Genomic DNA, 56,420 nt, shown 5'->3' with positions numbered 1-56,420 from the left:
CAATGCTGTGAACTTCCGAGCCATCCGGCTTCAGCACCGTGCCCCGGAAAGAGATCTTTTCGCCCTCCACGAGGGCCAGACCGCCGATCGGCGTCCGGCAGGAACCGTCCAGCACAGCAAGGAACGCTCGTTCCGCGTCGAGCCGGACCTGCGTCTCCGGATCATGGATCGCGGCCAGCAGGTTGAGCGTTCTGTCGTCGTTTTCGCGGCTTTCGATACAGATCGCGCCCTGGCCCACGGCCGGAAGGAAGTCCTCCGGTTCCAGAAGACTGGTGACCACGTCGGACAGACCGAGGCGTTTCAGTCCCGCATAGGCAAGCAGGGTCGCATCCACGGCGCCTTCTTCCAGCTTACGCAGGCGGGTCTGAACGTTGCCACGGTACATGACGACATCGATATCCGGCCGAAGCCGCTTGATCATTGCCTGCCGGCGCAGGGAACTGGAACCAACCACTGCGCCCTGCGGCAGGTCCTGAAGCCGTTCGGCCTTGGGCGAGATGAAGGCGTCACGCACATCTTCGCGCGGCAGGAAGGCGCTCAGGATCAGCCCGTCCGGCAGCACCGTCGGCATGTCCTTGGAAGAATGCACGGCAAGGTCGATCCGCCCGTCGAGCATCGCTTCCTCGATTTCCTTGGTGAACAGTCCCTTGCCGCCGACTTCGGACAACGGCCGGTCCTGGATCTGATCGCCGGAGGTCTTGATGACGACGATCTCGAACGCCTCTTCAGGAAGAGCATGGGCTTGCATCAGCCGGGCGCGGGTTTCATGGGCCTGGGCAAGAGCCAAGGCGCTGCCGCGCGTTCCGATTCGCAAAGTTTCAGTCCCCACGTCTCACTCTCCCTGTCGCCGACATCGCGTTCCGGCGTTTTAAATACAATTGCAAGGACGGTTGTCCTGATGCTAGAGGCCCTTATAAAGCGAACAAACCGGCGGCATCCAACGACTTCCGTTTCGGCCGATGATACGTAACCCGAACCCGTCGGCCAATGCGGCATGATCAATGACCTCTGTCGACCCCGATTGCAACATGCGTGATCTTACCATCCTGGGAATCGAGACCAGCTGCGACGAAACCGCGGCGGCGGTCGTGCGCGGACCGCAGAATGCCGCCGTCCTGTCGAATGTCATCCGCTCCCAGATCGACGAACACACCGAATTCGGCGGCGTCGTCCCGGAAATCGCCGCCCGCGCCCACATCGAGGTGCTCGACCGGATCGTCGGCGAAGCCATGCACGAGGCCGGCTGCACATGGGACGACATCGACGCGGTCGCGGCAACCGCGGGGCCCGGGCTGATCGGCGGCGTCATCGTCGGCCTGATGACGGCGAAGGCGATTGCCATGGCCGCCGACAAGCCGCTGATCGCCGTCAATCACCTGGAAGGCCACGCGCTGACGGCCCGGCTGACCGACGATCTTCCCTTTCCCTTCCTGCTGCTTCTGGTTTCCGGCGGTCACAGCCAGTTCCTGCTGGTGCGCGGCGTCGGCGACTATGAGCGGCTCGGCACCACCATCGACGACGCCATTGGCGAAGCCTTCGACAAGACCGCCAAGCTTCTGGGCCTCCCCTACCCCGGCGGCCCCGCCGTGGAGAAAATGGCGAAGCTGGGCGACGTGACCCGGTTCAGGCTGCCGCGCCCGCTGCTCGACCGGCCCGGCCTGGACATGTCCTTTGCCGGCCTGAAGACCGCGCTCCGGACACAGGCCAAGAAACTCGAGCCCGTCGACGAACAGACGGTCGCCGACCTCTGTGCCGCCTTTCAGCGCGCGGTGTCCGATGTGCTGACGGTCCGGACCAAATCCGCTCTCGACCTCTTTTGCGAACGCTTCCCCGATGTCCCGCCCACCATCGTCGTTGCCGGCGGTGTTGCGGCCAACCAGGAAATCAGGGCGGCCCTGACGCAAGCCGCAGACGAGGCCGGCGCCCGCTTTGTCGCCCCGCCGATGAAACTGTGCACGGACAACGCCGCCATGATCGCCTGGGCGGGCATCGAACACATGCGCCTCGGCCCGGTCGATGACAGGAATGTCTCGCCTCGACCGCGCTGGCCGCTCGATGCCCGGAACAGCGGCGTCCTCGGATCGGGGAAGAAGGGCGCCAAGGTCTGATTGTCTGTTTCCTGAGGTCGGCGAACTTGCTAGGAAGAACGCTCCAGCCGAAATGGATTTTTCATGCGCACCTATCACAAGGCCTATGTCTATCTGACCTGCGGATCGCGGCTCCTGGTCTTCAGCCAGCCCGATCAGCCTGAGGTCGGCCTTCAGGTGCCCGGCGGCACGCTCGATCCGGGTGAAAGCCACCTGATCGGCGCCAAGCGCGAGTTTCAAGAAGAAACCGGTCTCGATCTCGACATCGCCTTCCATCATCTGGCCGATCAGGAGCATGTCTATCATCAGGCGCCCGGCATGCTTCCGGGCCTGCACAAGCGCCGCCATTTCCACGCGGTGATCGACCGGATCCCGGTCGAGGAATGGGAACATTATGAAATGACCCCGAGCGCGGGCGGTCCGCCGATCCGGTTCCGCCTGTTCTGGCTCGACCTCAATTCGGAAGACGCCCACAATCCCGACAGCTTCTTCGAAGGCTTCGCCGCACCCCTCGACGAATTGCGCGCCCGGGTCGAAGGAACACGCCCATGAAGCAGATCAACCGGATATCCGTGATCGGCGGCGGCGCCTGGGGCACGGCCCTTGCCCTCACAGCCGCCCGCGCCGGTGCGACGGCAACCCTTTGGGCGCGCGATCCCGATACGGTTCGCGAAATCCAGATCCGCCGGCAGAACGCGAAATACCTTCCAGGCATCACCTTCGACGAGAACATCCACGCCACGGCGGATCTGCGTGAGGCTCTCAAAGCGGATGCGGTCTTGCTCGTCACCCCGGCCCAGACCACGCGCGAAACCCTAAAGGAAATCGCCGCCGCGGGCGGCTTCGACGGACCTCTGGTTCTCTGCGCCAAGGGGATCGAGCAATCGACCGGTGAACTCCTGTCGCAAGTCCTGAAAGACGAACTGCCGCAGGCGGAGGCCGCGGCCCTGTCCGGACCGAGCTTTGCCGACGATGTCGCCCGTGGCCTGCCGACCGCGGTCACGATCGCCGCCGAGACGATGGAAACCGCCAACCGGCTCTGCGAAGCCATGGCTTCGCCTGCCTTCCGCCCCTACGCCAGCACCGATGTCACCGGCACGCTGATCGGCGGCGCGTTGAAGAACGTCCTGGCGATTGCCTGCGGTGCCGTCGTCGGCCGCAAGCTCGGCGCCAGCGCCCAGGCTGCCCTGACCGCCAGGGGCTTTGCTGAACTGTCGCGCCTCGGGGCCGCGATGGGTGCCAGAAGCGAAACGCTGACCGGGCTTTCCGGCCTGGGAGACCTGGTACTCACCTGCTCCTCGCCGCAGTCACGCAATTTCAGTTTCGGGATCAAACTCGGCGAAGGAAAGAAGGCTCAAGACCTGATCGCCGCCGGCGGCAAGCTGGCCGAGGGTGCCTACTCGGCCCGCATTGCCGTCGAACTCGCCAAACGGCTGAATATCGAACTGCCGATCTGCGCCACCGTGGCCCGCATGATCGACGAAGGGCTTTCCGTCGACGACGCCCTGACCATCCTGATGTCCCGTCCGCTGAAACACGAGGCGGGAACCGATTGAAAATCAGGGTGAAACGCAGTCTTCGCCCGCTGTTTTATCGTTGAGTTCAACACGCCGCCAACCTAGGTTGGCGGGCAGTCAGACATAACAAGGGGGCTTCATGCTTTACGCACTGATCTGCACCGACAAACCGCAATCGCTTCAGGTCCGGCTCGACAACCGTCCGGCGCACATCGACTTTCTGAAGGACATGGGCGACGGCCTGAAAGCCGCCGGACCGTTCCTCGACGACGATGGCAACATGACCGGATCCCTGGTCATCATCGAAGCCGCCAACCGGGACGAGGCACTGGCCATTTCCCAGGAAGACCCCTACGCCAAGGCCGGCCTGTTCGAAAGCGTGGAAATCCGCCCGTGGAACTGGGCCGTCAAGAACCCGGAGGCATAAGCAAGTGCGTTACTGGCTGATCAAGTCCGAACCGAACAAATGGTCCTGGGAACAGCAGAAGGCCAAGGGCGAGCAGGGCGAGGAATGGGACGGCATCCGCAACTACCTGGCGCGCAACAACATGCGCGAGATGAAGTTGGGCGACCGGGCGTTTTTCTACCATTCCAACATCGGCAAGGAAATCGTCGGCATCGCCGAAGTCTGCAAGGAAATCCACCCCGATTCGACCACCGACGATCCCCGTTGGGAATGCGTCGACTTCAAGGCCGTCTGCGACATGCCGAAACCGGTCACCCTTGCCGACGTCAAGGCCGAACCGCGCCTGGAAAAGATGTCGCTGGTCACCTCCATGCGCCTGTCCGTTCAGCCCGTGACGGAAGACGAATGGAAACTCATCTGCCAGATGGGCGGCCTGGACGACTGACATCGTGAAGCGCATTTCCGATCCGCGCGCATTCATAAAGGCCGAAACGAAGGTCAAGCCGGTCCCCCATGCGGAGGAGGTCCGGCTTTATCTCGCCGACGAGGCCATGGACCTCTGGCAGAAGACGGAGGAAGAGCTGGGCGAAATGGGCCTTCCTCCTCCCTTTTGGGCCTTCGCCTGGGCCGGTGGGCAGGCACTTGCCCGCTATGTTCTCGACACGCCCGATCTGGTGGCGGGAAAGTCCGTCACAGATTTCGCCTGCGGCTCCGGCCTCGTCGGAATTGCCGCCATGCTTGGCGGCGCAAAATCCTGTCATGCGGTGGATATCGACAGTTTCGCCATCGAAGCGACGCTTTTGAACGCCGAGCTGAACGGCGTCACGCTTTCCGCCGAACAGGCAGATATCACCGGAGGCGATCCGCTCGAAACGGACCTGTTTTTCTGCGGCGACGTCTTCTACGACAAGAACATGACCGACAAGGTGCTGGCCTTCCTGGACCGGACCATGGAAAGAGGCACGCCGGTTCTGGTTGGCGATCCCGGTCGCTCCTACCTGCCGAAAAAACGGCTGGAGCTTCTCGCCACCTATCAAGTTCCGGTCGTCGGTGCCCTGGAAGACAACGAGATCAAGAAGACAAGTGTCTACCGGTTATTGCCCAAAACCGGTGCATGACGGCGATTGCGGCAAGACCGCGCAAAAAAACAGCACGGACCCACTTTTTCTTTTTCCGGCTTGGAGTAGGTTAGAGCCAATTGCGGTCAGGATAACCACGTAAAGGCCGGCCGCCCGCGAATTCAAGAATTCCCGTTTTCGAGGAGCAATCGATGCCCATTGTCAATCGCCTGGCCGACCTTGCCGATGAAATCACCGCCTGGCGCCACGATTTCCATGAAAATCCGGAAACGCTGTATGACACTTTTCGTACCAGCGAGAAGGTTGCCGAACTGCTGCAAAGCTTCGGCCTGGACGAAGTCGTTACCGGCATCGGCAAGACCGGCGTCGTCGGCGTGATCAAGGGCCGGAACGGCGGTGTGGGAAAGACCATCGCGCTGCGCGCCGACATGGACGCCCTGCCGATCGAGGAGATCACCGGCAAGCCTTACGCCTCCAAGACCCCCGGCAAGATGCACGCCTGCGGCCATGACGGCCACACCGCCATGCTGCTGGGTGCCGCGAAATATCTCTCCGAGACCCGCAATTTCGACGGCACGGTGGTTGTCATCTTCCAGCCGGCCGAAGAAGGCGGCGCCGGTGCGAAAGCCATGATCGACGACGGCCTGATGACCCGCTGGCCGATTGAGGAAGTCTACGGCATGCACAACTTCCCGGGCATTCCGGTCGGCGAATTCGGCATCCGCAAGGGCCCGCTGATGGCGGCGACCGACGAGTTCCGCGTCACCATCACCGGCCGGGGCGGGCATGCGGCCAAGCCGCACCAGACCATCGACCCGATCGTCGTCGGCTCGCATATCGTCACAGCCCTTCAATCGATCGCCAGCCGCAATGCGGATCCGCTGAAATCCGTCGTCGTTTCGGTCACCGTGTTCGAAGCCGGCAACGCGTTCAACGTCATCCCGCAGGAAGCGACCCTGCGCGGCACGGTGCGCACCCTGGATCCGGGCATCCGGGAACTCGCCGAAAAGCGCATGAAGGCGCTGGTCACCTCCATCGCCGAAGGCTTCGGCGCGACCGCGGATATCGAGTACATCCTCGGTTACCCGGTCACGTCGAACCACGACGCACAGACGGAATTCGCGATTGAGGTCGCGGAAGGCATTGCCGGCAAGGGCAAGGTCGATCCGGACATCGCGCCGATGATGGGTGGCGAGGACTTCTCCTACATGCTGCTTGAACGCCCTGGCGCCTTCATCTTTGCCGGCAACGGCGACAGCGCCGGCCTGCATCATCCCGCCTATGACTTCAACGACGACCTGATCCCGGTCGGCTGCTCCTACTGGGTCAAGCTGGTCGAAACGGCCATGCCGGCGAACTGACAAGCGCCGATTAAATCCGACCTATCGTCAAGACTGGATCAGGGCCGGCATTCCGCCGGCCCTTTTTCATGACCTGCGTAGAACCTCTCCTTACGTCAGGGAATTCTCGTAAGGAATTCAATAACCAAGATAAATGGTTAGGCAGCGTAACTTCATATTTTCAAGCCCCGCTTGAGCTAACTTTCCGCCCGGGACATCCGCAATATTCACAGGGTGGGGCAGAAAGTGACGATTGCAAAACACGAATGGGCTGCGTCCTTGCGGTTCGATATGATTCCTCAGGTCTTTCTGACCAACGCCGACAAGGTCCTCGACTACGCGCTTCAGCCGATTGTCGATGCCCATAGCGGAGACGTCCACGGGTTCGAAGCTCTGGTCCGCAACACCGACCAGCTCGGCTGTGCGACCCCCGGAGACCTCTTCGATCTTGCCCATTCCATAGACTGCCTGCCGCGCCTGGAACTCCTGCTCCGGCGCAAGGCGATCGGAAAGTTCGCCAGCATCCCGCACAAGACTGCCGAAAAGCTGTTCCTGAACGTCGATGTCCGCCTGCTTGAGGTGAATGACTTCCTCATGCCGGAAACGGTCACGATCCTGTCCCAGCACGATCTCAAGCCGGCAAGCATCTGCCTCGAGGTCTCCGAGGCGGGTGACGCGTCGCAGATGGGAAAGGTGAAGGAGTTCGTCAAACGGGGCCGGTCGCTGGATTTCTCCTTCGCCATCGACGACTTCGGCAAGGGCTATTCCCAGCTCCAGAACCTTTACGATTTCGAGCCGGACATTCTCAAGATTGACCGGTTCTTCATCCGGTCGATCCAGACCGACGCCCGCAAGCGGCTACTGGTCGCCTCCATGGTGGATCTGGCCCACGTGCTGGGCATGCGCGTGGTCGCGGAAGGCGTGGAAACGGAAGCCGAACTCAAGGTCTGCCGGCAGGTGGGCTGCGACCTGATCCAGGGTTACTTGGTGGCCCATCCCTCCACACGGATCAGCGACGCCCTGCCCCGCTACGAGCGCATCGCATCGGTCGCCGAAGCCCAGAAGCAAAGCGGACAATCGGATTCCGATCTGCTCCGCCGCGAGATCCGTCCGCTTGTCGCCCTGCGCGACGATGCATCGATGGATGACGTCCTGGCCCTTTTGCGCGCCGGACGGGCCTACCCGTTCATTCCGGTCGTCAACGCCGCGGACGAACCCCGTGGCCTGATCCAGGAAAGCGATATCAAGGACCTGATCTACATGCCCTTCGGCCAGGACCTTTTGCGCAACAAGGCCGTCAACAACCAGTTGCGCAAATACGCCCACCGCTGCCCGGTCGCCGACCTGAACTCCAGGCTGGACCAGCTGGTCGGCATGATCGCCCACGACGACAACACGGTCGGCGGAGTGATCATCACGCTGAAAGGGAAATACTACGGCTTTCTGACGACGAGTTCGCTTTTGAAGATTGCCAATGAAATCCGGATGCGAGAGGCGGAAGACCAGAATCCGCTGACGAAACTGCCCGGCAACGGATCGGTCACATCGTTCGTGATCGATGAGGCCGCCAATTCGGAAGCCGATCGCAGCTTCTGCTACATCGATTTCGACCATTTCAAACCCTTCAACGACACCTACGGCTTCCGCACCGGAGACCGGGCTCTGCTGCTCTTCTCCGAACTGATCAAGCGGCTGGCCAGTTCCACCCGGGATTTCGCGGGACACATCGGCGGCGACGATTTCTTCATCGGCCTCAAGAACCGCAGCATTGATGAGGTGGAAAGCCTGATGTCCACGCTCCAGGCGGAGTTCCGGCACCAGGCGGAGAGCTTTTACGATCCGCAGCACCGCGAGGCCGGATTCATCTGCGCGAAGGACCGCACCGGCGTGGAACGGCAGTTTCCCCTTCTGACCTGTTCCATCTCCATCCTGCACCTGCCGGCGGGCCTTGCGGTCGACAATCAGGATCTCCTGCTGCGCCAGATCGCGACCCTGAAATATGACGCAAAGGCCGATGACAACGGCATTGTCACGGCGACCTTCGGACAAAAACCGGACGGGAAGTCCAAGGCCTCACCGCTTGCGATGAACGGCACGGGGGTCCCGGAAAAAATCGCCGTTTCGCAGTGATCGATCAAGCCGCAACGCGCTGCCATCGACTCAGTTGCAGATGAACAAGGCACGAGGTCACCTCACTCACAGACGTCATCGCCCGGACTTCGCCGGGTGACGACCCCGGAAAGATGCGCCGACGCTCTTCCAGAGGGCAACGTTTTCTCAGGCAAATCCGGCAGATGCCCGACCTCTAGACAAGAACCTCAAGCGATCAGCACTTCGCTTACTCTTTATATTGTATACGCTTGTGTCCAATCATTGCTTTTCCGGCCATTATGTCGGATAAGCCTTCCATTGCTCCTGTAATCTCCGGTCCCAATGGAAACGTTCTTCGACACCCTGCTCCCGCATCAGCTGTCTCCGGCCATCTCGCTTCTGCTGATCGGGATCAGTTTCGTGACATCCGCGCTGACGGCAGCGATCGGCCTGGGCGGGGGGATTGCGCTGATCGCGGTCATGGCGAATGTCATGCCGGTGGCCGCCCTTGTGCCGGTGCACGGCCTCATTCAGCTTGGATCCAACTTCAGTCGCGCCCTGGTCCTGTTCCGCCACATCGACTGGTCGATCCTTGGATGGTTTGCCGCGGGAGCGGTATGTGGCGCGGCCCTAGGCGGATCCGTCGCGGTCACGCTCCCCGCCCCCTATCTCCGTCTCGGCATCGCCTGTTTCGTCCTGTGGACGGTCTGGGGCAAGCCGCCGAGGCTGGAACGGGCGAAGAAACCGGCCATGGCGGCAGCCGGCTTTGTCGCAACGCTGCTTTCGATGTTTTTCGGAGCAGCCGGACCGATCGGTGCCAGCGTTCTGTCGACCCTGGGCCTCACCCGGCACCAGTTCGTCGCCAATCAGGGCGCAACTGCCCTGCTCATGCACCTGATGAAGATCATCGCCTTCGGCCTGCTCGGCTTTGCCTTCGCGCCCTGGCTGGGCCTGATCGTGCTCATGATCATCAGCGGTTTCTTCGGCACACTCTTCGGTAATAAATTGCTCGGCCGCATGCAGGAAGCCACCTTCAAGAAGGGCTTCAAGCTGATCATGACCCTGCTGGCGCTCAACCTGCTCCGGCAGGCCGGCGAGGGGCTTTTCTTCAGCTAGAAAATGGGCGGACTACCTACGAAGAACCCCTCCAAGCACTCGATTGACCTTTTCGACCCGCTTGATTGAACTCTTCACAACCGCTTCAGCCTTGCCAGAGACCGGGCAACCGGCTAACCCAAGCGCATCGAATTCTCATGAGAACAAACGGGGCGGAAACCCATGGCAACGAATAAACTCCTCCTTCTGCCGGGCGACGGCATTGGTCCGGAAATCATGACCGAGGTGAAGAAGGTCATCTCCTGGTTCAATGCACGCGGCGGCGACACGTTCGAAACCGACGAAGGTCTTGTCGGCGGCTGCGCCTATGACGCGCACGGCCAGTCGATTTCCGAAGAAGACATGGCCAAGGCCATGGCCTCCGACGCGGTCATCTTCGGCGCGGTCGGCGGCCCCAAGTGGGACGGCGTTCCCTATGAGGTCCGCCCGGAAGCCGGTCTTCTGCGCCTGCGCAAGGACATGGAGCTGTTCGCCAACCTGCGTCCTGCGATCTGCTACCCGGCCCTTGCCGATGCCTCCTCGCTGAAGAAGGACGTGATCGAAGGCCTCGACATCCTGATCCTGCGCGAGCTGACCGGCGGTGTCTATTTCGGCGAGCCGAAGACGATCACCGATCTCGGCAACGGCCAGAAGCGCGCCATCGATACCCAGGTCTACGACACCTATGAGATCGAGCGCATCGCCAAGGCCGCCTTCGAGCTTGCGCGCACGCGCAACAACAAGGTCACCTCGATGGAAAAGCGCAACGTGATGAAGTCCGGCGTGCTTTGGAACGAGGTCGTGACCGAGACCCACAAGAACGGCTACCAGGATGTCCAGCTGGAGCACATGCTGGCCGATGCCGGCGGCATGCAGCTCGTCCGCTGGCCGAAGCAGTTCGACGTGATCGTCACCGACAACCTGTTCGGCGACATGCTGTCCGACGTGGCCGCCATGCTGACCGGTTCCCTCGGCATGCTGCCGTCGGCGTCTCTCGGTGCTCCGGACGCGAAGACCGGCAAGCGCAAGGCACTTTATGAGCCGGTCCACGGCTCCGCTCCGGACATCGCCGGCACCGGCGCCGCCAACCCGATCGCCATGATCGCTTCCTTCGGCATGGCCCTGCGCTATTCCTTCGAGAAGATCGCGGAAGCCGACATGCTCGACAAGGCGATCGCGAACGCCCTCGACAAGGGCCTGCGCACCAAGGACATCGCCTCGGACGGCGACAAGGTCGTCAGCACGGTCGAAATGGGCGATGCCATCATCGCCGAACTGGACGCGCTCAGCGCCTGACACGGAGCCGGTCATGTCGCAAGGATCCCGGATCGACATTGCGCTGGCCGGCCCGGATGATGTTGAGGCGATCGCCGCCCTGTTTGCGGCGATCGACCTGCATTATCAAAATCAGACCCTGGATCCGGAAGAAGCGCTCGAAAAGGCTGCCCTTTATCTGCGCGAGCCGGATAATGGCGCCCACTATGCGATTGCTCGCATCGATGGCACTCCGGTCGGCTTAGCCTGTTTCGCGCTGTTTCGGCACGGGCTGATCGCCACCGGCTCGGTGTTCTTGAAGGATCTGTTCGTGACCGAGGCCGCACGCGGCAGCGGCGCGGGCGAAGCGCTGATGCAGTTCGTCGCCCGCTATGCCCGCGATCGCGACGTAACGCGCATTGACCTTAGCGTCGACGTACCCAACACCGGAGCCGCGCGCTTCTATGATCGCCTCGGCGGCCGGCTCGAGGACAGCAAGCGCTTCTACCGCTTTATCGGCGAGGCCTTTGCAAAGCTCGCCGACAAAGGCTAGACCGGCCCGAGCAGCACAGACACGCCGCATCGCCGCGCATGTTTGAAAGCGAACAGGTCAAGGAGCATCACCCGTGTCCGACAAGATCACCCCTTTCCTCGGCACCTGGATCCTGGATGTCGAGGCCAGCGATTACGAACAGGGCGAGCCGCCGAAAAGCGCCACGATGAAAATCGAGGACGAGTTCGGCATGGTCCGGTTCGCCATGAGCCAGGTTTCGGCGGAAGGTGAGACGGTCGACGACGAATTCTCCGCCATGCCCGACGGACCGGAAACCAAGCTCGGCAAGAGCGGACTGGTTGATGCCATGCGGCTGGTCTTTAACGGCGACCGCAACCTGGTGTCGGAGGCCCGCCGCGGCGGACTGACCCTCATGAAGGCGGAACGGGAGCTGTCGGAAGACGGCCAGACCCTGACCGTCACCCAGACCGTTCACCTGGTCGATGTCGCCAGCTTCACCAACATCTCCGTCTACCGAAAGGCCCAGTAACGGCCTGAGTAACGCCCCCCTATAACCCATTGACTTCCCCCTTCGGCTGCTTTCCGAATACCTTAAGGATTTCGGATGGCTCGGGGACGGAATTTGATGGAGCTGAATTTTTCGCACTTGCAGGAACGCCGGACGAACCGACGGTCCGAAATCTGCCCGCAGCGATCATCTCCTAGGTCGATTCCGGCTCCACGTCCTGACCTGTATTCAGGAAGGACCGGACAGTGACCCAACCCGATTTCCCGGTCTCCGAATACGAGCAGCGCCTGGAGCGCGCACAGCGCGCCATGCGCGCGCAGGGTCTCGACGCCCTGCTCCTGACCAACGAGGCCGACGTCCGCTACTTCTCCGGCTTCCGCACTTTGTTCTGGCAAAGCCCGACCCGGCCATGGTTTCTGGTCGTGCCGAAGAGCGGTAAACCGATCGCCGTCATTCCGGAGATCGGGGCGAACCTGATGTCGTCCACCTGGCTGGACGACATCCGGACCTTTTCCTCGCCCCATAAAACCGACGACGGCATTACCCTTCTGGTCGCGTTATTGAAAAAGACGGACCGGATCGGCCTGCCCATGGGTCGTGAAACCACCCTGCGCATGCCGCTGAACGATTTCAAACGCCTGAAAAGCGAGCTGCACCTGACCGACTGGATCGATGCCACGCCGCTGGTTCAGGGGCTTCGCATGGTGAAATCCGAGCTGGAGATCGAGACCATTGCGGACATCTGCCGGATCGCGTCGGACAGTTTCGGCAATGCGGCTGAGCTGTTTCAAGAAGGCCAGACGCTCAAGGAAGCCTTCCGCGCCTTCCGGATCGAATTGCTGCAACAGGGCGCCGATGACGTGCCCTATCTCGTCGGTGGCGCGGGTCAGGACGGATATGGGGATGTCATTTCCCCTCCGGACGACCGGCCGCTTGCCGCGGGCGACGTGCTGATGCTCGACACAGGCGCCACCCTGAACGGCTACTTCTGCGACTTCGACCGCAATTTCGCCATCGGGCATGCAAGCGAAGCCGCCAGGAGAGCCTATTCGACCCTTTACGTGGCAACCGATGTCGCCATCGCTACGGCCCGCCCGGGGGTGACCTGCTCAGAACTGTTCCACGCGATGGCAGATGTCATCGGCACCACCGGCAACGATGTCGGCCGTTTCGGCCACGGGCTCGGCATGCAACTGACCGAAGCCCCGTCGCTGATCGACTTCGACACCACGGTCCTCACCGAAGGCATGGTGATCACGCTGGAGCCGAGCATGGAAGTCGCGGACGGCAAGATCATGGTGCACGAGGAAAACATCGTGATCCGGGACGGACCGCCCACGCTGTTGACCCGCCGTGCGCCGCCCGAATTGCCAGTCATTTAGTCATCTGGCGACGGATCAGGCCGACTTGCCGATGTCATCCAGCTTTTTCTGCAGCGCCAGCTTGTCAAGCGACGTGATCGGCAGGTTGACGAAGATGGAAAGCCGGTTGTTCAGCATCCGGTAGGCCTCCGTAAAGGCGAGGCTCCTTTCCGTCTCGCTGCCTTCCGCCCTGACCGGATCGGGCACGCCCCAATGGGCCGTCATCGGCTGGCCCGGCCAGACCGGGCAGCTTTCGGCTGCCGCCTGGTCGCAGACGGTGAAGACGAAATCCATGGTCGGCGCACCGGCCTCGGCAAACTCGGCCCAGCTTTTGGACCGCATGACATCGGTCTTGTAGTTCAGCTTCTGCAGAAGCTGCAGTGCCCGCGGGTTGACTTCGCCGGAGGGATGGGAACCGGCGGAATAGGCCTTGAACCGGCCCTGGCCGACACGGTTCAGGATCGCTTCTGCCATGATGGAGCGCGCCGAATTGCCGGTGCACAGAAACAGGACATTGTAGGCGTGCTCAGTCATGCGTCTTGTCCTTTTGAAACCCCTGTCCGTCACAGGGCGCAGGAAACTTCCTCGATCACCTTTCGGCACAGGTCCGGCTGGCCACCGCAGCAATCGGCCATGAGAAACCCGAGCAAGGCCCGGATGCCGTCATAGTCCGCGTAATAGCGAATGGCCCGTCCCTCGCGCTCATTGCGGATCAGTCCGGCATTCAGGAGTACGGCCAGGTTCGCCGACATGGTGTTCTGCCGAACACCGAGAATTTCGCCGATGTCACCGGCGCCCATGCCATCGGCGCCGCATTTGATCAGAAGCCGAAAGACATCGAGCCGGGTCTTCTGACTCAGGGCGGAAAAGGCATTCAAAGCGTCATTTATATCCATATATCATGATTTATTGATATAATGTGACAATATCAAGACAGACCTCAAAGCCTGAGATGAAAAGGCCGTCCGGTTTTTCTCCGGTTGACAATTTCCCGGTTCCGGGCAAAAACCGGCACGTTTCGTACTTACAGGAGCAACCGCATGGTCCGGCACTTTGCCGACACCGCAAAAAAGCAGACGACGGTTTCGACCGGCGCCGCTTTCGCATGCGCGGTCACTGCTCCGACAACCACCGTCAAACCGACTACGAAAACCACCGCTTAACGGTGCCGCTCGTCCCGCGCTCCCCGGGGATGGGGGGCGCTGAAAAGCCGGCTGGCCGGATGATCGGCAGACCGGCGAAGGCGGGGAGACGGATGAGGAAATTCAACATGGGTTACAAGATTGCAATCGCGGGTGCCACGGGCAATGTCGGCCGGGAAATGCTCGACATTCTCGACGAGCGCGGCTTTCCCGCGGACGAAGTCGTCGCACTCGCATCCCGCCGCTCTCAGGGCACCGAGGTCTCCTTCGGTGACCGGACGCTGAAGGTTCAGGCGCTGGAGAACTACGATTTCTCCGACACCGACATCTGCCTGATGTCCGCCGGCGGCTCCGTCTCCAAGGAATGGGCTCCGAAGATCGGCGCCAAGGGCTGTGTCGTGATCGACAACTCGTCCGCATGGCGTTACGACGCGGACGTGCCGCTGATCGTTCCGGAAGTGAACGCCGATGCGATCGTCGGCTTTTCCAAGAAGAACATCATCGCCAACCCGAACTGCTCGACCGCCCAGCTGGTCGTCGCGCTGAAGCCGCTGCATGAGGCGGCCAAGATCAAGCGCGTGGTCGTCTCCACCTATCAGTCGGTGTCCGGTGGCGGCAAGGACGCCATGGAAGAGCTGTTCAACCAGACCCGCGCCGTCTTCGTGAACGACCCGATCGAGCCGGAAAAGTTCACCAAGCGGATCGCCTTCAACGTCATCCCGCACATCGATGTCTTCATGGAAGACGGCTACACCAAGGAAGAATGGAAGGTGCTGGCCGAAACCAAGAAGATGCTCGATCCGGCCATCAAGGTGACCTGCACCGCCGTCCGCGTACCGGTCTTCATCGGCCATTCGGAATCGGTCAACATCGAGTTCGAAAACGAGATCACCGCCGAGGAAGCCCGCAACATCCTGCGCGAGGCACCGGGCTGCCTCGTCATCGACAAGCAGGAAGACGGCGGCTACATCACGCCGTATGAATGCGCCGGCGAAGACGCCACCTACATCTCCCGCATCCGCGAGGACGCGACGGTCGAAAACGGCCTGAACATCTGGGTGGTGTCGGACAACCTGCGAAAAGGCGCTGCCCTCAACACGGTGCAGATCGCCGAGGTTCTGGTGAACCGCGGCCTGATCCAGCCGAAGAAGGCCGCCGCCTGATCAAACCGCGGCGTGACCGATAAAGAGCCCGGTCCTCGTGCCGGGCTTTTTTATTTCCTATTGGCCAAGTCTGGGATGATGGAAACACGTAAGAAGTGCGCCCAAAAAAATACAACGGCTGAACCAAATTGCGCTTCCTGCTGCACGACCCGGGATTTATTCAGCCGCCCTGATCAAAACCAGCCTTTCAAACAAACCCATTAAATCGCTGCACTTTTCCCGACACGGACGATTTGGGAAGATTCGGCAAAGCACCGACCAAGGTGGCTCCTGAACCTGATTGCAACAGATGATACGGTTTTCACTCCCCACAACCTGAGGAGGAAATAGCATGAAAACCTGGACCAAACCTGCCATGGCAGCCGTTGAAGCCGGCTTCGAGGTATCTCGCTACGTACCGGCTGAGATCGGAACCTGCGGCCGCAAGAAGTAAACCTTGGCACCGCAGCCGGGAAAACTCCGATGAAGATCAGGGTCCTCGGATCCGCGGCGGGCGGCGGGTTTCCGCAATGGAATTGCAACGCGCCGCTCAGCCGTGCCGTACGCGCGGGAAAGCCGGGTTTCCTCGCGCGGACCCAATCCAGCATCGCGGCCAGCGCGAACGATACGGACTGGGTCATCTTCAACGCGTCGCCGGACATCCGGGAACAGATCGCGGCAACGCCCGAACTCCAGCCTCGCGCAGACGGACCCTTGCGGCACACGCCCCTGAAGGCGGTCGTGCTGACCAATGCGGACGTGGATCATATCGCCGGTCTCCTGTCGTTGCGGGAGCGCGAACCCTTTACGCTTTATGCGACCGCACGCGTGTTGAAGACGCTTGCCGAAAACAGCATTTTTCAGGTGCTCAATCCGGAGGTCGTCGAGCGGCGGGAACTGCCTCTCTCCGGAACGACCGAACTGGAAGGCCCTGATGGCCCACTCGGACTGACGGTGGAAACGTTCCCCGTCTCCGGCAAGGTCGCCCTGTTTCTTGAACAGGACGCGCAAGCGAATTTCGGCACGGCGCCGGGCGATACCATCGGCATCACGTTGCGTGAAACCGCGAAAAACGGAACTTCGGGCCAGCTTTTCTACATTCCCGGCTGCGCGGCCGTGGACGATGCCCTGCGACGCCGGATCGACGGCAGCGATTGCCTGATGTTCGACGGAACCGTCTTCCACGACACGGAAATGGCGGACACCGGCGTCGGCACCAAGACCGGCGCGCGGATGGGACATCTGGAGATCGGCGGACCGGCCGGGTCGATCGAGGCCCTGAAAGGCCTGGACCTGGGCCGGCGGATCTTCGTTCACATCAACAATACGAACCCGATCCTCGATCCGGGCTCCGAGGCGGCAAAAACCGTCCGGACCGCTGGTTGGGAAGTCGGCTATGACGGAATGGAGGTCCTCCTGTGAACCCGACAGCAGCAACACGTGCAGCCATTCGGCCCCATCACCACATCGTGCAGAGCGGTGTAGAGCCGACCGCCGCCGACAGGATCCGCCAGGCCGGACGGCTTCTTCCGCGCCCCGAATTCGAAGAGGCCCTGCGCACGGCCGGCTTTGCGCGCTATCACATCCATCATCCCTTTCATAAGCTGATGAACGCGGGTGAATTGACCAGGGCGCAGCTACAGGCCTGGGCGCTCAACCGTTACTGCTATCAGGCTGCGATCCCGAAGAAGGATGCGATCATCCTGTCCCGCTCCGAAGATCCGGCATTCCGCAGGGAATGGCGTAAGCGCATCGTCGATCATGACGGCGAAGACGGCGGCGAACTGGACGGTGGCATCAAGCGCTGGCTGAAACTCGCCGAAGATCTCGATCTTGACGTCGACATGGTTCGGGAGCGCCGCTACGCCCTGCCGGCAACACGGTATGCGGTCGGGGCCTATCTCGATCTGGTGTCGTCCTCTTCCCTTCTGGTCGCCGTCGCCTCGTCGCTGACCGAGCTCTTTTCGCCGGTTGCCATCGGCGAACGGGTGCCGGCCATGCTGGCGCGATACGACTACATCACCGAAGACACGCTGGCCTATTTCAAGCCCCGACTGCACCAGGCGCCGCGCGATGCGGAACATGCCCTGTCGCTGGTCTTCGAATGGGCGGATACGCCGGACAAGCAGGCCGACGCGATCGATGCCCTCTTCGCCAAATGCGACATCCTCTGGGCCATGCTGGACGCGCTCCATCATGCCTATGTGACGCCCGGCAACATTCCACCCGGTGCCTTTACCCCACCAGCTCTGGTGTGACCGAAATGCTGGCCCGCACCCGCCATATCGTGACCAATATCAGCCAGCCGGGATTTCCAGACTATGTGCGGCTGCAATTCGATGAGCTGCGGGACCGCTGGGCCCTGCTTGCGCCGGAAAAGGTCTATTGGCCGGATGACATCAGCGTCGCGATCCTGAGCCGCTGTTCCGGAACGAAAACCGTGTCGGAAATCATTCTGGACCTGGCGGAGGAATATCAGGCGCCTGTCGACGAAATCGGCCCGGACGTTCGGGAGTTTCTGCAGGAATGGTCCGACAGACTTGTTATCCGATGCGGTTGGGGGCAGGCATGACACAAACCGCAGGGCCGGCACTTGGGATGCTGGCCGAGCTGACCCACCGCTGCCCACTGCAATGCGGATATTGTTCCAACCCGCTCGAACTCCTGAAAGCCGACCGAGAGCTTGCAACGGAGGTCTGGCTCGACGCCTTCGAACAGGCCGCCGATCTCGGTATTCTTCAGGTGCATCTGTCCGGAGGCGAACCGACCCTGCGCCGCGACCTGGAAGACCTCATCGCGGGCCTAGCCGCACGCGGTGTCTACACCAATCTGATCACCGCCGCCGTGACCTTGAGCCGGGAACGGATCGCACGCCTGGCGGAAGCCGGCCTCGACCATGTCCAGATCAGCTTTCAAGGCGCCCGGCCGGAGACGACCGAACGCATCGGCTACTATAAAAATGCCCATGAAAAGAAACGCCAGGCGGCCGGGTGGGTGAAAGACGCGGGCCTTCCGCTCACGGTCAACGCGCCAATTCACAAGCTCAACATTACCGAGGTTCCCGAATTCGTAGATCTCGCGCTGGACCTCGGTGCACAGCGGCTGGAGATCGCCAATGTGCAATATTACGGCTGGGCCTATCTCAACCGGTCCGTGCTCATGCCCGACTACGACGCCGTCATGCGCCAGGTCGACTTTGTCGAAAAGACCAGGGAAGAGCTCACCGGCATCCTCAATATCGATTTCGTAACGCCGGATTATTACGCGGATTACCCCAAACCCTGCATGGGCGGCTGGGGCGCCGATGCCTTCGTGATCACGCCCGACGGCAAGGTTCTGCCCTGTCACGCGGCTCAATCGATCCCGTCGCTGACCTTCGACAGCGTCACCGAAAAGCCGCTGAAGGAGATCTGGGAAAAATCCGAGGCCTTCAACCGGTATCGCGGGTTCGACTGGATGCCCGAGCCCTGCCGGTCATGCGAACGCCGGGAGATCGATTTCGGCGGCTGCCGGTGCCAGGCCTTCGCCCTGACCGGCGATGCCGCCGCAACCGATCCGACCTGCATCAAGTCGCCCTTTCACGACGACCTGAGCCGGCTGCCGCCGGAACAGCCGATCCGGAAAAGGGTCATCGGCCGCGAAAAGGCCGACGCATAGGCCGGCAACAGCGTTCAAAGTTGTCGCCCGATGCTCTAATCAGCAACTTCCGCAGGAGCGGCCGCTTCGAATTTCCCCGTTTCCGGATCCATCACCCGAAGTTCGGCGGAGCCGATATCGAACCAGGCGCCGTGGATCTGCAACACGTTGTTGTGCAGCGCCTCTTCCACGAAGGGGAAGGTCCTCAGGTTCTTCAGCGACTGGCGCACACCGGCAAATTCCATGGCGAGCTGCGGATCGTCCATCTTGTCGATCGGCATGCAGGCCATGGCGATCGCCGCCGGTTCCAGAAGCTTGATCCAGCGGCCGATGAAATCGCCGCGAAGCGACGGCACATTGGCGTTTTCCCGGAACGCCTGGACGCCGCCACACTTGGCATGGCCCATGACGACGATATGCTTCACCTTCAGCGCACGGACCGCATATTCGATCGCAGCACTGGTACCGTGCTGCCCTTCGGTCGCCTCATAGGGCGGCACGAGATTGGCAACGTTCCGCATGACGAAAAGTTCGCCCGGACCCGCATGGAAAATGCCCTCCGGCGTTACGCGGCTGTCGCAGCAGGAAATCACCATCACTTCCGGCTGCTGGCCGTAAACCGCCAGGTGCTCGCGGGTTTCCTTGTGACGGACAAACCCCTTCTGCAGATACTGGCCATATCCTTCGATCAAACCGGCGGGAAATGCAGCAGTCATGGTTCCTCGCAAATAGATTATCGCTGAGGGACCTATATAGGGAATCGAAAGCGAAAGCACAGCCCCGGAATCGGACGAGTATTATCGTCCCGTTGTTGTCCGGAAAGGCGGGGGTCAGGCCTTCAGGTGGCGACATTCACCGAGTGCTGCTCGATCTCGCCGCCGTGATCCTCATAGGCATGGCGGACGGTCTCCGCGGCGCACTTGTCATAGCTGCCGAGTAACGAGGCTGATGTCCGCGCCTTCGCCTTCGGGTCGAGCACATGCTGTGCCGCCGCCCTGTAGGCAGCAACTCCATCGAGCGCATGATCCTCGTGATGATGGGCGTCGACCAGAACCGCGGGCGTCTCGGCGAGAGATCCGGTCTCGTCTTCATGGCGCTGTGCGTCGGACTCGTTACTGTTTCTACGGTTGTCGCCCTGACCTTTTGAGTCCCGGTCGGGAGCGTATTCCGTCGCATGCGCCACGACATTGGCCGCGGGCGGCCGTTCAACTGTCGATGGCATATCGGCCTCCTGGCCTTTTCCTCAAGATACCGCCTTCTGGCAGTCACGAGGAAAAGATTGGCAAGAAAGAGTTAACAAACCTTTACGACAGGTTAAGAGCCGATACCAGTCCGGCACAAGTGTATTTGCCCGCAGACAAGAACAATACTCTGAAAACTGGGGGAACCGGCCTTCAATGCTCGACGACACTGTGGTTCCGAATACGGGAGCGGTTATCCATTTTGTAGGTAGCATGCTGCGGATACAACCGATAACGTTGCTTCCAGCAAGTGTTTGCTTTCACGCATGAATCCCTGCGAATTCGGTGCAGATATGTCCTTTGTTGCAAATGATAATGACCGTATTTGTAGTATATGGAAATTGATCGAAACCGATCGCGAGGCGGGTTTGAAGGAACTAGCTGTCCTGGCCGAAGCCGGTGATAAACCAGCAATCGAATCTTATGCCTTGTATCTTTCCGAGGAAACGCCAACCACCGAGGAAGCTGTCAAATGGCTGTTGCGCGCCAACGAGTTCGACAGTGCAAGTGCCGCCTGGAACCTTGCAATGGTCGCGCGCGAACAAGGCAAGCCGTTTGAAATGAGGCAATGGATCAACCGAGCAGCGGAACTGGGAGAAGAAGACGCCCTTGAATTGAAGAACAACGGCTACGATGTGGAAGCGGTGCTGGCAAAGTATTTGGATTAGGCCTTTGCCGTCACGGTGAAAGCAGCAAAAACAATTGCCCGTTTTCGTTATCAATTCTGTTTGTGAATTGGTTCAGAGTTGCCCCTTGTGCCCGTCTCCCCCCTTGAGGGGGAGATGCCGGCGAACAGCCGGCAGAGGGGGGTGACGATCTTTGCCCAGAATACAGGGCGTCGGTGGACAGGCTGCATACCCCCCTCTGTCCCCTAACGGGTGTGCAACCCGGATGATGGGTAACAGTTCTATCCGGGAGGATGGGTAACAGTTTTTGTTTTTCTGCCTCGTGTGGGCCACCGCAGTTTTAGGTCTTCTGTGATGTAGCCGATGAATACCGGTCCGTAACGGAGTTCAAGCTGCCCGGTGTCGGCTTCTTCAATGCTGACCGGCTCTCCGACGAGGGCCATGGAGACATAAACGGTGCCGCCGCGCCACTTGATTTCGCCGTTCTGGCGCACCCTGCGCACGCATGTTCCTTGATCATAGTCGGGTGATCTCAGCCTGCCGCTCCAGGGTCTTGATGAGTCTGTATAGGCGGCTGCCGGGGTTGCCATGCCGAGTGCCTCATGCGGACGCTCTTCATTGTAGGTCTGCCGAAAGCGGACAAATCGGTCGGCCTGGGCCTTCAGGTTGGCCGCCGGTGGATTGGCGGTTTCATCCTTCAAGGTTCTGTGCAAGCGCTCCAGCCGGCCGTTCTGCTGCGGCGAGGCCGGGGCAATGCGTTCAGGACGAACGCCAGCCTTGATGAGCCGGACTGCCAGCCCCGACAGGCCGGCAGCTCCGGTCGAGGCAAAGGGCGCCCCATTGTCGGAACGGATAGCCCGTGGCAGGCCGAACTCGCGGAAGGCTGCATCCAGAACGGACCAGACATGGGTCGTGTCGGGACGGGGGACGGCAACCACCCGCAAGAGATAGCGGCTCGCCTGGTCCTGCAACGTGAAGGGATCGCAGCGGCGACCGTCACCGGTCCGGAACCAGCCCTTGAAGTCCATGCTCCACACGTCGTTGGGCAAGGCCTGGTCAAAGGGGGACACGGAGCAGGGCGGCGCGCGGCGGCGGCGTTTGCGCGCAACGCTCAAGCCTTCCCGGCGCAGCAACTCGCCGATCGTCGAAGCAGCCGGAACCACAATCACCGGATCGGCATGCGCCTGAAGAAAGGCGCGCAGTTTTTTCGGACCCCAGCTTGGATATCGCCGGCGCAACGCAAGCACCGCCTCCCGGGATGTCTCCGCAAGCGCATGCGGACTATGATGCGGGGCGTGACTGCGCGGTGCCAAAGCTGCCGCGCCACCCGAACGCCAGCGCCTCAGTACCTCATAACCGGTCTTCCGGCTAATCCCGAACTGACGGCAAAGCTCCGACATCGACACCTCTCCGCTTTCAACCGAAACGCAGAACCGGACACGCTCTTCCATCGCACAGGTCTCCCGAAATCCCATACCCCGAACCTCCCTCGTTCGGCGTAAGTCTGACCTGTTACCCATCCTCCCGGATAGAACTGTTACCCATCATACCGGTTCATACCCGGTGACATCTCCCCCTCAAGGGGGGAGACTGGAACAAGGGGCACCGTCCAACCATCCCCGTTAAGGTCATCCGGGACCGGCGAGCCACGGTCTTTGTCGGGACAACCCAATAGAAATCGAGAGCCCTCTGCCTCCCCGGCCCCGGCTCGCGCTGCCGCTTGGCCGGGGTGACGATGGAGAGGTTGGATTTTAAGCTGCAATGAAAAAGCCCGCCGCCTGACGGCGACGGGCTATTTTCTTTCATCCCGGCTTCAGGCGGGAACTAGTCAGAAGATCAGGCGCTTGCCTTGTTGGCCGCCCGTTCCGCGCGCTTGCGCTCATGCGGGTCGAGCATTGCCTTGCGCAGGCGGATGGATGACGGGGTGACTTCGACCAGTTCGTCGTCTGCGATGTAGGAGAGTGCTGCTTCCAGCGTCAGACGGATCGGCGTCGTCAGCTTGACCGCATCGTCCTTTCCTGCAGAACGAATGTTCGTGAGCTGCTTGCCCTTGAGGACATTGACCTCGAGATCGTTGCCGCGGGTGTGTTCGCCGATGATCATGCCCGGATAAACCTTGGTGCCCGGATCGATCATCATCGGGCCGCGGTCTTCCAGGTTGAACAGCGCATAGGCCACGGCCTCGCCGGTACCGTTGGAGAGCAGCACGCCGGTGTGCCGGCCCTGGATCGGCCCCTTGTAAGGCTCGTAGGCGTGGAACAGGCGGTTGAAGATCGCCGAGCCGCGCGTGTCGGACATCAGCTCGGACTGGTAGCCGATCAGGCCGCGGGTCGGTGCATTGAACACCAGACGGGTCCGACCGCCGCCGGACGGCTTCATTTCCAGAAGGTCGGCCTTGCGCTCCTGCAGCTTCTGGACGACCGCCCCGGAATATTCCTCATCGACGTCGATGATGACTTCCTCGATCGGCTCGAGCCGGTTGCCGGCATCGTCGAACTGATAGACGACGCGCGGACGGCCGACGCCGAGTTCGAAGCCTTCACGGCGCATGTTTTCGATCAGGATCGCCAGCAGCAGTTCGCCGCGGCCGGAAACGACGAACGCATCCGGCTCGTCGGTGTCTTCCACCTTGAGCGCCACGTTGCCTTCCGCTTCCTTCATCAGGCGCTCGCGGATCACCCGCGACTGGACCTTGGAGCCTTCGGTACCCGCAAGCGGGCTGTCGTTCACGCGGAAGGTCATGGACAGCGTCGGCGGATCGATCGGCTGCGCCTGCAGCGGCTCGGTCACTTCCGGTGTGCACAGGGTATCGGCAACGGTCGCCTTGGTCATGCCCGCGATCGCGACGATATCGCCTGCCTCGCCCTTTTCGATCGCCTGGCGCTCCAGACCGCGGAAAGCCAGGATCTTCGATACACGGCCGGTTTCGAGCACCTTGCCATCGCGCGACAGGGCCTTCAGCGGCATGTTCGGAATGGCCGTACCGGACACGATCCGGCCGGTCAGGATCCGGCCCAGGAACGGATCGGATTCGATCGTGGTCGCCAGCATGCGGAATGCACCCGGCTCGGAAGCCGGCGGTGCGACCTTTTCAAGGACCATGTCGAACAGCGGATCCATGTTGTCCTTCGGACCTTCCGGCTCGGTCGCCATCCACTCCTGCTTGGCGGAGCCGTAAAGAACCGGGAAATCGAGCTGGTCTTCATTTGCGTCCAGGGACGCAAACAGATCGAACACTTCGTCCAGAACTTCGTCAGCACGCTGTTCCGGCTTGTCGATCTTGTTGATCGCGACGATCGGCTTCAGGCCGAGCTTCAGCGCCTTGCCAAGCACGAATTTCGTCTGCGGCATCGGGCCTTCGGCGGCGTCGACCAGAAGGATAACCCCGTCGACCATGTGCAGGATACGCTCCACCTCGCCGCCGAAATCGGCGTGACCCGGGGTATCCACGATGTTGATGCGGGTGTCTTTCCAGACCAGGGAGGTGACCTTGGCCAGGATGGTGATGCCGCGTTCGCGTTCGATATCGTTGGAGTCCATCATGCGCTCTTCGGTCCGCTGATTGTTGCGGAAAGCGCCGGACTGCTTCAGCAGCACGTCGATCAAGGTGGTCTTGCCATGGTCGACGTGTGCGATGATGGCGATGTTGCGCAAGTTCATTTAAGGCTCCAAAAGACACAGCGGGCCCCGATGGACCCGCATGTCATGTCTCGGCTATTCAGTTTTCGCTGTTTGGCCCGGGTGGCTGAAATTTGCGCCCTATATAGTGCGAACCGCCCGGTTGTGCAATGCAGTAACGCCGCGGTTCGCTTGACAAGACGGGACTCAGAGCGCATATCCATAAGGATTCCTTACTAAAGGTGCTATTATGAACCTCACCGCCCCTGACGGCGGCGCCAGTTTGATGATTGTCGATATCGCCAGGCTTCTTCGCCGCCGCTTTGAGGCTGCCCTGACGGAAATAGACACAGGCCTGACTGTCGCCGAGGCGCGTACGCTTGCCTTCATCTGGCGTAACCCGGGCCAGCGCCAGGCCGCATTGGCAGAGCGCATGTTCGTCGAACCCATGACCCTGGTCGGCTATCTGGACTCGCTGGAAAAGGCCGGACTGGTCGTGCGAACCGTCGACCCGACGGACCGGCGCGCCAAGCTGATCACCCTGACCGACGACGCAGACCCGATCCTCGCCAAAATCGAGAGGGCCATCGATCAGGTTCACGCCGATGCGTTGGGCGGAGTGCCCCAGAGCCGCCGGGAGGAGCTCGAATCCCTGCTTGAAACGATGCGGGTGAACCTCCTGAATTCCGAAACGGGTAGCTGAATGACTGCCGCTGCAGAACCGGCGATGAGCGCACGCCGGACAACGATCCTGGGCGCGGCTCTCGTGGCCATCGGCCCGATCACCATGTCGCTCTACACGCCGGCCATGCCGGAACTGGCCGTCGACTTCGGCACATCGGACGCGCTGATCAAGCTGACGCTGACCACCTATTTCGCGGGCTTCGCGCTGACCCAGCTGATCTGCGGACCGCTGTCCGATGCTTTCGGCCGCAAGCCCGTTACCATCGTCTTTCTGGTGCTTTATCTCGCGTCCACGGTTCTGGCCACCCTGGCCCCGGACATCACCTGGATGCTGATTGCCCGTGCCCTGCAGGGCGTCGGTGCCGCCGTCGGTGTCGCCGTATCCCGGGCCATCGTGCGCGATCAGTATACCGGGCAGCATTCGGCGCGGATCATGAACACCATCGGAACCATGCTCGCGCTCGGGCCGGCGATTTCACCGACCATCGGCGGCATCATCCTGGAAGTCTTCGGCTGGCGGGAAATCTTCATCTGCATGCTTATCTACGGTGCCGCCCTGATGGCCGCCGTCATCTTCTTTCAGCCGGAAACCAACGCCTATCGGAACGTGAGCAACATTCATCCCGAACGGTTGGCAATCAATTACATGACCCTGCTGAGTGACCGGAAATTCATGGCGCCGAGCGTTCTGCTCGGCATGTGCCTCGGCAACGTCTACGCCATGGCAACAGTCCTGCCTTTCGTGATGATCCACGACGTCGGCCTGACACCGGCTCAGTTCGGCCTCGGCATGATGATGCAGTCCCTGTCGTTTATCTCCGGAACGCTCGTCACCGGTCGGCTGCTTAAATACTTCGACGCCGAAAAACTGATTCCGATCGGCATTATCGGGATGATCGCGGCCTCGGCCCTTATAGCAATCCTGCTGCGCCTTTATGAACCGACCTACCTGATCGTCATGGGTCCGGTCGGTTTCTTCGCCTTTTCGGTTGCCTTTATCCTGCCCGCGACCCTCACTTCCGCCATGCGTGACTTCCCCCATATCGCCGGCGCCTCCTCGTCCATGATGGGCTTCATGCAGTTCGGCGGCGGCATCCTCGGCAGTCTGCTGATCGCCGCCATGGGCAATCCGCTTTTCGGCATGTCGACCATCATTCCAGCCATGCCGCTCGTGGGCGTGATCCTGTATTTCCTGCTACGAATGAACACTGGGGACGCCCGGGCTGCCGCCGAATAGCCGGCGGGCGATCTGGACAAAAGAAAACCGGCGGAGCTTCGCAACCCCGCCGGTTTTTTACGTAGCTCTGGCCGGTTCAGCCGCGGCGGACCGGATCCAGCGTGATCTTGTGCAGCTCGGCATCATCCCGGTCCATAAGGCGGACGGTGAGCTGTTCCGTGGCACCGTCGATATCGACGAGGCCGAAGAACTGCAGGCCCATGGACGGCGGCAGGTTCACGCCCTGCTCCTTGCTCGGCGCCTTCACGTATTTGACCTCCGGACCGAAGGTCATGTCGAGATCGTTCGGGCCGAAGGTACCCGCATGGATCGGGCCGGAGACGAACTCCCAGAACGGCTTGAAGTCCTGGAACTGGGCCTTGTCCGGATTGTAGTAGTGTGCGGCGGTGTAATGCACGTCGGCGGTCAGCCAGACCACGTTGTCGATGTCCGCCGATTTGATGAAGCGCAGCAGGTCGGCGAACTCAAGCTCGCGGCCCTTCGGGGCACCGTGATCGCCGTTGGCGACCGCTTCCGCGCCGGCCTGTTCCTTCCAGTCGTCCCAGACGATCAGGCCGATCGGCATGTCGCAGGCAATCACCTTCCAGGTTGCGCGGGAATTGGCCAACTCGCGCTTGAGCCAGGCAAGCTGCTCGGCGCCGAGGATGCGCGAGGCATCAGACATTTCCGTTTCCATCGCCGGACCGTTCGGGCCGCGATAGGAACGCAGGTCCAGGAAGAACACATCGAGCATCGGACCATAGGCGATCTTGCGATAGATGCGCCCCGGTTCCGCAGGCGTGTAGCGGATCGGCGTCAGTTCATGGAAGGCGCGGGCCGAACGGGCGGCAAGCACGGCGATATTCTTTTCCGTATAGCGGTCGTCGCCGCTCAGATCCTTCGCCGAGGACCAGTTGTTGACCACCTCATGGTCGTCCCACTGGAAGAAGGTCGGGACCTCGGCGTTGAAGGCCAGCAGATTCTCGTCCATCAGATTGTACTTCCACTGGCCCCGAAACTCGGCGAGCGTCTCGGCGACCTTTGACTTTTCGTCCGTGACGATGTTGTTCCAGACCGAGCCGTCCTTCAGCTCGACGCTCTCCTTGATCGGGCCGTCGGCATAGATCGTGTCGCCGGAATGGATGAAGAAATCCGGGCTGTGCTTGGCCATGGTGGCATAGGTCTTCATGCCGCCGTGGTTGGTGTCGATGCCCCAGCCCTGGCCGACGGTATCGCCCGACCAGGCGAACCGGACCGAACGGCGCGATCCGGGTGCGGTCCGGAACCGTCCGGTCATCGGCTCGGAAACCGCATTGACGTCGTTGAGGTCGGCGAAGGCCACCCGGTAGAAGATCTCCTGATCGGACGGCAGGCTCTCAAGGAGGCGCTTGGCGGCAAAGTCGCTTTCCGGCAGGGCGTTGATCGGCGCAAGGCGCGTCGGCGTTTCAAAGGTGCCGGTGGTGTCGAACTCGACCAGCATTTTCGACGGACGGTCGGCGCGCGCCCAGATCATGCCGGAGCTGGTATCGACATCGCCCGACTGCAGGCCATGGGTAATGACCGGGCGGGACGACGCGCGTGACAGCGACGGCATGGTGAGGCCCGAGGAAAAAGCAAGGCCGGTGGCAACGGACGACTTGAGAAAGGCACGACGTGAAACTTGAGAAGACATGTCTGGCTCCAAAGCTGAGGGAGGGCCCATCGCCGCTCCCGTGGCACGCCGCCTGTCTGGCGCACTATCTTAACAGGGAAACCAAAGTCCCGTGACGGCCGGCGGAAATTTTCATGACAGCGCGAAATGTGCAAATCCGGCAAGTCCCGGCCCAGCCCCTTGACCCCCTCCGCGCAAGGCGTCACACACACGGAAAGACAAACAGGATCAAAGCTGAAATGCCCCGATGTTCCGGCTACAAGTTGCCATCTGCGAGCGAACGTGCCCAGGTGATGGGCATCCTGAATGTGACGCCGGATTCCTTTTCCGACGGCGGCCTTCATTTTGCTGCTGAGCGTGCCGTCGCCCATGCCCGGGCCATGAAGGCGGAAGGCGCCGATATTCTGGACCTCGGCGGCGAAAGCACGCGGCCGGGCTCCGAGCCCGTCTCCCTGGAAGACGAATGGTCCCGTATCGCTCCTGTTCTGGAACAGGTCGTGGAGCTTGATCTGCCCGTCTCCATCGACACCTACAAGGCGGAGATCGCCCGGCGTGCCTGTGCGGCCGGTGCGCTGATCGTCAACGACGTATGGGGCCTGCAGAAGGATCCGGCCATGCCGGATGCCGCAGCGGAGACCGGTGCGCATGTGATCATGATGCACAACCGCACGGAGGCGGATGCAGCCATCGATATCATGGCGGACATCGACCGCTGGTTCGAGCGGTCCATGGAGCTTGCGGACAGGGCCGGAATCCCGAAAGACAAGCAGATCCTCGATCCCGGCTTCGGCTTCGGCAAGACCATGGACCAGAACTATCTGATCCTGAACCGGCTGGACCAGCTGAAGAAGCATGGCCTGCCCATTCTTGCCGGTGCGTCCCGCAAACGCATGATCGGCGCAGTCCTCGACGTGCCGACCGAAGACCGCCTCTACGGGTCTCTTGCGGTTCACCTGATCGCCGTGCAAAAAGGTGCATCGATCGTCCGGGCCCACGACGTCCGCCCCCATGCGGATGCGGTCCGGATACTGCAGGCAACGCTGAGCGAATCGGCATATCGGAACTAGACAGACTATGATGACCCAGACACCGACCCGCGTTGCCCTCGGGCTCGGCTCCAATATGGGGAACTCCCGTGAGAACCTCGAGATGGCGGTCAGATATCTGGATGCGACGCCGGGCATCACCGTGGTTGCCCGCTCGTCCGTTTACCGAACGGCACCCTGGGGGCCGATTACCCAGGACGACTACTCCAACATGTGCATCACCATCGACACCGTGCTGAAACCGCGCGCGCTTCTGGAACGAGGTCTTGCCATCGAAGCCCGGATGGGACGTATCCGCGATGAGCGTTGGGGGCCGCGTCTGATCGATATCGACATCCTGCTCTTCGGGACCGAAAAGATCGAAAAGGACGGATTGATCGTCCCCCATCCCCGCATGAGCGAGCGCGCTTTCGTGCTGATACCGCTCACCGAAATCTGGCCCGACGCGCCTCTCGGCGACGGCCGGACGGCAGCGCAAGCACTGGAAACCTGTCCGGACAAGGAAGGTGTGGTCAAGCTGGACGACTGAAAACCAGCTAGGCCTTCGACAAACCCATGAAGCTGTCCATGTGGAAGCGCGCCTGCTCCGGAGACTGGCGGAAGTCGGCGCCAATCGGACAGGCATGCCGGGCAAGACAGCCCGAAAAGCGCGGCTCGCCTCGCCCCTTCGCCAAATGATCCCGGCATCGGGTGACATCGTAGCCTTCCGTCCCTGAAATCGCATTGACCGGACAAGCCGAAAGGCACGGCTTGTCAGCACAGTCGGGGCAAGGCCCCGCAGACAGATTTTCAGCCATCGGCACGAGGCCTTCCGCCGACAGAAAGGCGGCGCGAAACCCGCTCCAGGGTCCGTAAATGTCATGCGCCAGGACGCCGAGCGGACTTTGTGAGAAACCTCCTGTCTTCATCGCCCATTTCTGGAACGGATGGTATGGAGGGCCATCGAAGGGGAAGACGAGCGCCAACCCGCAGTCCTGAGCAATCCCGGACAGGATCCGCCGCGTGAAACGGTCCAGCGGATCCGGCGCGCCGTCTGCGAACTCGGGTGATTCGGAAAACACGGGCCAGATCCCCGGTCCGGTGCTGCCGACAAGGAAGAGCGACTGCGCGGGTGTTCCCGGAGCGACTTCAGGCACGGCGTCATTCGGTCCCGGTGAAAATCCGCCGAGCACCAGAAATCCGTGCCGGTCACATCGGCCGGTTATGTCATTCAACCGGGTAAGGTCCATGTTCCGACTGCTCATTTCCCGCTGGAATCGCGCCTTTCAGGTCATTCCGTATCAGTTCGGACGGGCTTCCTTCCGGTTTTCCCGACGCGAAACCCTCAATTTCGAGACTCGCCCATTTGTGGCTAAATTGCCACGGCACCCGGCAAGAAACACAGGTAAAGAAAAAATCCCTGCAATTCGGGGCCCGGCATATTGCGTCCGGGCCGTCACCTGTGCTCAGTAACTTAACAAAACATGAAAAAACATCCGGGCTAGGGTCGTCATGAAAAGCTACGTACGCGGCATGCTCTTCGGAGCACTCATTCTCACGGGCGCGAGCTCGGCGGCGTGCGCGGACGACCTGGGCGGCAAGACGTCCGGCCTGACGAACGAAATTCGTGGTGGTGTTCTTTTTCATGACCTGATGAGCCGCGAAAACGGCATCGACATCAACGCCGAAGTCCTGTTTCGCTGGGCGGCTCTCGATTTCACCATTCCCGGGCTCGGAACCAATGGCATGCTGCGTCCGCATATCGGCGGCAACCTGAACCTTTCCGGCGACACCAGCATGGTCTACGCGGGCTACACCCTGACCCTGGACCTGACCGACTGGATGTTCATCGAGGGCAGCTTCGGCGGCATGGCCCATAACGGCGACACCAACAAGACCACGTCTAACTCGCTGGCTCTAGGCTGTAATGTCATGTTCCGCGAATCCGCCTCCCTCGGCTTCCGGATCAACGAACGGGTCAACGTCTCCGCGATGATCGAGCACTCCTCGAACAACGGTTACTGTTCGTCCAACAACGGCCTGACCAACGCCGGCGTCCGTCTCGGCTACGCGTTCTAGGCTTTCGAAGCAGATCAGCAAAAAACCAACTTCTCTTTCGTCATCCCTGAAAAGCCGTCAGGCTTTATCCGGGACCGGGAAGCCCCGTGCTTGACGAACTCAGCACAGTGACACCAACAAAGACCTCGGCTCGCGGGTCCCGGATCTCCGCTAAAGCGTCGTCCGGGATTGTTTGTTTTGAGCGATGTTATGATGGGATTGGTCTCCCGGAGCGGAATTCCGGGAGACCAGTGACAGGCGACCGTGCTGGGATCGGGCTTTCACCCGTAGTCATCAAGGTTCCCTGTCGCTTCCTTTTCCCGCTTGGAGAGTTGATTGGGCCTCTGGCCTGAACCACGCCCGCAAACAATCCGAAGCATGCAGAGGATACCATCGTCATGGCGGTTTTGCAGCAAGCTCCTGTGCGTGTTGTTGGCTTCGATGTTGCCAAGGACACGATCACCGTGTTCGACAGTGCAGCCGGCAAGGTGAACACGGTCGACAACAACCGAAGCTCCTTGCGTAAACTGATTGCCCGCCTCGAGCCCGACAGCCTGGCGGTCTGTGAGCCGACCGGAGGTCACGAGGCCTGGCTTATCGACGCGCTGACGGCTGCCGGCATTGCCTGTCACCGGGCCGATACATTGAAAGTCAAAGCCTTTTCGCGCTCCTACGGCACGCTTGCCAAGACCGATGCCATCGATGCCAGGGCGCTGGCTCGCTACGGCCAGGAGCGGTGGGCATCGCTGCCCCTGTTCGCTCCCGTCCAGGCTGAGCAGAAAAGACTGACCGCCTTGGTGGCCAGGCGTCAGGATCTCATCGACCTCAAGGTGGCGGAGACCAACCGTCTCAAAGCCCCAGGAGAGGACGTGATCCAGGCCTCCTGCAGGGTCTTGTTGCGAAGCCTTGCCCGAGCTCTGGAACGTATCGATCAAGAGATCGACGCACTGATCGACTGCTGTCAGTCCCTCAAGCGGAGGGTCCAAATCTGTCTATCTTTGCCCGGTGTCGGGCCGCGCACGGCCGTGGCCCTGGCCGCAACCATGCCGGAGTTGGGAACCCTCACCCGCAGGCAGGCCGCCTCCCTGGCCGGTGTGGCCCCGCACCCAAGAGACAGCGGAACGCTCAAAGGCTACAGGAAAATGCGCGGCGGGCGGGCGAATGTCCGAACCGCCCTGTTCATGGCAGCCCTGGCCGCTAGCCGCGCTAAGGGACCTTTACGTCAGTTCTATCAACGCCTGGTCGAAAACGGTAAGAAACCGATCGTCGCCATATCCGCCGTCATGCGAAAGATCATCGTCATCCTAAATGCAAAACTCAGAGACGGACTCGCAAAACAGAGTTGATGACCAAATCGGGGTATCTGAAAATACTTGAAACAAAAAAGGCCCGGCGGACATCCCGCCGGGCCTTTTTGATGTACGGGCTGAATGAACCTCAGCCGAGGCGGTCACGCTTGGCCAGCGTGCGCAGGCGCAGGGCGTTCAGCTTGATGAAGCCGGCCGCGTCCTTCTGGTCGTAGGCGCCCTGGTCGTCCTCGAAGGTGACCAGCTCTTCCGAATAGAGCGAATAGGGCGAAGACCGGCCGACCACGATCACATTGCCCTTGTAGAGCTTCAGCTTCACCGTGCCGGTGACGTGCTCCTGGCTCTTGTCGATCAGTGCCTGCAGCATTTCGCGTTCCGGGGAAAACCAGAAGCCGTTGTAGATGAGCTCCGCATAGCGCGGCATCAGCTCGTCCTTCAGATGGCCGGCACCGCGGTCGAGCGTGATCGATTCCATGGCCCGGTGGGCCGACAGCAGGATGGTGCCGCCCGGCGTTTCATAGACACCACGGCTCTTCATGCCGACAAAGCGGTTTTCCACCATGTCGAGACGGCCGATGCCGTTGTCGCGGCCGTAGTCGTTGAGCTTGGCGAACAGGGTTGCCGGCGACAGCTTTTCACCGTTCAGAGAAACCGCGTCGCCCTTCTCGAAGCCGATCTCGATTTCGGTGACCACATCCGGAGCCTCGGTCGGATCAACCGTGCGCTGGTAGACATAGGCCGGCGCCTCTTCGGCCGGATCTTCCAGAACCTTACCTTCCGAGGAGGAATGCAGCATGTTGGCATCGACCGAGAACGGCGCCTCGCCACGTTTGTCCTTCGGCACCGGGATCTGGTACTTCTCGGCGAAATCGATCAGATCGGTCCGCGACTTGAAGGTCCAGTCGCGCCAGGGGGCGATCACCTTGATATCCGGGTTGAGCGCATAGGCCGACAGTTCGAAACGAACCTGGTCGTTGCCCTTGCCGGTCGCGCCGTGAGCGATCGCATCCGCGCCGGTTTCCTCGGCGATCTCGATCAGGCGCTTGGAAATCAGCGGCCGGGCGATCGAGGTGCCGAGCAGGTAGACACCTTCGTAGACCGCATTGGCACGGAACATCGGGAAGACGAAATCGCGGATGAACTCCTCGCGCAGGTCATCGATGTAGATTTCCTTTATGCCGAGCATCTCCGCCTTGCGGCGTGCCGGCTCCAGTTCCTCGCCCTGGCCAAGATCGGCGGTGAAGGTCACCACCTCGCAGCCGTATTCTATCTGCAGCCACTTCAGGATGATGGAAGTGTCCAGCCCGCCGGAATAAGCCAGCACGACTTTTTTGATGTCACCATGCGCCATGAATGAGAAGTCCGTTTGAGATCTTGGATACGGCCGTTTCGAGGCCTTTGGATTTGGCGCGCAATTTAGCTGGTAAATAGCCAAGCGCAAGGACTTCCTGCGGCCTTTTCCTCCGGGACGCCCTGGGCCGAACCCCGCAATTCGGCGCTGCTTGACCTAATCGGACACCGCGCCCTGAAGATCATCAACCTCCCGGCGGGGCGCGTAGCGGGCGAGCATCATGTCGACGCTGTCCTCGATGACCGCCGCCATTTCCTCTCTCGATGGAAAGCGGTTCTCGTAAATATTGGGAAAGAACCCGCGCGACTTGATCAGCCCCATGAACTGCGTAGCGGCAAGCTTGGGGTCGGGAATGTCGAGTTTGCCTTCCTTCGACGCCCGCGCCATGAAGTCCTCCACGACGCCGAGCTTCGTCATGCGCGCATCCATGTCCGCGGCCAGTTTCGGATCGCGGATCGTTTCGCTCATGATCATGCGGGCCATGTTCATGAAACAGGGACTGGTCAGTAGGTCCCCTTCCGCCCAGCCGAGCCGCATCAGCGCCTCGCGGATCGGCAGGTCCGGGTCATAAGGCACTTCCATCGCCGCGTTGAACTGATCGGCGAGGCACTGGTTGATCGCCTTGAACAGCTCGTCCTTGCTTTCGAAATGATTGTAGACCGTCCGCTTGGAGACCTGCGCCCGTTCCGAAATCCTATCCATGCTGGCACCCGCAAAGCCCCGTTCCTGAAATTCGGCAATCGCCGCTTCCAAGATCTGCTTCTTTTTGCGTTCGGTGACAGACAGTTTGTTTTCATTCGACATGACCCCCCTTACATCCCAAAAAACGCGCCCTATGTAAACTTAGCGGTTTACACGTATGCCATTTCAATAATACACTACACGGTGTAGTTTACTTCCTTTAGCCAAGAAACAAGCCAGGGGAGACTTTTCCCGATGTCCATCACCCTCACCATCAATGGAGAACCGCGCACGATCGACGCGGACCCGGAAACACCGCTTTTGTGGGTGCTTCGTGACGAGCTCGGCATGACCGGAACGAAATTCGGTTGCGGCATCGCCCAATGCGGCGCCTGCACGGTCCATCTGGACGGTATGCCGATCCGCTCCTGCCAGACCATGCTCGAAGATGTCGGCGATGCATCCATCACCACCATCGAAGGCATTGACGGCAAGGCCGCCAAGGCCGTTCAGGCCGCCTGGCAGGAACTGGAGGTGCCCCAATGCGGTTACTGCCAGTCCGGCCAGGTCATGGCGGCAACGGCCCTTCTCGTCGAAATGCCGAAGCCGACCGACGAAGACATCGACAGCGCCATGGACGGCAATGTCTGCCGCTGCGCCACCTATGCCCGGATCCGCCAGGCGATCCACCTCGCCGCCGACAAGATGGAGGCCTGATCCATGTTGCACTTGCTTGAAAAACCGCTTCAGGCGGCCGCTCCCAGCCGCCGCACTTTCCTGAAACTCTCCGCAGGCGCCGCCGGCGGCCTGATGCTCGCGCTGCGCATGCCGGGCTCCGCCAACGCGGCCGGCGATGACGCGGCCTTCGTCCAGCCCTTCGTCCACATCAGGCCGGACAACACGGTCGTCGTCCTGAACAAGCATCAGGACATGGGACAGGGCAACGCCACGGGGCTTGCAACCCTGGTTGCCGAAGAACTGGACGCCGATGCGGCACAAGTGACGGCCGAATTCGCCCCTGCAAATGCCGAGGTCTACAAGAACCTCGCCTTCGGCATGCAGGGAACGGGCGGTTCCAGCGCAATCGCCAATTCCTTCATGCAATACCGCCAGGCCGGTGCTGCCGCCCGGGCCATGCTCGTCGCGGCCGCGGCCGAGGACTGGGGTGTACCCGCTTCCGAAATCAAGGTCGAAAAAGGCATCCTGTCTCACCCAAGCGGCAAATCCGCCAGCTTCGGCGAACTGGCAGGTCTTGCAGCCAAACAGGAAGTCCCGGGCGAACCGGTCCTGAAAAAGCCGGAAGACTGGGTCCATATCGGCAAGGATTTCCCGCGCGTCGATGCTGCCGACAAGTCCCATGGCTCCGTCGGCTATTTCGGCATGGACCATCAGGCGGAGAACATGCTCGTCGCCGTTCTGGCCCGGCCGCCAAAATTCGGCGCGGTCGCAACCGGTTTCGATGACGCCGAAGCGCGCAAGGTGAAGGGCGTGGTCGACGTCGTTTCGGTGCCGAGCGGTGTGGCGGTTCTCGCGACCTCCACATGGCCGGCAATCAAGGCCCGCGGCCTTCTGGACGTCACCTGGGACGACAGCAAGGCGGAAAAGCGCGGCACGGCGGAAATGGCCAGGGAACTTGCCGACATGACAACCGAAAAGGGGAATCCCGTCCCGAACGGCCATGGCGATCCGGAAGCCGCTCTAGCAAATGCTGCCAAGGTCATCGAGGTGGATTACAGCTTCCCCTTCCTGGCCCACGCGCCCATGGAACCGCTCGACATCACGGTTCTCTACGATGGCAAGAGCGCCACGTTCTGGACCGGGTCCCAGTTCCAGACGGTGGACCAGATGGTCGCCGGTACCGTGTTAGGCCTGACACCGGACAAGATCGCCATCCACACCACCTGGGCCGGCGGCTCCTTCGGCCGACGCGCCCAGGCGGACAGCCATTACTTCGCCGAGGCAGCCCTGATCGCCAAGGCCCGGCTCGATGCCGGCCATGGACCCCAGCCGATCAAGATCGTCTGGACCCGCGAGGACGACATCAAAGGCGGCTACTACCGGCCCATGGTCGCCCACAAGGCCCGTGTCGGCTTCGATGAAAACGGCAACGTGGTCGGCTGGCATCACAGCGTCGCTTCCAAATCGATCATCTCAGGCACTTTCTTCGAGCCTTACATGGTCAAGGACGGCGTCGATGCCACGACAGTCGAGGGCGTGGACGAGCTGCCCTATGAACTGCCGGCTTTCCAGGCGGAGGTTCACAACGCCGAAACGCCTGTGCCGGTCCTGTGGTGGCGCTCCGTCGGGCATACCCACACCGGTTATGTGGCCGAGACCATGATCGACCGTCTGGCGAAGGAAGCCGGCGAGGATCCCCTCGACTACCGTCTGAAGCGGATCAAGGAAGATCAACGCTATGCCGGCGTCCTGAAGCTGGCTGCCGAGAAGGCCGGCTGGAAGGACCCGTTGCCGGAAGGCCGTTATCGCGGCATCGCCGTGGTGAAGTCCTTCAGCTCCTATGTGGCGGAAGTGGCCGAAATCTCCTTCCGTGACGACGGAACGGTGAAGGTGGAAAAGGTGGTCTGCGCCGTCGACTGCGGTGTTCCGGTCAACCCGAAGAACATCGAGGCCCAGATGCAGGGCGGCATAGGCTACGGCCTCGGCGCCATCCTGCGCAACGAGATCACCATGACCGACGGCGTGGTCGACCAGGAGAACTTCGACACCTACCTGCCGATCCGCATGACGGACATGCCGGAAATCGAGGTTCACATCGTGCCCTCGACGGAAGCGCCCACAGGTGTCGGCGAACCCGGCACCCCACCGATCGGCCCGGCCGTTGCCAACGCGATTGCTGCTGCCAAGGGCGAATGGATCACCGACCTGCCCCTGTCGAAACACGGCCTGGCCTGAGAAGCCGCGCCATGAGAACAACAAGGGCCGCCATTTGGGCGGCCCGAATTTTTTTGGCAAAGCCATTCCGCTTGCGCCCATCTCCCCCCTTGAGGGGGAGATGTCACCTTTGGTGACAGAGGGGGGTAGCAGCGGTGGCTTCATCCTCCTGCGCTGCAACTTGCCGAAAAGCCGAACACCCCCCTCTGCCCGCTAACGCGGACATCTCCCCCTCAAGGGGGGAGAATGGTGCAAGAGACGAGGCTGTCATCAAACGTCAGGCAGAAACGCTCAGCTCTCGCGCCAGCGCACCGCGGCCGCGGTGACCAGGCCGAACAACAGGTGGCCGACGAGCGAGGCCCAGGTCAGGGTGATGAAACCGAGGAACGGCGGCAGCCCGGCGAAAATATGGGCCATGATGTAGAGCGCGAAGATCCACAAGCCGACACCGAAGCCGAGGCCGACGATCCACCACGGCAGGAACGGCGTGACGACCCGCGCGATCGGTCGGGCGATGAACAGGTAGCCGAGCGGATAGAACACCACGCCGACGACACCGTGGATCAGTTCCGCGAGGAACTTGCTCTTCAACCCGAACACCGACTGCACCAGCGCTGCCGGTTCCAAAGGCCCGCCGACCCAGAACGGCGTGATCCCGCGTGCCCAGATTTCCCAGGTCAGGTCGGCGGCAATCCCGGCAAGGATGGCCGTGACCAGCGTAGCCACGGTCAGCGGCGGAAAGAGCGAAGACGAACGGCTGGCGTGCGTCGCATATGAACTGTTCATTTGAAAATCCCCAAAGGCGATGATCCGCAATATGCCGGACGATAGCCCCCGGCCTCCATGGAGATGGTCCGGCAACCGGCTCCGTTCAAATCAAGCCTTGTTCAGGAGATCGTGGTTTCAGATCACGAAAAGGAAGGCATTACGTGATCGGCCGGCCGGCCAATTGCATCCTGCGATCAGACTCCCGTCCAAGCGCCGGCAAGGGCCGATCAACAAGCTCAATCGAAAACGTCGGCGCTAACGGATCGCCGCATGAAGACCTGGTATCGCCGTGCGAACAGGCCATAGGCAAATCCGCCGACAGCCCCGCCAAGACAGGCTCCGAAAATATCAATCAGATAGGACGATATCGACCACATAGTACTGGCTCCCCACCCGCCTGGCGGCGTTCCACGGAAAATGAGTGCCCCCACAAAGGCCGCCGCCAATCCGCAGCCTGAGAAATATTTGAGGCTCCGGTACCCACGCCTCACCCCCACGATCAAAGCGATCACAAAACCCGGCCAAGCGCTGAAGGTCATGAACATGGCGACAATAAATGCACCAACGAAATAAAGATCGAAAAAATAGGGAAGAATTCCACCCTGCTCAGCCGCCACACCAGGGGAGGAAATAGCTTCCTTAAGGGCAATCGGGGCAACTGCAACCACCGCGGCAACGAGAACCGCGATGACATAGCCAAGCAGAGCCCACAGCAGCTCCTGATACAGGCGCCGCTGCACCGCTCAGGCTCCGGCGCTAGCAGCCACCGCCTCGCGGTCCTTCTTGCGCATGCGCTCCGAGGCCGACTTGAGCTGGCCGCAGGCGGCGAAGATGTCCCGGCCGCGCGGCGTGCGGATCGGCGAGGCGTAGCCGGCCCGGTTGACGATATCGGCGAATTCCTCGATCCGCTCCCAATCGGAGCATTCATACTCGGACCCCGGCCACGGGTTGAACGGGATCAGGTTGATCTTGGCCGGAATGCCTTTCAGGAGACGCACCAGATCGAGCGCATCCTGGTTGCTGTCGTTGACACCCTTCAGCATCACATATTCGAAGGTGATGCGCTTGGCGTTGGACAGACCCGGATAGGCTCGGCAAGCATCGAGCAGATCCTTGATCGGCCACTTCTTGTTGATCGGCACCAGCACGTCGCGCAGATCGTCGCGCACCGCATGCAGCGAGATCGCCAGCATGCAGCCGATCTCCGCCCCGGCGCGGGCGATTTCCGGTACCACGCCGGAGGTCGACAGGGTGATCCGGCGCTTGGAGAGGGAAAGCCCCTCGCCGTCGGACGCGATCAGCAGCGCCTTCTTGACGTTGTCGAAATTGTAGAGCGGCTCGCCCATGCCCATCATGACGATGTTTGACACCAGCCGGCCCTCGGACGGCACGATCGCGCCCTGGGGCGTAGAAGCGTCAGGAAAGTCGCCCAGCCGGTCGCGGGCGATCAGGATCTGGGACAGGATTTCTTCCGCCGTCAGGTTGCGTACCAGCTTCTGGGTGCCCGTGTGGCAGAAGGTGCAAGTCAGCGTGCAGCCGACCTGGGAGGAAATGCACAGCGTACCGCGGCCTTCCTCCGGAATATAGACGGTCTCCACCTCGACCGGCCTGCCGGCGCCGCGCGCCGGAAACCGGAACAGCCACTTGCGCGTGCCGTCGACGGAAATCTGTTCGGAGACGATTTCCGGGCGTGCGATGGTAAAGGTCTCAGCTAGCTTCGCCCTGAGGTCCTTGGCGATATTGGTCATCAGCGTGAAATCGGAAACGCCGCGCACATAGAGCCAATGCCAGAGCTGGGAGGCGCGCATACGCCGCTGCTTTTCCGGCACGCCGATCTCGGCCATCGCCTCGGCCAGCTCCTCGCGCGTCAGGCCGATCAGGGTCGGTTTCTCATCCTCTGGAGACACAGAGGCCGGAATACCGGAAACCGTCGGCGCGTTCGGGTTTTCCCGCGCGATGTCGAGCGTTATCGCCATGTGCTGATCCGTTTTTCATCCGCATGTCGGCGGATAATCACTTCATTGTCGGGCATTTCATTGCCGGGCCCGGATCGTCATATAGGTTCGTTCGGCTGGATTTCAGCCACCTGTCCGATCGGTTCCTCCGGCAGGTCCGACCCTTTCGGCCCGGAACTCCGGATGCGGTCAAAACCATATTAGCGGAAAAAAATCAAGTTTGCCGCGAGATTCAGCCAATAAAACCAGAAAGCCCAAAACAAAAAGGGCCGGTCTCCCGGCCCCTTCTGTCAGACTTGTCCGCGACCGTGTCAGCGACAGGCGTCGGAGGCGCTTTTGATCGCCGCCGTCACGCCGGACAGCGAGAACTTGTAGGTCGTCTTGGTCCCGCGGCTCGATTCGCCGTGAACGGTCATGTCCCGTCCGGCCTTCATGGCCCCGACCAGCTGCGCTTCGATCGCCGCGTTGTCGACCCAGGCGCCGTCGTTGTTCGTGAACATCGAGAAGCTCTTGCCGTCCACGTCGACAGTTACCGTCGACTTTTCCTTCATGGGGTAACCGACCAGCAGGCTCGGTTCCTCCGAAACACCTTCCGCTGGGCGGCTGGTGATGAAGAAGAAGACATCTCCATGGTTCCGGTCGCCCGGCAGCATCTGCGTCGGCTTTGTCAGCGCATAGCAGACTTTCCCGCTGCCGCTTGCCATGACATAGGCTGCCCAGTCCTTATGCTGTTGCAGCAATGTCGGGGTCTGTGCGAAAGCCGCTGCACTCGAAAAAATGAGACCCGCGAGGGCCAAGATCAGCGTTTTTGCTTGCATCATCTCCACACCATTTGGCTCGTGACAGTTCGTTTGCATTCTATTCAAATGCCATTCGGCATATAAACCTTGTTTTAATGATAACTTAAAGCCGGTTACGAAAGGGTTGAGAGCCCAAAATAACGTGCTTTGAAGGCATGACCCCGCATCGTCACGACCGGGGACAGGCTGTTTGGATAAATCGGGCATGAGTGTGGCAGGATCGCACCGAAACTGGCCGATTGACCGGCACCACTGCATTTCCAGGCTTATCGCGCAGGCTTCGCGCGGCAGATTTATGCGAAACCATCCGGAAGGCCCATGAGGACAATTTTATTAGCCGGTTTGCTGTCGTGCGTCCTGCCAGCTCCCCTCCCGGCTCATGCCGCATCGCCTCTGCCGGACGGATTTGTCTATCTGCGCGACACGGCACCGGAGATTCGCCAGGATATCCGTTACGCGGGGCCGCAGAACTTCATGCACCGGCCGCTTGCCGGCTATCGGGCCGCCGAATGCATCCTGACAGAGGCTGCGGCACATTCCCTCCGGAAGGCAGCCAAATTGGCGAAAGCCCAGGGCTTCGACCTGATCGTTTTCGACTGTTACCGGCCGGCCCGCGCCGTCCGCGATATGGCCGACTGGAGTGCGGCCGGGGCGGAAACCGACGCCGCCTATTTCCCGCGAACGCGGCGGGACCGGCTGATCGCGGAAGGGTATGTCGGCCGCAAAAGCGCCCACGCACGCGGCTCGACCGTCGACCTTGCCCTGGCTCCTGCAGGTAGCAACGACGGCGGCCGTCATGCCCCGTCTCCCTGCAGCCGGCACGACCGGCAAACGTCCGACTTCGGCACGGCCTTCGATTGCTTCCATCCGTTCAGCCGGACCGCATCGAGAGACGTCTCTCCCGCCGCTCAGACCGCCCGGCGGAAGCTCCTTGCCCTGATGGAAAGAGCCGGGTTCAGGAATTATCCGGCGGAGTGGTGGCATTTCACCCTGAAAAACGAGCCGTTCCCTCGCACCTCCTTCGACTTCCCCATAAGAGAACGATAGTCAGCGGAACTAGCGAAAATCAGTCGGCAAACACGGGGATCAGCTCTGAAATCGCGGTGTCCTGATATTTGGAGCCGTCGTAGACGCCATCGATTCGAAATTCCATCCAGGTCGCTGCGACGGGTCTTTGCAGGCGCTTGCGTAACACATTCATCGTATCGCTCAGCGGCAGGTCATAAGTCGACCCATCCGACAATTTGACCGTGGCGTTCCGGACGCGGCCGTTCTTGGCAAAGATGCTGCGGTTCTTGGTGTAGCCGTTGGTGATGTCGATACCGGCGAACGGGCGCTCGGAGCCGAATTTGACCAGGATGCGTTCACCGGTCCCCGCCCCCCCGACACCCTCCACCCAGGCCGTCGCAGGGTCGCCGTCGGTCAGGTTTCCGGGTCCGTAGCGGTTGCCGTATTGGGGATCGAGCACGGAGGAGGAACAATAGGTCAGTTGCGCCCCGCCGACGGTCCGCACCGCACAGGCCCCGCTGCGATAGTCCGGCGGATCCAGATGCGCCGGCGAGGTATTCACGACCACGATCTTTCCCTGATCAGCAGGCTCCGGCGCAGATGCCTGGTTCGCCCCGGCGGAAGCCCCTTCTCCGACAAGCTTCTGCCTCGCCGCACGGGCGATGTCCGCATAAAAGCCATCGGAATACCGGGACAAAAAAGCATCATAGGCGGCAACGGTTCCGACCTTTTCGGCAAGCGCGAAGGCACTTGCCGAGGAATCACTGTCGGCGGCAGCCGGTGCGGTTGCAACCGATGCGCTCGCAACAGGCGCAGTCACCGCCTGAGCCGTACCTGCAAAGTAAAACTCGCCGATCAGGGCTTCGTTGACCCAGGGAAGCTGGCGCTTGCCGGTTTCGTCGTAGACCGCCTCGCGCACCTTGCCCATCATCTGGCGCACTTCCAGACCGGGTTGGCGGATGTAGCGGGCAAGGGCCGTGGTAAAGGGGCTGTTCGCCCCCGTTCCGTCGGAGGCGACATCACCGGGCGCGGTCGCGAATGCGATCATCGTACCCGCGGTGCCCGCGTCAAGCCGGGCAAGGCCCCTGGTCGTGCCGCGCGTCAGCGACCGGGGCAGTGGATTGTTCCGGCAGGCATCCAGGAACACCAGCTTCAGCCGCGCGCCCGATGCATCCATGATTTCCAGCAGATCCTCGGCGCGAACGGCCTGCCCCGGCAGATCCGTCGACGCTTCCACGTGGACATCGATCGGCAGGAGCCAGTTGCGCCCGCCCACCTGAACCCCATGGCCGGCATAGAACACCAGCGCGATATCCGCATTCTGCGCTGCCCGCCCGAACTGGGTCAGTGCGTTCAAGAGCGCCCGCTGATCGCCATCGATCACCTGAATGACATCGAAGCCGAGGTCCGCGAGCGTGCGCCCCATCAGGGCCGCATCGTTGGGCGGGTTCGGGAGCTCGGAAGCATACCGATAGGCTCCGTTGCCGACGACGAGCGCAACCCGGTCAGCCGCGCTCGCGGGCGCTGAAGCCAAATACCCCGGCAGACTTCCCAAAATCAGACAGCAAAGACATATCAGGCGTCTCACCCACCCCACTCCGGCCTGTTCCCGTTGGAAATAGAAAATCCCGACGTGACGTAAGATGCAAGATTCAATTCGGCCTACTGCCGCTCAGCCGGCTGCTCGCCAGGCCTGAACAGCATTCTCGACTGCCTTCGCTCCGCTCGACCCTTTCTCGAGCGTCAAGATCCCGCGTTTGCCGTTGTCAAAAAGCATCGGGATGTCGATCCATCCCCGATCCCGCAGCAGTCCGATGTTGCGCTCGAGTTCGTCGGTGAGGTTTGAAAGGGCGATCCAGAAATAGCCATCCGAGACCTTTATCGAGGCGCCGATGAGGGCATCGCCCCGGGCCTGCTCGGTCGGCTTTAATACGAGGCCCGGCACGTTTTGCACATCGCCCGAAGGAAAGCCATTCGGCAGATTGTATTTGATTTCAATCAGGTGACTGGCGGGCAATGAGTCGTCATCGTTGGGTTTCATGCGTAAATCGACCGAGATATCCCGATCGGGGATGTTGATCTTCGCAGTCAGAACCGCCTGTTTTCGGCCGTTCAGATCGGTCTCTTCGCCCACGGCCCAGACCACATCGCCCTGTGCCGCGGTCCCCGCGCCGTTTGCGCCTGCGTTTTCCTCATAAAGGATGGAACGCTGGAAAGTGACGGTGGTTTTACTGGTACCGAAAGTTTCCGCAGTTTCAGGCTTCTCGATAGAGGCGATGACTTTAGGAGCATCCGGCTTGTTTTTCGGTGCGACCGTTTCTGGCGTTGCCAAAGGCACCGGGTCTGTTTGAACCGGACGAGCTGCTTTTTCCTGCTTCTCCGGCGTACCGGACACCGCTGTCAGGGGCGGATTGTCTTCGGCGGAAGCCGCTTCGCCGGAAGGCACTTCGGCGACAAGCAGCTCACGAGCTGCCCTTGCACGGTCTGCATATAAGCCCTCGGGGAACATCGAAAGAAACGCGTCATAGGCGGCAAGGGTGCCGAGCTTTTCTGTCAGCGTGAAGGCGTTTGCCGACGCATCGCTGCCCTCGGAAGTCGGTGCGGCTTTCGTCTGCGACCTCCCCGCAAAATAGAATTCGCCGATAAGCGCCTCATTGACCCAGGGAAGCTGCCGCTCGCCGGTCTCGTCGTAGACCGCCTTTCGGACCTTTCCCATCATCTGGCGGACTTCGAGCCCTGGTTGGCGAATGTAGCGCGCAAGGGCCGTGGTAAAGGGGCTGTTTGCCCCCACCCCGTCGAAAGCGACATCCCCGGGGGCGGTCGCGAATGCGATCATCGTGCCGGCAGTGTCCGCATCGAGCCGGGCAAGGCCCCTGGCCACGCCACGGGTCAGCGAGCGGGGCAACGGGTTGTTCCGGCAGGCGTCCAGGAACACCAGTTTAAGCCGGGCGCCGGACGCGTCCATGATATCCAGCAGATCTTCCGCCCGTATCGCCTGCCCCGGCAGGTCCGTCGAAGCCTCCACGTTGACATCGACCGGCAACAGCCAGTTACGCCCGGCCACCTGTACGGCATGGCCGGCGTAGAAGACCATCGCGATGTCCGCAGCCCGGGTCGCGCGTCCGAACCGTATCAGGCCATCCAGCAATGCACGCTGATCGCCATCGATAACCTCGATGACATCAAAACCCAGGTCGGCGAGCGTACGGCTCATCAAGGTCGCGTCATTCGGGGAATTGATAAGCTTGGGCAAATGCCGGTAGGCCCCGTTTCCGACGACAAGGGCGACGAGGTCAGCTGCTTTCGCGGATTCCGTAACGGAAAGCCCGAGGAAGCTCCCCAAAACCACTACGCACAGGCTTAACAGCCTTCTCACCCCACCACTCCGGTCTGTTCCCGCTCTGAATAGAAAGACCCGGCCTGATGGAAGATGCAAGTTTCAATTGCACTTGCGGCCCCTACCCGGAACCGAAACTCAGTTGCCCGGTACTTTGCGGCCGGTCCGCATGATCGGTCCGCCCTGGACATGCTTCGGCCGGTCGCCGGCCGGCGCGCCCGCGGTGATCGACCGGTCCCGGTAGCGGCCCAGCGCCCGGTGGCGGTCGTACATGATAATGGCACCCGCCATCGCCACGTTGATGCAGAACTTGGTCGGGATCTTCACCACATGGTCGCAGCGCGCCAGCATTTCCGGCGACAGCGAACCCCGCTCCGGACCGAGCACGTAGGCCGCCTGCAGGGGATGCCCGAAACTCGGCAGGTCGATCGCCTCGTCAGTCAGCTCGATCCCCACCAGTTGGCAGCCCCGCGGCAGATCCATGGTGTCGACGCTGTCCCAGGCGAAATAGGGCAGATGCCCCGGGCTCTTGGAGGTATCGGACGGCGGCGCCTTGCGGATCGCCTTGTCCGCATCGACGGTGAAAAAGAAGCTCGCCCCGAATGCATGCGCGGAACGCATGAGCGTGCCGAGGTTCATCCGTTTCGAAAGCCCCTCCGCCCCGACTGCAAAATATCCGCGCATTCCAGTTTCCATCTCTTCTGAAGTGCGCCCTAAATACCGGCCGCTCCGGAAAATTCAACGGCTGTGCGTCGAAAGACGGTTAATGAAGCCTTTAAGGCTAAAAAAAGGCATGCTAACAACTAGGGTCCTGACCCTAATACATTGTTCTGAATTTCTTGAGAGATTTCCACCCGTGAAAGCCTGCCTTTGCAAAGCCTTCGGGCCGCCGTCCTCCCTCGTCATCGAAGAAATAGCAGCCCCGGTTCCAAAACCCGGCGATGTTCTGGTAAGGGTCAAGGCCTGTGCCCTGAACTTCTTCGACACGCTGATCATTCAGGACAAGTACCAGACCAAACCGGCCTTGCCCTTTTCGCCGTCAGCCGAATTTGCCGGCGTCGTCGAAGCCATCGGCGAAGGCGTGGAGGACGTGGCGCCGGGAGACCGGGTCATGGGCTATCTCGGCTATGGTGCTGCCCGCGAACTGGTCATCACCTGCGAGGACCGGCTGGTCAAATTGCCGGATGAAGTTTCCTTCGAGGCAGCCGCCGGGCTGACGGTCACCTACGGCACCACGCTTCACGCCTTCCGCGACCGCGCAAAACTGCAGGCAGGCGAAACAGTCGCCGTGCTGGGCGCCTCCGGCGGCGTCGGCCAGGCGGCGGTTGAAATCGCCACGCTCATGGGCTGCCGGGTCATCGCCTGCGCCTCTTCTGACGAAAAGCTCGCCTTCGCCCGCAGCCTCGGCGCGGCCGAGACCGTCAACTACTCCACACAGCCGCTGAAGGAGACGCTGAAGGGCCTGACCAGCGGCGAAGGCGTGGACGTGGTCTACGATCCGGTCGGCGGCGAGCTGGCCGAACAGGCCCTGCGCGCAACGGCCTGGGAAGGCCGCTTTCTGGTGATCGGCTTTGCCGCGGGCGACATCCCGAAGATCCCGTTGAACCTGGTGCTGCTCAAGGGCTGCGATATCCGCGGCGTCTTCTGGGGCGAAGCCGTCGTGCGCGATCCCGAAGGCCATCAGAACAACATGCGCCAGCTCCTGGAGTGGGTCAGCCAGGGACGGCTCAACCCCCATGTGCACGCGATCTATCCGCTGGAGGACATCTCCACCGCCCTGGATGAGATCGCCGCCCGCAAAGTGCTCGGCAAGGTGATCATTACACCTTAGGCACTTAAACGGAAAACTCCGCGATCACCGGCGCGTGGTCGGACGGTTTTTCCCAGCCGCGCGCGTCGCGCAGGACCTTCGTGCCCTTGATGGCGTCCGAGAGCGGGGACGAGACCCAGACATGGTCGAGACGCCGGCCCTTGTCTGCGGCCGACCAGTCCTTCGCCCGGTAGCTCCACCACGTATAGAGTTTTTCTTCCATCGGCGTGAACCGGCGCATGGCGTCGATCCAGCCGCCGGTTTCGCGGACGTTTTCGAACAGTTCGGTCTCCATTGGCGTGTGGCTGACCACCTTCAACAGCGCCTTGTGCGACCAGACGTCGTCCTCGTAAGGCGCCACGTTGAGGTCACCGACCAGAACGGCGGGCCGTGCAGTCTCCTCGCCCTTCAGCCAGTCCTTCATCTCGGCGAAGAAGTCGAGCTTGTGGCCGAACTTCGGGTTGATCTCCCGGTTCGGTTCGTCGCCCCCGGCCGGGACGTAGAAATTATGCAGCCGCAGGGACGCACCGTTGAACGGCACGTCGACGGCGATATGCCGGCTGTCGCCCATGGCGCAGAATTCGCGGCGCTCGATGTTTTCAATGGGCAGGCGCGAGACGGTCGCCACCCCGTGATAGCCTTTCTGGCCGTTGATCGCGATATGCTCGTAGCCGGCCTTGCGGAAGGCGCCTTCCGGGAAATTGGCATCCGGACATTTCGTTTCCTGCAGGCACAGCACATCCGGCTGCACTTCCGCCAGCAGCTTCTCCACGATCGGCATCCGGAGCCGGACGGAGTTGATGTTCCAGGTCACGATGGTCAGACGCTTGGGCATGGGAATCCTTTGAAAGAGAAAATCGGCCGGTTGCCCCTAGTCATAGGGATTCGGATGCCATACGCCTAGGGCCAATTCACCCTGATTGAACAGCAGCTGACAACATCGGCCGCTCCTTACAAATGCAAGCGATCTTGTTCACAATCGCCCGTTCTCCATATTCCGTTAGGAAAACTCGGTCATTTTAGGGGCGAGTTTTAGCACTTCCTTAATCAAACGAGCGCGCCGTGAGTTTCTGTTTCAGACGCCTTCTACCCGTTATCGCCCTGATTTTCCTCGCCTCCTGCTCGGCTTACGAGTTTCCGGACCCGACGCCGGAGGATTATGCCGTCCATGGCATCGATATTTCCCGCTGGCAGGGCGACGTGGACTGGAACGCGGTGCGTAACGACGGCATCTCCTTTGCCTGGATCAAGGCAACCGAAGGCGGCGACCACTCCGATCCGCGCTTCCTGGACAACTGGTATGGCGCGAAGGCCGCCGGCCTGCCCCGCGGCGCCTATCATTTCTATTACTTCTGCCGGCCCGTGGAAGAACAGATCGCCTGGGTGCAGGAAACCATCCCCGTCGACCCGACCGCCCTCCCGCTCGTGCTCGACATGGAGTGGAACGCGCATTCCAAGACCTGTCAGGAGCGGCCAGACCGCGAGAAGATCCTGCGCGACATGAACGCCTTCCTGGATGCCATGGAAAATCACTATGGCAAACGGCCGGTGATCTATTCTTCCGTCGATTTCCACCGCGACCGCCTCGTCGGCGCCCTGAAGGGCGAACAGTTCTGGCTGCGCTCGGTGGCCGCCTATCCGAACCGGGTCTACACGAAGCGGGAGGACTGGTATTTCTGGCAGTACACCGCCGAAGGCAAGGTCGACGGCATCCAGGGCGAAGTCGACCGCAACGTCTTCTTTGGCGCCAAGTCCCAGTTCAGGGACTGGTTGGATGGCAAGCTGAAACGGTACTAGTACCGGGATAGCCTAGCGCAGGAAAATCTGGTGGGCCATGTCCTTGCCGTTGCTCACCGTGACCTGGGTGAAGCCCATCAGCTTGCAGAAATCCAGGAAATTATATTCGTACGGCTCCGCGGTCTGGGAAAACAACGGCGTTCCCCGGGCCATGGACGTAAGCGACGCCAGGAGCGCCCTGAGACGATAGAGCGTGTCGTACTGCCCGTCGCCGGTAGCGACGATGATCAGCTTTTCCAGATGCTCACCCTTGGCGAACAGGTGATAGCCGGGAATATGGTTCTGCTCGAACTGCTTCGCGGCCAGGCCGACGACGAACGCCGCCCGGGAACTTTCCGTCGCTTCCGCGTCCGGTTTGGTGTCAGAAGCGTAGGTTTCGCGCGTTTGCGGTGACGGATAATAATATCCGGCATGGGAATCGAAGTCCTGCGCCTGCACGGACAGGAACGACAGCAAGACCGCGAACACCAATGAACCGGACACAACCGGCAATCTGAACACCTGACGCATGATTTCCCCCTGCTTCCGGGGGAGGTTAGCGTCTTGAACCGTAATTATACAAACAGAAATAGCCCTTAAGGCTTCGGCCCGGCCATCACCAGGGACCAGAACACCTTGTGCTTGGCGTTCGGCGCGTAAGCCGTGGCGATCCCCATCCGCGTCGCCTTGTCGTCCAGCATGACCTTGTTGTGCTTGGGCGACTCCCGCCAACCGGAAAAGGCCTCCGCAAGCGTGCGGTAGCCGCCGCTGACGTTTTCGGACGCGTAAGTCTGCGGTTCGCCGATCGAAATCATACGGCTTGCAAGCTGCTGTTTCTTCGGCAGCGACGCCCTCACGTCCCCCGCCTTGGCCATGGCCTGGGCCTGCGACAGGGCGATGGCCGTCAGCGCCGGATCGACCGTCACCGGCCCCAGCCCGTTGTTGGACCGGTACTGGGAGATCATCTGCGCCGCGGTCTGCTGGTCGACAGCGGCATCCACGCGCGCCATGCTCTTGTAAAAGGCTGGCGTCTCCGTCTCCGAGACACAGGCAGACAAGAGAAGGGCGGCCATACCCGCGACGCCGATTCGCTTCATCGATCCGGTCAACATCTTGAATGCATTCATGAACTTCGCTCTGCCTGAAAATAGTCCCCGACGGGATCGGCCAATCCTGACCCAGCAATTACCGCCGAACAAAGCTTATTTGAGGCGAAACAAGGGATATGCGGAATAAAGCGGCACAGTTGATGAGAACTTGCGTGCCAGAACACTGCGACCTCCCTCTCTGTTGTCATCAACTCTGTTTTGCGAGTCCGTCTCTGAGTTTTGCATTTAGGATGACGATGATCTTTCGCATGACGGCGGATATGGCGACGATCGGTTTCTTACCGTTTTCGACCAGGCGTTGATAGAACTGACGTAAAGGTCCCTTAGCGCGGCTAGCGGCCAGGGCTGCCATGAACAGGGCGGTTCGGACATTCGCCCGCCCGCCGCGCATTTTCCTGTAGCCTTTGAGCGTTCCGCTGTCTCTTGGGTGCGGGGCCACACCGGCCAGGGAGGCGGCCTGCCTGCGGGTGAGGGTTCCCAACTCCGGCATGGTTGCGGCCAGGGCCACGGCCGTGCGCGGCCCGACACCGGGCAAAGATAGACAGATTTGGACCCTCCGCTTGAGGGACTGACAGCAGTCGATCAGTGCGTCGATCTCTTGATCGATACGTTCCAGAGCTCGGGCAAGGCTTCGCAACAAGACCCTGCAGGAGGCCTGGATCACGTCCTCTCCTGGGGCTTTGAGACGGTTGGTCTCCGCCACCTTGAGGTCGATGAGATCCTGACGCCTGGCCACCAAGGCGGTCAGTCTTTTCTGCTCAGCCTGGACGGGAGCGAACAGGGGCAGCGATGCCCACCGCTCCTGGCCGTAGCGAGCCAGCGCCCTGGCATCGATGGCATCGGTCTTGGCAAGCGTGCCGTAGGAGCGCGAAAAGGCTTTGACTTTCAATGTATCGGCCCGGTGACAGGCAATGCCGGCAGCCGTCAGCGCGTCGATAAGCCAGGCCTCGTGACCTCCGGTCGGCTCACAGACCGCCAGGCTGTCGGGCTCGAGGCGGGCAATCAGTTTACGCAAGGAGCTTCGGTTGTTGTCGACCGTGTTCACCTTGCCGGCTGCACTGTCGAACACGGTGATCGTGTCCTTGGCAACATCGAAGCCAACAACACGCACAGGAGCTTGCTGCAAAACCGCCATGACGATGGTATCCTCTGCATGCTTCGGATTGTTTGCGGGCGTGGTTCAGGCCAGAGGCCCAATCAACTCTCCAAGCGGGAAAAGGAAGCGACAGGGAACCTTGATGACTACGGGTGAAAGCCCGATCCCAGCACGGTCGCCTGTCACTGGTCTCCCGGAATTCCGCTCCGGGAGACCAATCCCATCATAACATCGCTCAAAACAAACAATCCCAGCGAAGGCTGGGATCCAGTAAACACAGGCGCTTGCGGTTTCAAATGATACCGGGGCTACTGGCAACTGTGTTTTCACGGAGTGAATGGCACTTCGTCGCGAATGACTGCATTTGCAGTCGTCAGCAGTTTTCTGGCAACCGCTATTGTTTTGACTTTGAAAGGCTTTCCGCGATTTTCAAGAGTGTCAGCGAAGGCCTTGAACCTTGAGCTTGAGCGGGAAGCGGTCACAGCCGCCATGTAAAGGGCATCCCGCACCGGTTTGCGTCCCCCGCGGATTGAGCGTTTACCGCAGAAGCGCCCGGTATCGGCGTTGAAAGGGGCAAGTCCAGCGAGTGCGGCCAGTGATTTGGCCGGTCGGGTGCCGAGCTCGGGCAAGAGGGTCATCAAGGTCACAGCGGTTACCGGACCGATGCCCGGAACAGAGCGCAGGAGCTTTTCCTGACGGGCAAGGACTGCGCTGTTGTGCAGAAGTGCTCGCATCTTTTCTTCCAGACGTGCGATCTCCCGGTCCAGCCAGGCGATATGTCGCTTCAAGCTGTCCCGTTCATCTGCAGTGGCCTCACTGAGACGCTGTTTGTCCTTTTGCCGGACGGAGACCAACTGACCGCGCCGCCGATGGACGGCTTCAAGGCGGAGGCGGGCCGGATCTCTGGGCAAAGTGGCTTCTGGGGCAAGGCTTTGGCCTAAACGGGCAAGCATGCGCGCATCGATACGGTCCGTCTTGGCCAGATGTCCGGTGGCTGTCGCAAAGGCACGTGCTCGAGCCGGATTGACCCTGGCATAGCCGATGCCGTGAACCTCCAGAGCCTTGGTCAGAACTCTGTCGTAGCGCCCGGTCGCCTCCAGAACGAAGAAGGGCGTGCGTCCATTCAACTGGCTGAGCCATCCCGCAATGTCAGTGACCGTATTGCCGATCCGAAGGGACCTGCGGGTGTCGAACAAATCCAGATGCGCTTTAGGCTGTGGTGACAATTTAATTATTTAAGCCAGAGCATAATGCTTGCGAGCTTGATGAAGCCGATGAAGTTTGCAGCGAGCTTATCGTATCGCGTAGCGATACGGCGCCATTGCTTGAGTTTGGCGAAGTAGCCTTCTATTCCCCACCGGTTCTTGTATGCGATTTGGTCGTAGTGATGCTGATGCTTGCGATGGCGGCGTGGCGGAATGACGGGCTCGCCGCCTTGTTCAAGAATAAGATCATGTAGACTGTCAGCGTCATAGGCGCGATCCGCAAGAACCTGCTGTGCATGCAGACCGCTCATGAGACGGCACGCGGGAGCCATGTCATTTTGTTGTCCCGGCCCGATATCGAAGCGAACCGGTAAGCCCAGTGCGTCCACTACTGCGTGGATCTTCGTTCCAAAGCCGCCCCGGGAGCGTCCAAGGGCCTGGGCTTCAGATCCCCCCTTTTGCGCGCTCCGCCCGCGGCTTGGGCATGTGCTCTTATGACGGTCGCGTCGATTGCCAGCCACTCCATGTCCGGCTCACGGGCGATCGCCTCGAATATGCGCTCAAAGACACCAGCTTCAATCCAGCGATAGTAACGCCGTTTGGCTGTCTGATAGGGACCGAACCTGTCCTCTGGCAAATCTTTCCAGCGGGCGCCTGAGCGAGCGAGCCATAAGATCGCATTAAAGAAACGACGTCCGTCACTGCGCGGACCGCGCCGCCCCTGCCGGCCACCCGGAACAAATTCCCGAAGCCGCTCCCATTGATCGTCCCGAAGTATCTCGCCTTCCACACCAGCCTCCAAAAGCCAGTGTTGAATCTGATTTGTCGACCTTTGGGAATCCCCAATTCCTTAAATTGTCACTACAGCCTAGGCTGTGGTGACAATTTAATTATTTAAGCCAGAGCATAATGCTTGCGAGCTTGATGAAGCCGATGAAATTTGCAGCGAGCTTATCGTATCGCGTAGCGATACGGCGCCATTGCTTGAGTTTGGCGAAGTAGCCTTCTATTCCCCACCGGTTCTTGTATGCGATTTGGTCGTAGTGATGCTGATGCTTGCGATGGCGGCGTGGCGGAATGATGGGCTCGCCGCCTTGTTCAAGAATAAGATCATGTAGACTGTCAGCGTCATAGGCGCGATCCGCAAGAACCTGCTGTGCATGCAGACCGCTCATGAGACGGCACGCGGGAGCCATGTCATTTTGTTGTCCCGGCCCGATATCGAAGCGAACCGGTAAGCCCAGTGCGTCCACTACTGCGTGGATCTTCGTTCCAAAGCCGCCCCGGGAGCGTCCAAGGGCCTGGGCTTCAGATCCCCCCTTTTGCGCGCTCCGCCCGCGGCTTGGGCATGTGCTCTTATGACGGTCGCGTCGATTGCCAGCCACTCCATGTCCGGCTCACGGGCGATCGCCTCGAATATGCGCTCAAAGACACCAGCTTCAATCCAGCGATAGTAACGCCGTTTGGCTGTCTGATAGGGACCGAACCTGTCCTCTGGCAAATCTTTCCAGCGGGCGCCTGAGCGAGCGAGCCATAAGATCGCATTAAAGAAACGACGTCCGTCACTGCGCGGACCGCGCCGCCCCTGCCGGCCACCCGGAACAAATTCCCGAAGCCGCTCCCATTGATCGTCCCGAAGTATCTCGCCTTCCACACCAGCCTCCAAAAGCCAGTGTTGAATCTGATTTGTCGACCTTTGGGAATCTCCAATTCCTTAAATTGTCACTACAGCCTAGAAACGTCGCATCCAATAACGTCAGGGTGTAAAGTCATTGTGCCTATCCCTGTGCTACGAGGTCCGCGCCAACGGCCTCTATCAACTGTTCAGGTTGGGTATGTGGAACGGGCGGGGGCCAAGCCAGTAAACGGTCTTACAAGACCAGGATTCCAACGGCCTCCCGCCCGGACACACCTAAGCACAATTCCGACACACAAGGATTCCGGTCTCTCGCTACGCTCGAACCGGAATGACAACGGAGCTTGGGGCAAAACCGAGCCACTTCCACAGCTGTCACCCCGACTTGATGTTTAAACCGGGGACATGGCTGACAGGTGTTCGGGGACATGGTTGACACATTTGGCATGACTTACGTCGAAGGAGGCGGGCATGCCGTGGCAGGAGATGTCGATCATGGAACAGCGAGAAGAGTTCGTCCGGCTCGCGAGGCTTGAAGGCGTGAACCGGCGTGAGCTTTGCCGCCGGTTCGGGATCAGCCCTCAGACCGGCTACAAGTGGCTGCGCCGGTTTGAAGCGGGAGATGTGCTTGAGGACCGCAGCCGCCGGCCGCGATCGAGTCCGCAGCAGCTTTGCCCCGCGTTGGAAGAAGCAATCCTTTCGGTGCGCACGGCCCATCCGGCTTGGGGTGCGCGCAAGATCGCGGCGGTGCTTTCACGCACCGACGACAACACTCCAGCGGTATCGACCATCCATGCGGTCTTGCGTCGCCATGATTGTATCCGGCCCCGGGACAGGAGCGGGACAGACTGGCAGCGTTTTGAAGAAGAGGAGGCCAACCGTATGTGGCAGATGGACTTCAAGGGTCGGGTCCGTCTGGGCAATGCACAGGAGTGCCATCCGCTAACGGTTGTCGACGACCATTCCCGCTTCGCGGTGTGCCTGGCGGCTTGTCCGGATCAGCGCACACATACCGTCCAGACCCATCTGGAGCGCAGCTTTAGCCTCTATGGCCTGCCGGATGCATTTCTGGTCGACAATGGCGCCCCCTGGGGTTCCAGTTATCGGGACAGTCATTGGACACCGTTACGGGTCTGGCTGGCCAGGTTGGGCGTGAATGTGATCTACGCCCGGCCATTCCATCCGCAAACCAAGGGCAAGAATGAACGCTTCAACCGAACCTTGAACGAAGAGGTGCTGGCCTTGCGCTGCTACCGTAGCCAGGAGCAGCTCCAGCAGGCCTTCGACCGCTGGCGGCTGGTTTACAACCATCATCGCCCGCATGAAGCCCTGTCTGACAAGGTTCCCGCGAGCCGCTACCGTCCGTCGCTGCGCAGTTGGTCAAAGACCTTGCCGGAGATGATCTATGAAAACAGCACCATCACCCGCAAGGTTCCCAGAACCAAGGCCCAAATCAGCTACAAAGGACGCCTCTGGTCTGTGCCGAAAGCATTCAGGGGACACAGCCTGGCTATTCGCCCAACTTCTCACCCGGGAAAATACGGCATCTATTTCGGCGCCAACAAGGTCGCACAAATCGACCTCAACGCGATATAAATGTGTCAACCATGTCCCCGAACACCTGTCAGCCATGTCCCCGGTCTGTACATCACGTCGGGGGTGACGGCCTGTAGGTTGGAGAGGTGCCGAGGAATGCACCTGCCCCCATTGCGGCGTAGAGAGTGCTCTGTATGCCCTAGGCCTTGCCGGCCGGGACGGTCGGTGCGGGCGGGGTCTGGGCAGCGGCGGGCGTCAGCAGATTGGGTTTCTGGCCGAGCGGCATGATCCTGAGGCGGGTGATCCGGTTTTTCTCCCGGCGCAGCACCGTGATGCGGAAGCCGTGGAAGGTGAAGATCTGGCGTTCTTCCGGGATCATCCGCGCCTCGTGAATGACGAGGCCGGCGATGGTGGTGGCCTCGTCGTCCGGCAGGCGCCAGTCGGTCGCCCGGTTGAGGTCGCGGATCGGGACCGAGCCGTCGACGATGACCGAGCCGTCGGCCTGGGGCCGGACACCTTCCAGTTCCACGTCGTGCTCGTCTGCAATCTCGCCGACGATTTCCTCCAGAATGTCTTCCAGGGTCACCAGTCCCATCACCTCGCCGTATTCGTCGACGACGAGGGCGAAATGGGCCTTGTGGCGCAGGAAGGCGTTGAGCTGGTCCTGCAGGCTGGTGGTGTCGGGAACGAACCACGGCGGTGTCGCGATCTGGAGCAGATCGATCTTGGAAAAATCGCCGCCGGCGGCATGGAGCGCGCGCAGCAGGTCCTTGGCGTGGAGCACGCCGACGAAATTGTCGCTTTCCCCGCGCCACAGGGGCAGGCGCGTATAGGGCGACGACAGCGCCTGGTCGATCAGTTT

57 protein-coding genes and 1 pseudogene (1 of these 58 running past the window's edge) are annotated in these 56,420 nt (G+C 61.0%); 32 read left to right on the top strand and 26 right to left on the bottom strand.

Annotated features, from left to right (window positions below):
- Nucleotides 1-829, bottom strand: partial view of a hydroxymethylbilane synthase gene (gene hemC, locus ABIN98_RS08890; protein ID WP_346909273.1) — the 5' portion only. Its footprint begins 95 nt before the window's first position; 829 of the gene's 924 nt are visible here — the first part of the coding sequence; the start codon lies at nucleotides 827-829; its stop codon lies beyond the left edge, outside the window.
- A gap of 199 nt (nucleotides 830-1,028) precedes the next feature.
- Here hemC and tsaD point away from each other — a divergent pair, with 199 nt between their 5' ends.
- From tsaD to ABIN98_RS08825, 13 genes are all read left to right on the top strand, one after another.
- Nucleotides 1,029-2,108, top strand: a complete 1,080-nt coding sequence (gene tsaD / locus ABIN98_RS08885) for a tRNA (adenosine(37)-N6)-threonylcarbamoyltransferase complex transferase subunit TsaD (RefSeq protein WP_346909272.1) — start codon at nucleotides 1,029-1,031, stop codon at nucleotides 2,106-2,108.
- A gap of 63 nt (nucleotides 2,109-2,171) precedes the next feature.
- Nucleotides 2,172-2,639 (top strand): NUDIX domain-containing protein, encoded by a 468-nt coding sequence (locus tag ABIN98_RS08880; RefSeq protein ID WP_346909270.1) that lies wholly within the window; start codon nucleotides 2,172-2,174, stop codon nucleotides 2,637-2,639.
- Nucleotides 2,636-3,643, top strand: a complete 1,008-nt coding sequence (locus ABIN98_RS08875; protein ID WP_346909268.1) for an NAD(P)H-dependent glycerol-3-phosphate dehydrogenase — start codon at nucleotides 2,636-2,638, stop codon at nucleotides 3,641-3,643. The genes ABIN98_RS08880 and ABIN98_RS08875 overlap by 4 nt, the downstream gene beginning before the upstream one ends.
- Nucleotides 3,644-3,743: 100 nt before the next feature.
- Nucleotides 3,744-4,031, top strand: a complete 288-nt coding sequence (locus tag ABIN98_RS08870) for a YciI-like protein (RefSeq protein WP_346909266.1) — start codon at nucleotides 3,744-3,746, stop codon at nucleotides 4,029-4,031.
- A gap of 4 nt (nucleotides 4,032-4,035) precedes the next feature.
- Nucleotides 4,036-4,455, top strand: coding sequence for an EVE domain-containing protein (locus ABIN98_RS08865; protein WP_346909264.1), 420 nt, complete (start codon nucleotides 4,036-4,038; stop codon nucleotides 4,453-4,455).
- Nucleotides 4,456-4,459: 4 nt separating this feature from the next.
- A complete protein-coding gene (locus ABIN98_RS08860; protein WP_346909262.1) occupies nucleotides 4,460-5,128 on the top strand; it encodes a methyltransferase in 669 nt (222 codons plus the stop codon).
- 152 nt (nucleotides 5,129-5,280) lie between these two features.
- Nucleotides 5,281-6,450: a M20 aminoacylase family protein gene (locus ABIN98_RS08855; RefSeq protein WP_346909261.1), complete on the top strand. Its 1,170-nt coding sequence runs from the start codon at nucleotides 5,281-5,283 to the stop codon at nucleotides 6,448-6,450.
- Between the two features lie 225 nt (nucleotides 6,451-6,675).
- Nucleotides 6,676-8,559 (top strand): GGDEF domain-containing protein, encoded by a 1,884-nt coding sequence (locus ABIN98_RS08850; RefSeq protein WP_346909259.1) that lies wholly within the window; start codon nucleotides 6,676-6,678, stop codon nucleotides 8,557-8,559.
- A gap of 303 nt (nucleotides 8,560-8,862) precedes the next feature.
- Nucleotides 8,863-9,636: a sulfite exporter TauE/SafE family protein gene (locus ABIN98_RS08845; RefSeq protein WP_346909257.1), complete on the top strand. Its 774-nt coding sequence runs from the start codon at nucleotides 8,863-8,865 to the stop codon at nucleotides 9,634-9,636.
- Nucleotides 9,637-9,798: 162 nt separating this feature from the next.
- On the top strand, nucleotides 9,799-10,911 hold the full coding sequence (leuB, locus tag ABIN98_RS08840; RefSeq protein WP_346909256.1) for a 3-isopropylmalate dehydrogenase: 1,113 nt from the start codon (nucleotides 9,799-9,801) through the stop codon (nucleotides 10,909-10,911).
- A gap of 13 nt (nucleotides 10,912-10,924) precedes the next feature.
- Entirely contained in the window at nucleotides 10,925-11,422 is a 498-nt protein-coding gene (locus ABIN98_RS08835; RefSeq protein WP_346909255.1) for a GNAT family N-acetyltransferase, read from the top strand.
- Nucleotides 11,423-11,495: 73 nt separating this feature from the next.
- Nucleotides 11,496-11,912: a hypothetical protein gene (locus ABIN98_RS08830; protein ID WP_346909254.1), complete on the top strand. Its 417-nt coding sequence runs from the start codon at nucleotides 11,496-11,498 to the stop codon at nucleotides 11,910-11,912.
- A 224-nt stretch (nucleotides 11,913-12,136) separates the two neighbouring features.
- The gene (locus tag ABIN98_RS08825) at nucleotides 12,137-13,273 is read left to right on the top strand and encodes a Xaa-Pro peptidase family protein (protein ID WP_346909253.1); all 1,137 of its coding nucleotides are present in this window, start codon (nucleotides 12,137-12,139) and stop codon (nucleotides 13,271-13,273) included.
- Between the two features lie 15 nt (nucleotides 13,274-13,288).
- Here the strand turns inward: ABIN98_RS08825 and ABIN98_RS08820 are convergent, their stop codons facing one another.
- Nucleotides 13,289-13,786, bottom strand: a complete 498-nt coding sequence (locus tag ABIN98_RS08820; RefSeq protein WP_346909251.1) for an arsenate reductase ArsC — start codon at nucleotides 13,784-13,786, stop codon at nucleotides 13,289-13,291.
- Nucleotides 13,787-13,815: 29 nt separating this feature from the next.
- A complete protein-coding gene (locus ABIN98_RS08815) occupies nucleotides 13,816-14,148 on the bottom strand; it encodes a metalloregulator ArsR/SmtB family transcription factor (protein WP_346909250.1) in 333 nt (110 codons plus the stop codon).
- Between the two features lie 374 nt (nucleotides 14,149-14,522).
- On the opposite strand from ABIN98_RS08815, the gene ABIN98_RS08810 reads away from it, so the two are divergent.
- The 6 genes from ABIN98_RS08810 to pqqE all read left to right on the top strand — a co-directional run bounded on the left by ABIN98_RS08810 (nucleotide 14,523) and on the right by pqqE (nucleotide 19,193).
- The gene (locus ABIN98_RS08810) at nucleotides 14,523-15,557 is read left to right on the top strand and encodes an aspartate-semialdehyde dehydrogenase (RefSeq protein ID WP_346909249.1); all 1,035 of its coding nucleotides are present in this window, start codon (nucleotides 14,523-14,525) and stop codon (nucleotides 15,555-15,557) included.
- 331 nt (nucleotides 15,558-15,888) lie between these two features.
- Nucleotides 15,889-15,990, top strand: coding sequence for a pyrroloquinoline quinone precursor peptide PqqA (locus ABIN98_RS08805; protein WP_346909247.1), 102 nt, complete (start codon nucleotides 15,889-15,891; stop codon nucleotides 15,988-15,990).
- Between the two features lie 29 nt (nucleotides 15,991-16,019).
- Nucleotides 16,020-16,958, top strand: a complete 939-nt coding sequence (gene pqqB / locus ABIN98_RS08800) for a pyrroloquinoline quinone biosynthesis protein PqqB (protein WP_346909246.1) — start codon at nucleotides 16,020-16,022, stop codon at nucleotides 16,956-16,958.
- Complete coding sequence (gene pqqC, locus ABIN98_RS08795) at nucleotides 16,955-17,794, top strand: pyrroloquinoline-quinone synthase PqqC (protein ID WP_346909244.1); 840 nt, start codon at nucleotides 16,955-16,957, stop codon at nucleotides 17,792-17,794. Before pqqB ends, pqqC begins: the two co-directional genes overlap by 4 nt.
- A 5-nt stretch (nucleotides 17,795-17,799) precedes the next feature.
- The gene (gene pqqD / locus ABIN98_RS08790) at nucleotides 17,800-18,108 is read left to right on the top strand and encodes a pyrroloquinoline quinone biosynthesis peptide chaperone PqqD (protein WP_346909242.1); all 309 of its coding nucleotides are present in this window, start codon (nucleotides 17,800-17,802) and stop codon (nucleotides 18,106-18,108) included.
- Nucleotides 18,105-19,193: a pyrroloquinoline quinone biosynthesis protein PqqE gene (gene pqqE / locus ABIN98_RS08785; protein ID WP_346909240.1), complete on the top strand. Its 1,089-nt coding sequence runs from the start codon at nucleotides 18,105-18,107 to the stop codon at nucleotides 19,191-19,193. The genes pqqD and pqqE overlap by 4 nt, the downstream gene beginning before the upstream one ends.
- 35 nt (nucleotides 19,194-19,228) lie before the next feature.
- On the opposite strand, the gene ABIN98_RS08780 is transcribed toward pqqE, so the two are convergent.
- Together ABIN98_RS08780 and ABIN98_RS08775 are read right to left on the bottom strand one after the other, a co-directional pair.
- Nucleotides 19,229-19,888, bottom strand: coding sequence for a carbonic anhydrase (locus ABIN98_RS08780; RefSeq protein WP_346909239.1), 660 nt, complete (start codon nucleotides 19,886-19,888; stop codon nucleotides 19,229-19,231).
- 122 nt (nucleotides 19,889-20,010) lie between these two features.
- The gene (locus ABIN98_RS08775; protein WP_346909237.1) at nucleotides 20,011-20,394 is read right to left on the bottom strand and encodes a hypothetical protein; all 384 of its coding nucleotides are present in this window, start codon (nucleotides 20,392-20,394) and stop codon (nucleotides 20,011-20,013) included.
- A 312-nt stretch (nucleotides 20,395-20,706) separates the two neighbouring features.
- Between ABIN98_RS08775 and ABIN98_RS08770 the strand changes: the two genes are divergently transcribed.
- Nucleotides 20,707-21,081 carry a hypothetical protein gene (locus tag ABIN98_RS08770; RefSeq protein WP_346909236.1) on the top strand — a complete coding sequence of 125 codons (375 nt, stop codon included), beginning with the start codon at nucleotides 20,707-20,709 and terminating at the stop codon, nucleotides 21,079-21,081.
- 239 nt (nucleotides 21,082-21,320) lie between these two features.
- Here ABIN98_RS08770 and ABIN98_RS08765 read toward each other — a convergent pair whose 3' ends face one another.
- Together ABIN98_RS08765 and typA are read right to left on the bottom strand one after the other, a co-directional pair.
- Nucleotides 21,321-22,514 (bottom strand): IS481 family transposase, encoded by a 1,194-nt coding sequence (locus ABIN98_RS08765; protein WP_346907970.1) that lies wholly within the window; start codon nucleotides 22,512-22,514, stop codon nucleotides 21,321-21,323.
- Nucleotides 22,515-22,875: 361 nt separating this feature from the next.
- Nucleotides 22,876-24,699 (bottom strand): translational GTPase TypA, encoded by a 1,824-nt coding sequence (typA, locus tag ABIN98_RS08760; protein ID WP_346909234.1) that lies wholly within the window; start codon nucleotides 24,697-24,699, stop codon nucleotides 22,876-22,878.
- Between the two features lie 208 nt (nucleotides 24,700-24,907).
- Between typA and ABIN98_RS08755 the strand changes: the two genes are divergently transcribed.
- Together ABIN98_RS08755 and ABIN98_RS08750 are read left to right on the top strand one after the other, a co-directional pair.
- The gene (locus tag ABIN98_RS08755) at nucleotides 24,908-25,360 is read left to right on the top strand and encodes a MarR family transcriptional regulator (protein WP_346909232.1); all 453 of its coding nucleotides are present in this window, start codon (nucleotides 24,908-24,910) and stop codon (nucleotides 25,358-25,360) included.
- A complete protein-coding gene (locus ABIN98_RS08750) occupies nucleotides 25,361-26,578 on the top strand; it encodes a multidrug effflux MFS transporter (RefSeq protein ID WP_346909230.1) in 1,218 nt (405 codons plus the stop codon).
- Nucleotides 26,579-26,654: 76 nt separating this feature from the next.
- Here the strand turns inward: ABIN98_RS08750 and ABIN98_RS08745 are convergent, their stop codons facing one another.
- Entirely contained in the window at nucleotides 26,655-28,229 is a 1,575-nt protein-coding gene (locus ABIN98_RS08745) for an alkaline phosphatase D family protein (protein WP_346909228.1), read from the bottom strand.
- A gap of 218 nt (nucleotides 28,230-28,447) precedes the next feature.
- On the opposite strand from ABIN98_RS08745, the gene folP reads away from it, so the two are divergent.
- Both folP and folK read left to right on the top strand, forming a co-directional pair.
- Nucleotides 28,448-29,275, top strand: a complete 828-nt coding sequence (folP, locus tag ABIN98_RS08740) for a dihydropteroate synthase (RefSeq protein WP_346909226.1) — start codon at nucleotides 28,448-28,450, stop codon at nucleotides 29,273-29,275.
- Nucleotides 29,276-29,285: 10 nt separating this feature from the next.
- Nucleotides 29,286-29,783 carry a 2-amino-4-hydroxy-6-hydroxymethyldihydropteridine diphosphokinase gene (folK, locus tag ABIN98_RS08735; protein ID WP_394701469.1) on the top strand — a complete coding sequence of 166 codons (498 nt, stop codon included), beginning with the start codon at nucleotides 29,286-29,288 and terminating at the stop codon, nucleotides 29,781-29,783.
- 7 nt (nucleotides 29,784-29,790) lie between these two features.
- On the opposite strand, the gene ABIN98_RS08730 is transcribed toward folK, so the two are convergent.
- Nucleotides 29,791-30,468: a hypothetical protein gene (locus tag ABIN98_RS08730; protein WP_346909222.1), complete on the bottom strand. Its 678-nt coding sequence runs from the start codon at nucleotides 30,466-30,468 to the stop codon at nucleotides 29,791-29,793.
- 277 nt (nucleotides 30,469-30,745) lie between these two features.
- Here ABIN98_RS08730 and ABIN98_RS08725 point away from each other — a divergent pair, with 277 nt between their 5' ends.
- Together ABIN98_RS08725 and ABIN98_RS08720 are read left to right on the top strand one after the other, a co-directional pair.
- Entirely contained in the window at nucleotides 30,746-31,312 is a 567-nt protein-coding gene (locus tag ABIN98_RS08725) for an acyloxyacyl hydrolase (RefSeq protein ID WP_346909220.1), read from the top strand.
- Between the two features lie 377 nt (nucleotides 31,313-31,689).
- A complete protein-coding gene (locus ABIN98_RS08720) occupies nucleotides 31,690-32,637 on the top strand; it encodes an IS110 family transposase (protein ID WP_346908896.1) in 948 nt (315 codons plus the stop codon).
- 91 nt (nucleotides 32,638-32,728) lie between these two features.
- On the opposite strand, the gene ABIN98_RS08715 is transcribed toward ABIN98_RS08720, so the two are convergent.
- Entirely contained in the window at nucleotides 32,729-33,949 is a 1,221-nt protein-coding gene (locus ABIN98_RS08715; protein ID WP_346909218.1) for an argininosuccinate synthase, read from the bottom strand.
- 156 nt (nucleotides 33,950-34,105) lie between these two features.
- Nucleotides 34,106-34,753: a TetR/AcrR family transcriptional regulator gene (locus tag ABIN98_RS08710; RefSeq protein ID WP_346909216.1), complete on the bottom strand. Its 648-nt coding sequence runs from the start codon at nucleotides 34,751-34,753 to the stop codon at nucleotides 34,106-34,108.
- A gap of 132 nt (nucleotides 34,754-34,885) precedes the next feature.
- Between ABIN98_RS08710 and ABIN98_RS08705 the strand changes: the two genes are divergently transcribed.
- A complete protein-coding gene (locus ABIN98_RS08705; protein ID WP_346909214.1) occupies nucleotides 34,886-35,347 on the top strand; it encodes a (2Fe-2S)-binding protein in 462 nt (153 codons plus the stop codon).
- Nucleotides 35,348-35,350: 3 nt separating this feature from the next.
- On the top strand, nucleotides 35,351-37,543 hold the full coding sequence (locus ABIN98_RS08700) for a xanthine dehydrogenase family protein molybdopterin-binding subunit (protein ID WP_346909212.1): 2,193 nt from the start codon (nucleotides 35,351-35,353) through the stop codon (nucleotides 37,541-37,543).
- A gap of 270 nt (nucleotides 37,544-37,813) precedes the next feature.
- On the opposite strand, the gene ABIN98_RS08695 is transcribed toward ABIN98_RS08700, so the two are convergent.
- The 4 genes from ABIN98_RS08695 to ABIN98_RS08680 form a co-directional block, all read right to left on the bottom strand.
- Nucleotides 37,814-38,308 (bottom strand): hypothetical protein, encoded by a 495-nt coding sequence (locus ABIN98_RS08695; protein ID WP_346909210.1) that lies wholly within the window; start codon nucleotides 38,306-38,308, stop codon nucleotides 37,814-37,816.
- A gap of 218 nt (nucleotides 38,309-38,526) precedes the next feature.
- The gene (locus tag ABIN98_RS08690) at nucleotides 38,527-39,030 is read right to left on the bottom strand and encodes a hypothetical protein (RefSeq protein ID WP_346909208.1); all 504 of its coding nucleotides are present in this window, start codon (nucleotides 39,028-39,030) and stop codon (nucleotides 38,527-38,529) included.
- A 3-nt stretch (nucleotides 39,031-39,033) separates the two neighbouring features.
- On the bottom strand, nucleotides 39,034-40,266 hold the full coding sequence (gene rlmN, locus ABIN98_RS08685) for a 23S rRNA (adenine(2503)-C(2))-methyltransferase RlmN (protein WP_346909206.1): 1,233 nt from the start codon (nucleotides 40,264-40,266) through the stop codon (nucleotides 39,034-39,036).
- 290 nt (nucleotides 40,267-40,556) lie between these two features.
- Nucleotides 40,557-41,063 carry an invasion associated locus B family protein gene (locus ABIN98_RS08680; RefSeq protein ID WP_346909285.1) on the bottom strand — a complete coding sequence of 169 codons (507 nt, stop codon included), beginning with the start codon at nucleotides 41,061-41,063 and terminating at the stop codon, nucleotides 40,557-40,559.
- Nucleotides 41,064-41,363: 300 nt separating this feature from the next.
- Here ABIN98_RS08680 and ABIN98_RS08675 point away from each other — a divergent pair, with 300 nt between their 5' ends.
- On the top strand, nucleotides 41,364-42,092 hold the full coding sequence (locus ABIN98_RS08675) for a M15 family metallopeptidase (protein ID WP_346909204.1): 729 nt from the start codon (nucleotides 41,364-41,366) through the stop codon (nucleotides 42,090-42,092).
- Nucleotides 42,093-42,111: 19 nt separating this feature from the next.
- Here the strand turns inward: ABIN98_RS08675 and ABIN98_RS08670 are convergent, their stop codons facing one another.
- The 3 genes from ABIN98_RS08670 to ABIN98_RS08660 form a co-directional block, all read right to left on the bottom strand.
- Nucleotides 42,112-43,587, bottom strand: a complete 1,476-nt coding sequence (locus ABIN98_RS08670) for an NADase-type glycan-binding domain-containing protein (protein WP_346909202.1) — start codon at nucleotides 43,585-43,587, stop codon at nucleotides 42,112-42,114.
- A gap of 138 nt (nucleotides 43,588-43,725) precedes the next feature.
- The gene (locus tag ABIN98_RS08665; RefSeq protein ID WP_346909283.1) at nucleotides 43,726-45,402 is read right to left on the bottom strand and encodes a caspase family protein; all 1,677 of its coding nucleotides are present in this window, start codon (nucleotides 45,400-45,402) and stop codon (nucleotides 43,726-43,728) included.
- Nucleotides 45,403-45,528: 126 nt separating this feature from the next.
- Nucleotides 45,529-46,074 (bottom strand): RNA methyltransferase, encoded by a 546-nt coding sequence (locus ABIN98_RS08660; protein WP_346909200.1) that lies wholly within the window; start codon nucleotides 46,072-46,074, stop codon nucleotides 45,529-45,531.
- 172 nt (nucleotides 46,075-46,246) lie between these two features.
- On the opposite strand from ABIN98_RS08660, the gene ABIN98_RS08655 reads away from it, so the two are divergent.
- Complete coding sequence (locus ABIN98_RS08655) at nucleotides 46,247-47,221, top strand: NADPH:quinone oxidoreductase family protein (RefSeq protein ID WP_346909198.1); 975 nt, start codon at nucleotides 46,247-46,249, stop codon at nucleotides 47,219-47,221.
- 4 nt (nucleotides 47,222-47,225) lie between these two features.
- On the opposite strand, the gene xth is transcribed toward ABIN98_RS08655, so the two are convergent.
- A complete protein-coding gene (xth, locus tag ABIN98_RS08650) occupies nucleotides 47,226-48,035 on the bottom strand; it encodes an exodeoxyribonuclease III (protein WP_346909196.1) in 810 nt (269 codons plus the stop codon).
- 227 nt (nucleotides 48,036-48,262) lie between these two features.
- Between xth and ABIN98_RS08645 the strand changes: the two genes are divergently transcribed.
- Nucleotides 48,263-48,997: a GH25 family lysozyme gene (locus ABIN98_RS08645; protein WP_346909194.1), complete on the top strand. Its 735-nt coding sequence runs from the start codon at nucleotides 48,263-48,265 to the stop codon at nucleotides 48,995-48,997.
- A 12-nt stretch (nucleotides 48,998-49,009) separates the two neighbouring features.
- On the opposite strand, the gene ABIN98_RS08640 is transcribed toward ABIN98_RS08645, so the two are convergent.
- The 6 genes from ABIN98_RS08640 to ABIN98_RS08615 all read right to left on the bottom strand — a co-directional run bounded on the left by ABIN98_RS08640 (nucleotide 49,010) and on the right by ABIN98_RS08615 (nucleotide 54,040).
- Nucleotides 49,010-49,507, bottom strand: a complete 498-nt coding sequence (locus ABIN98_RS08640) for a hypothetical protein (RefSeq protein WP_346909192.1) — start codon at nucleotides 49,505-49,507, stop codon at nucleotides 49,010-49,012.
- A gap of 65 nt (nucleotides 49,508-49,572) precedes the next feature.
- Nucleotides 49,573-50,103 carry a CAP domain-containing protein gene (locus ABIN98_RS08635; RefSeq protein ID WP_346909190.1) on the bottom strand — a complete coding sequence of 177 codons (531 nt, stop codon included), beginning with the start codon at nucleotides 50,101-50,103 and terminating at the stop codon, nucleotides 49,573-49,575.
- A gap of 169 nt (nucleotides 50,104-50,272) precedes the next feature.
- The gene (locus ABIN98_RS08630) at nucleotides 50,273-51,220 is read right to left on the bottom strand and encodes an IS110 family transposase (protein WP_346908896.1); all 948 of its coding nucleotides are present in this window, start codon (nucleotides 51,218-51,220) and stop codon (nucleotides 50,273-50,275) included.
- 287 nt (nucleotides 51,221-51,507) lie between these two features.
- On the bottom strand, nucleotides 51,508-52,377 hold the full coding sequence (locus ABIN98_RS08625; RefSeq protein WP_346909188.1) for an IS110 family transposase: 870 nt from the start codon (nucleotides 52,375-52,377) through the stop codon (nucleotides 51,508-51,510).
- Between the two features lie 35 nt (nucleotides 52,378-52,412).
- A protein-coding gene (locus ABIN98_RS08620; protein ID WP_346909186.1) for an IS5 family transposase occupies nucleotides 52,413-53,176 on the bottom strand; the annotation gives its coding sequence in 2 pieces (ribosomal slippage) (nucleotides 52,413-52,846 and nucleotides 52,846-53,176; 765 coding nt in all).
- Between the two features lie 100 nt (nucleotides 53,177-53,276).
- Nucleotides 53,277-54,040, bottom strand: a protein-coding gene (locus tag ABIN98_RS08615; RefSeq protein ID WP_346907107.1) for an IS5 family transposase whose coding sequence is annotated in 2 segments (ribosomal slippage) — nucleotides 53,277-53,710 and nucleotides 53,710-54,040 — 765 coding nt in all. Because the reading frame shifts where the segments join, the coding sequence is not laid out codon by codon here.
- Nucleotides 54,041-54,493: 453 nt separating this feature from the next.
- Here ABIN98_RS08615 and ABIN98_RS08610 point away from each other — a divergent pair.
- Nucleotides 54,494-55,685: pseudogene (locus ABIN98_RS08610) on the top strand (IS481 family transposase).
- Between the two features lie 72 nt (nucleotides 55,686-55,757).
- On the opposite strand, the gene ABIN98_RS08605 reads toward ABIN98_RS08610, so the two are convergent.
- The coding region (locus ABIN98_RS08605; RefSeq protein ID WP_346909184.1) for a transporter associated domain-containing protein at nucleotides 55,758-56,420 on the bottom strand (663 nt) is incomplete at its 5' end.

The organism is uncultured Roseibium sp. (genome assembly GCF_963675095.2).
In the GTDB taxonomy this organism is placed as follows: Bacteria; Pseudomonadota; Alphaproteobacteria; order Rhizobiales; family Stappiaceae; genus Roseibium.
Note: the sequence above shows the minus strand (reverse complement) of the source record. Positions and strands in the feature narration are given on the sequence as shown.

Coding starts and splice junctions, on each gene's coding strand:
- tsaD (WP_346909272.1), top strand. CDS start 1,029: ATGCGTGATCTTACCATCCTGGGAATCGAGACCAGCTGCGACGAAACC.
- ABIN98_RS08880 (WP_346909270.1), top strand. CDS start 2,172: ATGCGCACCTATCACAAGGCCTATGTCTATCTGACCTGCGGATCGCGG.
- ABIN98_RS08875 (WP_346909268.1), top strand. CDS start 2,636: ATGAAGCAGATCAACCGGATATCCGTGATCGGCGGCGGCGCCTGGGGC.
- ABIN98_RS08870 (WP_346909266.1), top strand. CDS start 3,744: ATGCTTTACGCACTGATCTGCACCGACAAACCGCAATCGCTTCAGGTC.
- ABIN98_RS08855 (WP_346909261.1), top strand. CDS start 5,281: ATGCCCATTGTCAATCGCCTGGCCGACCTTGCCGATGAAATCACCGCC.
- ABIN98_RS08845 (WP_346909257.1), top strand. CDS start 8,863: ATGGAAACGTTCTTCGACACCCTGCTCCCGCATCAGCTGTCTCCGGCC.
- leuB (WP_346909256.1), top strand. CDS start 9,799: ATGGCAACGAATAAACTCCTCCTTCTGCCGGGCGACGGCATTGGTCCG.
- ABIN98_RS08835 (WP_346909255.1), top strand. CDS start 10,925: ATGTCGCAAGGATCCCGGATCGACATTGCGCTGGCCGGCCCGGATGAT.
- ABIN98_RS08820 (WP_346909251.1), bottom strand. CDS start 13,786: ATGACTGAGCACGCCTACAATGTCCTGTTTCTGTGCACCGGCAATTCG.
- ABIN98_RS08815 (WP_346909250.1), bottom strand. CDS start 14,148: ATGGATATAAATGACGCTTTGAATGCCTTTTCCGCCCTGAGTCAGAAG.
- ABIN98_RS08810 (WP_346909249.1), top strand. CDS start 14,523: ATGGGTTACAAGATTGCAATCGCGGGTGCCACGGGCAATGTCGGCCGG.
- ABIN98_RS08805 (WP_346909247.1), top strand. CDS start 15,889: ATGAAAACCTGGACCAAACCTGCCATGGCAGCCGTTGAAGCCGGCTTC.
- pqqB (WP_346909246.1), top strand. CDS start 16,020: ATGAAGATCAGGGTCCTCGGATCCGCGGCGGGCGGCGGGTTTCCGCAA.
- pqqD (WP_346909242.1), top strand. CDS start 17,800: ATGCTGGCCCGCACCCGCCATATCGTGACCAATATCAGCCAGCCGGGA.
- pqqE (WP_346909240.1), top strand. CDS start 18,105: ATGACACAAACCGCAGGGCCGGCACTTGGGATGCTGGCCGAGCTGACC.
- ABIN98_RS08780 (WP_346909239.1), bottom strand. CDS start 19,888: ATGACTGCTGCATTTCCCGCCGGTTTGATCGAAGGATATGGCCAGTAT.
- ABIN98_RS08775 (WP_346909237.1), bottom strand. CDS start 20,394: ATGCCATCGACAGTTGAACGGCCGCCCGCGGCCAATGTCGTGGCGCAT.
- ABIN98_RS08770 (WP_346909236.1), top strand. CDS start 20,707: ATGTCCTTTGTTGCAAATGATAATGACCGTATTTGTAGTATATGGAAA.
- ABIN98_RS08765 (WP_346907970.1), bottom strand. CDS start 22,514: ATGGGATTTCGGGAGACCTGTGCGATGGAAGAGCGTGTCCGGTTCTGC.
- typA (WP_346909234.1), bottom strand. CDS start 24,699: ATGAACTTGCGCAACATCGCCATCATCGCACACGTCGACCATGGCAAG.
- ABIN98_RS08755 (WP_346909232.1), top strand. CDS start 24,908: ATGAACCTCACCGCCCCTGACGGCGGCGCCAGTTTGATGATTGTCGAT.
- ABIN98_RS08750 (WP_346909230.1), top strand. CDS start 25,361: ATGACTGCCGCTGCAGAACCGGCGATGAGCGCACGCCGGACAACGATC.
- ABIN98_RS08745 (WP_346909228.1), bottom strand. CDS start 28,229: ATGTCTTCTCAAGTTTCACGTCGTGCCTTTCTCAAGTCGTCCGTTGCC.
- folP (WP_346909226.1), top strand. CDS start 28,448: ATGCCCCGATGTTCCGGCTACAAGTTGCCATCTGCGAGCGAACGTGCC.
- folK (WP_394701469.1), top strand. CDS start 29,286: ATGACCCAGACACCGACCCGCGTTGCCCTCGGGCTCGGCTCCAATATG.
- ABIN98_RS08725 (WP_346909220.1), top strand. CDS start 30,746: ATGAAAAGCTACGTACGCGGCATGCTCTTCGGAGCACTCATTCTCACG.
- ABIN98_RS08720 (WP_346908896.1), top strand. CDS start 31,690: ATGGCGGTTTTGCAGCAAGCTCCTGTGCGTGTTGTTGGCTTCGATGTT.
- ABIN98_RS08715 (WP_346909218.1), bottom strand. CDS start 33,949: ATGGCGCATGGTGACATCAAAAAAGTCGTGCTGGCTTATTCCGGCGGG.
- ABIN98_RS08710 (WP_346909216.1), bottom strand. CDS start 34,753: ATGTCGAATGAAAACAAACTGTCTGTCACCGAACGCAAAAAGAAGCAG.
- ABIN98_RS08705 (WP_346909214.1), top strand. CDS start 34,886: ATGTCCATCACCCTCACCATCAATGGAGAACCGCGCACGATCGACGCG.
- ABIN98_RS08700 (WP_346909212.1), top strand. CDS start 35,351: ATGTTGCACTTGCTTGAAAAACCGCTTCAGGCGGCCGCTCCCAGCCGC.
- ABIN98_RS08695 (WP_346909210.1), bottom strand. CDS start 38,308: ATGAACAGTTCATATGCGACGCACGCCAGCCGTTCGTCTTCGCTCTTT.
- rlmN (WP_346909206.1), bottom strand. CDS start 40,266: ATGGCGATAACGCTCGACATCGCGCGGGAAAACCCGAACGCGCCGACG.
- ABIN98_RS08680 (WP_346909285.1), bottom strand. CDS start 41,063: ATGCAAGCAAAAACGCTGATCTTGGCCCTCGCGGGTCTCATTTTTTCG.
- ABIN98_RS08675 (WP_346909204.1), top strand. CDS start 41,364: ATGAGGACAATTTTATTAGCCGGTTTGCTGTCGTGCGTCCTGCCAGCT.
- ABIN98_RS08660 (WP_346909200.1), bottom strand. CDS start 46,074: ATGCGCGGATATTTTGCAGTCGGGGCGGAGGGGCTTTCGAAACGGATG.
- xth (WP_346909196.1), bottom strand. CDS start 48,035: ATGCCCAAGCGTCTGACCATCGTGACCTGGAACATCAACTCCGTCCGG.
- ABIN98_RS08640 (WP_346909192.1), bottom strand. CDS start 49,507: ATGCGTCAGGTGTTCAGATTGCCGGTTGTGTCCGGTTCATTGGTGTTC.
- ABIN98_RS08635 (WP_346909190.1), bottom strand. CDS start 50,103: ATGAATGCATTCAAGATGTTGACCGGATCGATGAAGCGAATCGGCGTC.
- ABIN98_RS08630 (WP_346908896.1), bottom strand. CDS start 51,220: ATGGCGGTTTTGCAGCAAGCTCCTGTGCGTGTTGTTGGCTTCGATGTT.